General features: G+C 71.9%; 16 protein-coding genes and 1 pseudogene (1 of these 17 running past the window's edge). 8 read left to right on the top strand and 9 right to left on the bottom strand.

Features of this window, described 5'->3' with window-relative positions; translation table 11 throughout:
• A protein-coding gene (locus ACGFIO_RS42105; protein WP_392836336.1) for a type I polyketide synthase crosses the window boundary here: on the top strand, positions 1 to 2,692 show its final stretch. 2,909 nt of this gene lie to the left of the window's left edge; the window shows 2,692 of its 5,601 coding nt (coding positions 2,910–5,601); its start codon lies off the left edge, out of view; the stop codon is at positions 2,690 to 2,692.
• On the opposite strand, the gene ACGFIO_RS42100 is transcribed toward ACGFIO_RS42105, so the two are convergent.
• From ACGFIO_RS42100 to ACGFIO_RS42070, 7 genes are all read right to left on the bottom strand, one after another.
• Positions 2,680 to 4,026 (bottom strand): LuxR C-terminal-related transcriptional regulator, encoded by a 1,347-nt coding sequence (locus tag ACGFIO_RS42100; protein WP_392836334.1) that lies wholly within the window; start codon positions 4,024 to 4,026, stop codon positions 2,680 to 2,682. The genes ACGFIO_RS42105 and ACGFIO_RS42100 overlap by 13 nt on opposite strands.
• Before the next feature lie 203 nt (positions 4,027 to 4,229).
• Positions 4,230 to 17,366, bottom strand: a complete 13,137-nt coding sequence (locus ACGFIO_RS42095; RefSeq protein ID WP_392836331.1) for an SDR family NAD(P)-dependent oxidoreductase — start codon at positions 17,364 to 17,366, stop codon at positions 4,230 to 4,232.
• Complete coding sequence (locus ACGFIO_RS42090) at positions 17,356 to 22,947, bottom strand: type I polyketide synthase (protein WP_392836328.1); 5,592 nt, start codon at positions 22,945 to 22,947, stop codon at positions 17,356 to 17,358. The genes ACGFIO_RS42095 and ACGFIO_RS42090 overlap by 11 nt, the downstream gene beginning before the upstream one ends.
• 22 nt (positions 22,948 to 22,969) lie before the next feature.
• Complete coding sequence (locus ACGFIO_RS42085) at positions 22,970 to 35,659, bottom strand: SDR family NAD(P)-dependent oxidoreductase (RefSeq protein ID WP_392836325.1); 12,690 nt, start codon at positions 35,657 to 35,659, stop codon at positions 22,970 to 22,972.
• A gap of 100 nt (positions 35,660 to 35,759) precedes the next feature.
• Complete coding sequence (locus tag ACGFIO_RS42080; protein ID WP_392836322.1) at positions 35,760 to 36,539, bottom strand: thioesterase II family protein; 780 nt, start codon at positions 36,537 to 36,539, stop codon at positions 35,760 to 35,762.
• 107 nt (positions 36,540 to 36,646) lie between these two features.
• Positions 36,647 to 37,411, bottom strand: coding sequence for a recombinase zinc beta ribbon domain-containing protein (locus ACGFIO_RS42075; protein WP_392836319.1), 765 nt, complete (start codon positions 37,409 to 37,411; stop codon positions 36,647 to 36,649).
• A 388-nt stretch (positions 37,412 to 37,799) separates the two neighbouring features.
• Positions 37,800 to 38,561, bottom strand: coding sequence for an NADPH-dependent F420 reductase (locus ACGFIO_RS42070; protein ID WP_392836317.1), 762 nt, complete (start codon positions 38,559 to 38,561; stop codon positions 37,800 to 37,802).
• Between the two features lie 76 nt (positions 38,562 to 38,637).
• On the opposite strand from ACGFIO_RS42070, the pseudogene ACGFIO_RS42065 reads away from it, so the two are divergent.
• Positions 38,638 to 39,504, top strand: a pseudogene (locus ACGFIO_RS42065) (transposase family protein).
• A gap of 272 nt (positions 39,505 to 39,776) precedes the next feature.
• Here the strand turns inward: ACGFIO_RS42065 and ACGFIO_RS42060 are convergent.
• Positions 39,777 to 40,136, bottom strand: coding sequence for an EthD domain-containing protein (locus tag ACGFIO_RS42060; RefSeq protein ID WP_392836314.1), 360 nt, complete (start codon positions 40,134 to 40,136; stop codon positions 39,777 to 39,779).
• A 55-nt stretch (positions 40,137 to 40,191) separates the two neighbouring features.
• A complete protein-coding gene (locus ACGFIO_RS42055; protein WP_392836311.1) occupies positions 40,192 to 40,776 on the bottom strand; it encodes a TetR/AcrR family transcriptional regulator in 585 nt (194 codons plus the stop codon).
• A 192-nt stretch (positions 40,777 to 40,968) separates the two neighbouring features.
• On the opposite strand from ACGFIO_RS42055, the gene ACGFIO_RS42050 reads away from it, so the two are divergent.
• The 6 genes from ACGFIO_RS42050 to ACGFIO_RS42025 all read left to right on the top strand — a co-directional run bounded on the left by ACGFIO_RS42050 (position 40,969) and on the right by ACGFIO_RS42025 (position 57,498).
• The gene (locus ACGFIO_RS42050) at positions 40,969 to 41,697 is read left to right on the top strand and encodes a recombinase family protein (RefSeq protein ID WP_392836357.1); all 729 of its coding nucleotides are present in this window, start codon (positions 40,969 to 40,971) and stop codon (positions 41,695 to 41,697) included.
• Positions 41,698 to 42,431: 734 nt separating this feature from the next.
• Positions 42,432 to 45,422, top strand: a complete 2,991-nt coding sequence (locus tag ACGFIO_RS42045; RefSeq protein WP_392836354.1) for a DNRLRE domain-containing protein — start codon at positions 42,432 to 42,434, stop codon at positions 45,420 to 45,422.
• A 94-nt stretch (positions 45,423 to 45,516) separates the two neighbouring features.
• A complete protein-coding gene (locus ACGFIO_RS42040) occupies positions 45,517 to 49,038 on the top strand; it encodes a LamG-like jellyroll fold domain-containing protein (RefSeq protein ID WP_392836352.1) in 3,522 nt (1,173 codons plus the stop codon).
• A gap of 67 nt (positions 49,039 to 49,105) precedes the next feature.
• Positions 49,106 to 55,816, top strand: a complete 6,711-nt coding sequence (locus ACGFIO_RS42035) for an RHS repeat-associated core domain-containing protein (protein WP_392836309.1) — start codon at positions 49,106 to 49,108, stop codon at positions 55,814 to 55,816.
• Positions 55,817 to 55,823: 7 nt separating this feature from the next.
• The gene (locus tag ACGFIO_RS42030; protein WP_392836307.1) at positions 55,824 to 56,699 is read left to right on the top strand and encodes a hypothetical protein; all 876 of its coding nucleotides are present in this window, start codon (positions 55,824 to 55,826) and stop codon (positions 56,697 to 56,699) included.
• 439 nt (positions 56,700 to 57,138) lie between these two features.
• Positions 57,139 to 57,498, top strand: coding sequence for a hypothetical protein (locus ACGFIO_RS42025; RefSeq protein ID WP_392836305.1), 360 nt, complete (start codon positions 57,139 to 57,141; stop codon positions 57,496 to 57,498).
• Positions 57,499 to 57,671 lie beyond the last annotated feature (173 nt).

The following is a 57,671-nucleotide window of genomic DNA, read 5'->3' as shown; positions in this document are numbered from 1 at the left end:
CGACCACACCATCCACGACGTGGTCCTGGTTCCCGGTGCCGCACTGGTCGAGATGGCCGTCCGCGCCGGTGACGGCGTCGGCCTCCCCGTGGTCGAGGATCTCACCGTCCAGGCGCCCCTGGTGCTGCCCGAGGCCGGCGGAGTACGCGTCCAGGTCCGCGTCGGCCCGCCCGGCGGCGACGGCCGCCGATCGGTGGACGTGTTTTCCCAGCCGGACACCGCCGGAGACGCCGGTCCGGCGTCCGACGCGGGCGCGGCCGCCTGGACCCAGCACGCCACCGGCACCCTGACCGGCGAACCGTCCACCTCCGACGCGCAGCCGACCGACGACCTGCGGACCTGGCCGCCGGCCGAGGCCACCGCGATCGATCTGGCCGGCCTGTACGAACGGCTCGAGGCCCGCGGCTACGGCTACGGCCCGGTCTTCCGGTGCCTGAAGGCCGCGTGGCGTCGCGGTGCCGACTGGTACGCCGAGGTCGAGCTGGGCGAGGACGAACACGAACGGGCGGCCGCGTTCGCTGTCCACCCCGCCCTGCTGGACGCCACCCTGCACGTGCTGCTGACCGCCGAGCGCAGCGGCGACGAGTCCGGCACGGTCACCGTCCCGTTCAGCTGGGGCGGCGGGCGGGTGGTGGCCTCGCACGCCACCGCGCTGCGGGTGCACATCCAGCCGGTGAGCGAGCAGTCAGTGTCGATCCGCACCGCCGACGCGACCGGCGCGCCGGTCGCGGAGATCGGTGAGCTGCGGGTCCGGCCGATCGCCACGGACCAGCTGGCGATGCTGCGGGCGGGCGCGCCGCAGCCGCTGTACGAGATGCTCTGGGAGCCGTTCCCGCTGGCCGACGCGGTCCTGCCGACCGGTGGATGGGTCGTGGTCGGTGATGACGACGGGCGGCTGCCGGGCGCCGACGCGGTGTTCGCCGACGTCGCCGAGCTGCGGAGCGCGGTGGACATGGGAGCGGCGGCGCCGAACGCGGTCGTCCTGGCGATCGGTCCCGGCCGCCGGGCTGACGTCCCGGCCGCCGCCGGCGAGCTGGCCACCCGCATCCTCGGTGAGATCCAGGCGTGGGCCGCGGACGACCGGCTCGCGGCCAGCCGGCTCGTGGTGCTGACCGAGCACGGCGACCCGGCCGGTGAACCCGACCCGGACCGGATCGGCCTGCGGTGGGCCGCGACGCGGGGGCTGGTGCGGTCGGCGGCCGGCGAGCATCGTGGCCGCATCGCCCAGGTGGCGGTGGACGCGTGGCCCGACGGGCTGGAGGACTGCTGGCCCCTGCTGCCGGCGGTGCTGGCCTCGGGCGAGCCTGAGGTGACGGTCCGCGGGGGGCAGAGCTTCGCCCCCCGGGTGGCGCGCCTGCGGCCGGCGCACGGCCCCGCCGCGGACGGCGCGGGCGAGACCTGGGGCGACGTGCTCGACCCGTCGGGGACGGTGCTGATCACCGGCGGGCTCGGTGGTCTGGGGTCGGTGCTGGCCCGGCATCTGGTGCGGGAGCATGGCGTACGGCACCTCCTGCTGGCGGGCCGGCGGGGCCGGGTCAGCCGCGGGGCGGCCGAGCTCGAGGCCGAGCTGACCGAGGCCGGCGCCCACGTCACGATCGCCGCCTGCGACGTGTCCGATCGGGCCGACACGGCCCGGCTGCTGGCCGGCGTGCCCGAGGACCATCCGCTGACCGCGGTGGTGCACGCGGCCGGAGTCCTGGACGACGCACTGGTGACCTCGTTGACCCCCCGGCGGATGACGGGGGTGTTCGCCCCCAAGGCCGCGGCCGCCTGGCATCTGCACGAGCTCACCGCCGGCCTGCCGGTGCGGGCCTTCGTGCTGTTCTCGTCGGTCGCGGCCACCCTGGGGAACATCGGCCAGGCCAACTACGCCGCGGCCAACGCCTTCGTCGACGCCCTGGCCGCACACCGCCGGGCCGAGGGCCTTCCCGGCATCGCCCTGGCCTGGGGGCCCTGGGCGGAGGTGGCCGGCGACATGACCGGTCACCTGGACGAGCGGGCCCGGCGCCAGATCGCCGGCTCGGGTGTGGGCACGCTGACCAGTGCCGCCGGCCTGGCGCTGTTCGACCGGGTCGCCGCGGTGGACCGGAGCCTGGTGCTTCCGGTCGTGCTGGAACTGCGCCTGCTGCGCCGGGCGGCCCAGGCCGACCTGGTCGCACCCATGCTGCGGAGTCTGGCCGGTTCCCCGCGGCGCGAGGCGGTACGCCAGAGCGCCGACCCCGCGCTGCTGGAGCGTCTGCGCACGCTGGCCGGCCCGGAGCGCGAGGTGGCGTTGCGGGATCTCGTGCGTACGAGCGTCGCCCAGGTGCTCGGCCTCCGTTCGGCCGAGCAGCCACCCCTCGATCAGGAGTTCCGCGACCTCGGGTTCGACTCCCTGATGGCCATGGAACTCCGCAACCGCCTGAACGCGGCCACCGACCTCGGCCTCCCCGCGACCCTCGTCTTCGACTTCCCGACGGCCGCGGCGGTCGCGCGGCATCTGAACGAGCGGCTCGGCGTCGGTACCCCCGTCGCCGCGGAACCGGAGGCCGAGCCGGCCGGCGGCGACGAACAGAGGTTCCGCACCATGCTCGAGTCGCTGTCCTTCGCGGAACTGCGGGAGGCGGGGGTGGTGGACCTGGTGGCGCGGATCGCCGGATCGGACAATGACTCGCCGGCCCCGGAGCCGGCCGATCCCGTCTACGCCGCGTAGCCGCCGGCCTCGGACGGCGGGGCGTCCAGCTCGCTCCATACGGCGGCCAGCTGCACGCGGGAGGTGACGCCGAGCTTCCGGAAGATCTTCCGCAGGTGGAAGGCGACCGTGTGCCGGGACAGGAACAGCTGGCCGGCGGCCTGGACGTTGGTGTAGCCCTCGGCGACCAGTTTGGCGACGGCGTACTCCTGCTCGGTCAGGCCGGCCACGCCGTGCTGAGTGGTCCCGGTCAGCGTCGGCCCGGTGGCGACACCGAGCCGGCGTACCCGTCCCTTGACCCTCGAGTGGTCCCGGAGCGCTCCGATCGCCTGGTATTCGGCCGCCGCCTGCTCGAAGGCCAGCAGGCACTCCTCGACGAGGCCGTGCCGCCGGGCCAGGAGCGTACCGACGTCCTCCATCGCCGACGCCGCCGACCAGCGGTCCCGGTGCCGGCGGGCGGCCCCGCGGAGTCCGTCCACATCGTCGTCGAGCAGGCCCTTGGCGTGCAGCGCGGCCGCCCGTACCGAGGGGTAATCCGGATTCGAGGAGGCGACCCGCGCCGCGTGAGCGGAGTACAGCCGGGCCAGGGCGGGCTCGCCGGTGCGCAGCGCGAACCGGACCAGCCAGGGTGCCGCGCCGGGCTCGGAGATGAAGAGCTCCGACCGCACCGGCCCCGGCCCGGCCAGTTCCGCCACCAGCGGTGCGACCGCCTCGGCGCCCTGTTCGGCCTCGGTGATGAGGATGGTGGCCCACGCCGCGCGGGCCACCGACGACATCCCGCGCCGGAAGACGCTGTCCTGGGCGAGATGACCGCGGTACTGGACGGCGGTCCGCATGTCGCCGCGCTGGAACGACGCCATGGCGAGCACGATGTGGCCGACCGGCAGCCACGAGTGCGTGCCGCTCTGGCGGGCCAGGGCCAGGCCCGTGGTGGCCAGCTCGGCTGCGGCCGACAGGTCGCCGATAGTGGCCAGCACGTTGGCGCGGACCAGCGTCGCGGCCACTGATCTCTCCGACCCGGCCGGCGCCGACCCGGCACTGTCGATCGCGTCCAGGATGGACAAGGCCTGGTCGGTGTCGCGCACCCGGCACCACAGTTCCGCGAGCCGGATGGTGGCGAGCTCCGCACACCCGCCGCACGACCCGCAACACCCGGACCGGGCGGCGAGCCGGGCGAACTCCATGCCGGGCCTGATGTCGCCCGCCAGCCACCTGCGCTCCGAGAGGCTGCTCAGGCGATAGGCATCGCATGAGTCCCGGTCGTGCCCGGCGTCCCACCGCAGGAGCCCGGCGTGGTCGTCGCTCCATCGCGCGGCCGACGCGTGCTCGCTGTGGCCTTGACCCCGTGTTACCAAGTCGCCACCCTGCTCGCGGTGGTGCTCGGGCGTAACGTTCGTTCGATCGTCCGGGTGGCGAGCCTAGGCACGGCAAAGCTCCCTCATGCGGAGGTGGTTGATTCGGGCCAAGGGTCGAGGCCGCGTTGCGATTGAAGCAGCGTGGACGCCCGGAATCACGGCGGCCGCGAGGTCAGTGCCCGAGATGTCCTCGATCTTTGCCTTCAGGGGACTCGGTTAGGAGATATCCGGTTTGCGGCCGGCGGGCCGGTGACCGGCCGATCGGCTTCGGCGAGGCCGGCGAGCAGGTGCTCGGCCAGGTCGGCCACGGTCGGGTGGTCGAACACGAGGGTGACCGGCAGATGCAGTCCGGTGGCGGCGGCGAGCCGGTTGCGTACCTCCAGCGCGGTCAGCGAGTCGAAGCCCAGCTCGCTCAGCGATCGGCCGGTGTCCAGGTCCGTACCGCCGGAGTGCCCGAGGGCCGCGCCTACCTCCCTGCTCACCAGCGACAACATCAGCTCGCTCCGTGCCGCGACGTCCAGGCCGCGCAGCCGTCCCGGCAGGGCCGGAACGTCGCCGGTGGACGCCGCGCGCGAGCCATGGGACGCCAGATCGCGCAGGACGGTGGGCGGGTCCGCCATCGCGGCGAGATCGAGCCGGGCCGCCACAACACCCGGCCGCCCCGCCGCCATGGCCTGGTCGAAGAGGCGCAGCGCGGCGTCGGGGCCGAGGCCGGCGACGCCACCCCGGCGCAGCCGCTGCAGGTCGACTCGGCCCAGTCCGGCGGTCATTCCGGTGTCCGACCACACCCCCCAGGCGATCGACGTCGCCGGGAGGCCGGCCGCGTGCCGGTGCGCGGCTAGGCCGTCGAGGTACGCGTTGGCCGCGGCGTACGCACCCTGACCAGAGGTTCCGGTGGTGCCGCTGATCGAGGAGAAGAGCACGAAGGCGGACAGGTTCCCGGTCAGCCGATGCAGATGCCAGGCCGCGTCGGCCTTGGGCCGCAGCACGGCGTGGATCTGGTCGTCGGTCGTGGCGGCGGCGGTGGCGTCCAGAACGATCCCGGAGGTGTGGACGACCGCGGTGACCGGATGCTCGACCGGCACGCCGGCCAGCAGCCCGGCCACCGCGTCGGCGTCGGCCAGGTCACCGGCCACCAGGGTGACGGCGCACCCCAGCCGGTCCAGCTCGGCGACCAGCTCGGCCGCTCCATCGGCGTCCGGCCCGCGCCGGCTCACCAGCAGCAGGCGCGACACGTGGTGCCGGACGACCAGGTGCCGGCTCACCAGCCGGCCCAGCGCCCCGGTGGCCCCCGTGACCAGGACGGTGCCCGGTCCGGCGAGCCCGGCCGGTCGCGCTCGCCCGGCCGCCTCGACCAGCCGGGGCGCGGTCGCCGCCCGATCGCGCACCGCGACCTGTGGCTCATCCCCGGCCAGCACGCCGGGCAGCACCGCGTCCGGGTCGGCGCCGGGCGCGAGGTCGAGCAGCGTGATCCGCCCGGGGTTCTCGCTCTGCGCCGAGCGGACCAGGCCGGCCACGGCGGCGGCCGCGGGGTCGGCCGGCAGGTCGCGTGTGAGCACGACCAGCCGCACCGGGCGCGGGGCCGGTGCGGTCAGCCAGGTGCGCAGCAACGCCGCGATCCGGCTGACGGCCGCGTGGGCGGCGGCGGCGTCGACGCCCGTTCCGACGGCTTCCACGCAGATCGCGTCCGGTGCGGCGGCCACGGCAGGCGCCATCTCGGCGGCCTCACGCACCCGGATCACCCGTACCGGCTCGGCGGCGGGTAGCCGCACCGGTTTCCAGACCAGTTCCAGGAGCGGGTCGGCGCCCGCCGCGTGTGGGCTGATCGGCTCGGTCACCACCGCGTCGGCGGACAGGACCGGTGTGCCCCGGCCGTCGGCCAGCGTGACCGACACCCGCTCCGGATCGGCGGCGTCGATGCGCACCCGCAGCTCGGTGGCTCCGGCCGTGGGCAGGCGGACACCCGACCAGCGCATCGGCAGCCGCACTCCGCGGCTCGGGCCGTGGACCAGCGCCAGGACGTGCAACGCGGCGTCCCACAGGGCCGGGTGCAGACCGTAACCGGTGGCTCGGACCGGCTGGGGGAGGGCCGCCTCGGCGTACAGAACGTCACCGTGCCGCCAGGCCACGCGCAGGTTCTGGAAGGCCGGGCCGTAGGTGTATCCGAGTTCGGCGAGTTCGGCGTAGGCGTTCTCGACCGGCACCTCCGCCGCGCCCGGCGGCGGCCAAACGCTCAGCGCCTCCGGATCGGCCCCGCCCCGGGCGGCCAGCACCCCGTCGGCGTGTTCGGTCCACGGCCGGTCCGCTCCGGCCGGGCGGCTGCGCACCTTCACCGTGCGGCGGCCGTCGTCGTCCGGTCCCACCACGACCTGAACCTGGTGGGCGGTGCCCGGGCTGAGGTCCAGCGGCGTGGTCAGGGTGATCCGTTCGGCGGTGCCGCAGCCCACGTACGCGGCGGCCGCCGTGACCAGCTCGGTGTGGTAGCCGGGGGGCGCCAGCGTGCGTCCGTGCACCACGTGGCCGGCCAACCCGGGGTGGGTGTCGGCCGAGACCGTGGCGGTGAACAGCACGCCGCCGTCGGGCAGGTCCACCACCGCACCGAGCAGCGGGTGGGTGGCGGTATCGAGGCCGAGGCCGGTCGTCGTCCCGGCCGGCGCAAGCGCGGCCAGCCAGTACCGGCGGCGCTGGAAGGGATAGGTCGGCAGATCGACGTGCCGGCCGGCGGGCAGCAGCTGCCGCCAGCCCACCGGGGATCCGGCCTGGTCGGCCCGGGCCAGCGCGGTCACCAGGGCGACGGGCTCGGGCACGGTGCGGCGCAGGAGCGGGATCGCGGTCACCGGACCGGGCGTCGCCCGCTCGACCAGCGCGGTGAGCACGCCGGTGCCCAGTTCGACGAAGGTGTCCACGCCCGCGTCGGTGAGCCGGCGGATTCCGTCCAGGAACCGCACCGGCCGGCGCATCTGGGCCACCCAGTGATCGGGGTCCCGCGCCTGCTCCCCGGTCAGCGGGGCGCCCGTGCGGTTGGAGATCAGGGTCAGCCGGGGCGCGGCGAACCGCAGGCCGGTGATCACCGTGCGGAACTCGGCGGTGATCGGGTCCATGTGCGCGGAGTGGAAGGCGTGACTCACCCGCAGCCGGGTGCACCGGCGCCCGGCGGCACGCCAGGTCTCGGCGAACCGGTCCACCGCGTCGGCGTCGCCGGACACCACGGTCTCGTCCGGAGCGTTGACGGCCGCGATCCCGATCCGGCCGGGGTGCCGGGCGAGCGCGGCGGACACCTCCGTCTCGCTCGCGGCCACCGCCAGCATCGCGCCGCCGGACTCGGCCCGCTGCATCAACCGGCCGCGCGCGGCGACCAGCGTGCTCGCGTCGTCCAGGTCGAGCACGCCGGCCACGTACGCGGCGGTCAGCTCGCCGACCGAGTGGCCCATCACCTGATCGGCGTGCAGTCCCAGGTCGGTGACCACGCGGTGCAGAGCGACGCCGACCGCGAACAGGGCGGGCTGGGTGTATCGCGTCTGGTCCAGCAGCGCCGCCTCCGGCGTCCCCGGCTCGGCGAACATCACCTCCCGCAGCGGCCGGGGCAGGTGCGGATCGAGTCGGGCAACGACCTCCTCCAGCGCCTCCGCGAACCTCGGCATCCGCGCGGCCAGCTCCCGGCCCATTCCCGCGCGCTGGCCGCCCTGGCCGGTGAACAGGAACGCCGTACCCCCGGGACGAGCGGTCCCCCGGATCAGGTGCGGTGACGGTTCGCCCGCCGACAGCGCCCGCAGCGCCGCGATCCGGTCCGCCGGATCCTCGGCGACGACGGTGGCCCGCAGCGGCAGCCCCCGCCGGTTGAGCAGCGACCGGGCCACGTCGGCGGGGTCCGGTCCCGCGGCGGTATCGGCGATCCGGCCGGCCAGCTCACGCAGGGCGGTCTCGGTACGGGCGGACAGTGTCCAGGGTGGAGGCAGGTCGGCCGGGCGGCCGGCGGGTGGCGGGTCGTCGTCCGGGGCTTCCTCCAGGATCAGATGCGCGTTGGTGCCGCTGATGCCGAACGAGGAGACGCCGGCCCGTCGCGGACGGCCGGTCGCCGGCCAGGGCATCCGCTCGGTGAGCAGCCGGATCCGGCCGCTGTCCCAGTCGACCAGCGGCGAGGGCGCGTCGACGTGCAGGGTCCGGGGCAGCACCCCGTGCCGCATGGCCAGGATCATCTTGATCACGCCGGCCACCCCGGCCGCCGCCTGGGTGTGACCGAGGTTGGACTTGATCGAGCCCAGCCGCAGCGGGCGATCGGCCGGCCGGTCCTGGCCGTACGTGGCGAGCAGGGCGCCGGCCTCGATCGGGTCGCCCAGCCGGGTGCCCGTGCCGTGCGCCTCCACCACGTCCACCTCGGCCGGGCTCAACTTGGCCACGTCCAGCACCTGCCGGATCACCCGTTCCTGGGCGGCTCCGTTCGGTGCGGTCAGCCCGTTGCTGGCGCCGTCGGAATTGACCGCGCTGCCCCGGATCACACCGAGCACCGGGTGTCCGTTGCGCCGGGCGTCGGACAGGCGCTCCAGCAGCACCAGCCCGGCGCCCTCGGCGAAGCCGGTGCCGTCCGCGCCCGCGGCGAAGGATCGGCAGCGTCCGTCGGGCGACAGGCCGCGCTGCCGGCTGAACTCGATGAACGTGGCCGGGGAGGACATCACCGTCACACCGCCGGCCAGCGCCAGCGAGCACTCGCCGGAGCGTAGGGCCTGTGTGGCGAGGTGGATGCCGACCAGTGAGGAGGAGCACGCGGTGTCCACGGTGACGGCCGCGCCCTCCAACCCGAACGTGTAGGCGATCCGCCCGGAGGCCACGCTGCCGTAGCTGCCGTTGCGCAGGTAGCCCTCGACCTCGCTGGGCGCCTCGGTGTGCCGGCTGCCGTAGTCGCCGTACATCACGCCGGTGTACACCCCGGTGCGGCTCCCGCGCAGCGCTGCCGGCTCCAGCCCGGCCCGTTCGAACGCCTCCCAGGCCAGCTCGAGCAGGAGTCGCTGTTGCGGGTCGGTGGCCAGCGCCTCCCGCGGGTTGATGCCGAAGAAGTCCGCGTCGAACCAGGCGGCGTCGTCCAGGAACCCACCCCGGGCGGTGGTCGACCGGCCCGTCGCGTCCGGATCGGGGTCGTAGAGCCGTTCGACGTCCCAGCCGCGGTCGGCCGGGAACTCGCCGACCGCGTCGATCTCGTTCGCCACCAGCCGCCACAGATCCTCCGGTGACCGCACCCCGCCGGGGTAACGGCAGCTCATCGCGATTACGGCGATGGGGTCGTCCGGGGCGGTCGCGACGGTGGTCGGGGCGACCGGGGCGGCGACTCCGGTGACGCGCTCATTCAGGTACTCCGCGACGGCCGCCGGGGTGGGCCGGTCGAAGACCAGCGTGTTCGGCAGCCGCAGACCGCTCAGCGCGGACAGCGTGTTGCGCAGTTCGACGGCGGTGAGCGAATCGAAGCCGATCTCCTTGAACGGGCTCTGCGGGTCCAGGGCCGCGCCGTCCCCGTGCCCGAGCACCTCGGCGGCCCGGGCCAGCACCTGCCGCTCGATCTCCCGGGACCGCTCGGCCGCCGGGAGCGCCGCCATCCGTTCCGGCCACGAGGCAACGGCCGTGGCCCGCTCCGAGCGTGGTGTCCCGGCCACGGGGACGAGGTTCCGCGGGGCCTTGATGGCAAGGTCGGCCGCCACGACCAGCGGCCCGGTGGCGGCGTCGAGGAGGGCCAGACCCCGCTCGGCCGACAGCGGCGTGACGCCCATCCGAGCCAGCCGGGCCACGTCGGTCCGGCTCATCGCGCCGGTCATGCCGCCGGACGCCGCCCACAGACCCCAGGCGATCGAGGTGGCAGGCAGCCCGTGCGCCGCGCGGTGATGGGCCAGCGCGTCCAGGGCGGTGTTCGCCGCCGCGTAGTTGGCCTGGCCCGCCCCGCCCAGGACGCCGACCACGGAGGAGAACAGCACGAACGCGGTCAGGTCGTGGGTCAGCTCGTGCAGGTGCCAGGCGGCGTCCACCTTGCCGCGCAACACGGTGTCCAGTTGCTCCGGCCGCAACGTCGCCACGGTGGCGTCGTCGAGCACCCCGGCGGCGTGCACCACCGCCGCCAGCGGCCGGTCGGCCGGGACACCGGCCAGCAGCCTCGCCACCTGGTCCCGGTCGCCGACGTCAACGGACACGATGTCGGCCTGCGTGCCCGCGGCCTCCAGCCGCCGCGCCAGGTCGCCCGCGCCGGGGGCGTCGGCGCCGGTCCGGCTGACGAGCAGCAGATGCCGTACTCCGTGTACGACGGCGAGATGCTCGGCCACCAGCGAGCCGAGCGCCCCGGTCGCACCGGTGATCAGGACGGTGCCGGCCAGATCGGTGAACGGACTCGCGGCGGCCGCGGGTGCGGGCACCAGCCGCGGCCGCCGGGCCGCGCCACCACGGATGGCCAGTTGCGGTTCCGTCGTGGGCAGGGCCGCCGCCAGGGCCACCCGGGACGCAGGATCGTCGTCCACGTCGACGATCTGGATCCGGCCCGGGTGCTCGGACTGCGTGCTCCGGACCAGGCCCCACAACGCCGCCCCGGCAAGGTCCGGCACATCCTCGTCGCCGGCCGCGATCGCGCCCCGCGTCACTACGATCATGGTGCTGCCGGCGAGCGCCTCGTCCGCGAGCCAGTCGCGGATGGTGGCCAGCGTTCGGTGCGTCACCGCGCGGACGCCGGCCGGCACGGTGGCCTGGTGCTCGATCCAGCCGCCGAGCACGATCGTGGACGGCGCCGGCCGCCCGTCGCGCATCGCCGCCCGCAGCGAGCGGAGGTCGGCGTACCGGGGAAGGTCGCCGGGCAGGTCGAGCCCCGCCCCGAGCACCACGCCGTCGAGCGGGCCGGGCGTCCCGGCCGGGGCCACCGCGGACCAGTCCAGCCGGTGGAGTCCGCTGCCGCGGCCGGCCGTGGCCAGGGCACGGAGATCCGCGGGCCGCATCGCCAGCGCGTCGACCGCGAGCACCGGCGAGCCGGTGGGGTCGGACGCGGCGATGGCGACGCCGTCGGTGCCGGTCGGCGTGAGGCGGACCCGCAGCGTGGTCGCGCCTTTGCCTGCGAGGGTGACACCGGTCCAGGCGAACGGCAGATCGAGGCCGCTGTGGGCGGTCCGGCCGGGCAGCAGGCCGACGGCGTGCAGGACGGCGTCGAACAGGGCCGGATGGATCTGGAAGCGATCTGTGTCGGCGTGCAGATCCGACGCGAGGGTAACCTCGGCCAGGACCGAGTCGGCCAGCGTCCACGCGGCGACCAGGCCCTGGAAACCGGGTCCGTAGTCGTAGCCCCGTTCCGCGAGCGTCCGGTACCACCCGGTCAGGTCCACCGGCGCGGCGCCCGGTGGCGGCCAGGGCCCCGCCCGGCCGCCGTTCACCGGGGTGGTCGGCGCGAGCACTCCGGTCGCGTGCTCGGTCCAGGCCTCCCCGGCGGCTCGGCGCGAGTGGATGCGGACCGCACGGGTGCCGCTCGTGCTGGCCGGGTCGACGGTCACCTGCAACTCAGCGGCGCCCGGCTCGGGCAGCACGAGCGGGGCTCGAAGGGTCAGCTCCTCGACGGTCGCCGTGTCCACCCGTGCGCCGGCCCACGCGGCCAGCTCGACGAAGGCCGTGCCGGGCAGCAGCACGGTCCCGCGTACGGCGTGGTCGGCCAGCCAGCGGTGGATGTCCCGGGAGATCCGTCCGGTGACCAGGGTCGCACCGTCGACCGTGGTGACCACGGCGCCGGCCAGCGGATGCCGGGCCGGGGTGAGTCCGGCGGCGGCCAGGCCCGGCTCCGTCGCGGCGGTCAGCCAGTACCGCTGCCGCTGGAAGGGGTAGGTCGGAAGGTCCGGTGGCATGCCGGGCGATGTGCCGAGGGCGGCCGGCCAGTCCACCGGCAGGCCCCGCACGTGGGCCCGGCCCAGCGCGGTCAGGAACTGGTCGAGCGCGCCGTGGTCGCGGCGCAGCGAGCCGACCGCGAGCACGTCGTCGACCTCGGCCGCCTCGGCCGTGTCCTGCACCCCGACGGTCAGCACCGGATGCGGGCTCACCTCGATGAACGTGCGATGACCGGCGGCCAGCAGGGCGCGGGTGGCCTGCTCGAAGCGCACCGGCTCCCGCAGATTGCGGAACCAGTAGCCGGCGTCGAGCGGTTCGTCCGGGGCCAGCAGCTCACCCGACACCGTGGAGTACAGGGGCATCTCGGCCGGCGTGGGCCGGATGTCGGCCAGGGCCGCCGACAGCTGGTCGCGCAGTCCCTCCACTTGAGGGGAGTGCGAGGCGTAGTCGACCGGCACGATGCGGGCGTCGAGGCCGTCGCTCGTGCACCGCTCGCGCAGTGCGGCCAGGGCCTGTGGGTCGCCGGCTACGACGGTCGCGGCGGGGCTGTTGGTGGCGGCGATCGAGATGCGGTCCGGCCAGGGTGCGGCGAGGTCGCGGACCTGGGCCGCGGGCGCGCGTACGGACATCATCCCGCCTTGCCCGGCCAGGGCGGCCAGGGCCTGGCTGCGGACAGCGACCAGCCGGGCGGCGTCGGACAGCGAGAGCGCACCGGCCACGTACGCGGCGGCGATCTCGCCCTGGGAATGACCGATCACCGCGTCCGGACGCACTCCGGCGGCCTGCCACATCGCGGCCAGAGAGACCATGACGGCGAACAGGACGGGCTGGACGACGTCCACCCGGTCCATCGGTGGTGCGTCCGGGGCACCGCGCAGCACGTCCTCCAGCGACCAGTCGGTCCACGGTGACAGCGCCTCGCCGCAGGCCGTCAGCCGCTCCCGGAACACCGGACTGGACGCCATCAGCCCGGTCGCCATGCCGGTCCACTGCGAGCCCTGCCCGGGAAACACGAACACCACCGGGCCGCGGTCGGTGGCGGTGCCGCGTTCCGTGCCGGGCGCCGTGTCACCGTCGGCGAGCGACCGCAAGGCCGCCAGCAGGCCGGTCCGGTCCGTCGCCGTCACCAGCGCCCGCCGGGCGAACGCCACGCGGCCGGTCGCGAGCGCCCAGCCGATCGCGTCCCGGTCCGCCGCGGGGTCGGCGGTCAGCAGGTCGTGCAGGGCGAGCGCCGACGACCGCAACGCGGGCTCGTCGCGTGCCGACAGCAGCCACGGCAGCACCGGACCGGCGCGCCGGGGGACCGGCGCGACGGCCGGGTCACCCTCCTCGAGGATCACGTGGGCGTTCGTGCCGCTGACACCGAACGCGGACACCCCGGCAATGCGCGGCCGAGCGCCGCGCGGCCACGGCCGGGACTCGGTCAGCAGCGCGACCGCGCCCGCCGACCAGTCAACGTGCGGGGAGGGCCGGTCCACGTGCAGGGTGCGCGGCAACCGGTCGTGGCGCATGGCCTCGACCATCTTGATCACGCCGCCGATGCCGGCCGCGGCCTGGGTGTGTCCGGTGTTCGACTTCAACGAGCCCAGCCACAGCGGCCGGTCCGGGTCGCGGTCACGACCATAGGTGGCCAGCAGGGCCTGCGCCTCGATCGGGTCGCCGAGCCGGGTGCCGGTGCCGTGGGCCTCGACCACGTCGACCTGCGAGCCGGTCAGGCCGGCGGCGCCGAGCGCCTGCCGGATGACCCGTTCCTGGGCGGCGCCGTTCGGCGCGGTCAGCCCGTTGCTGGCGCCGTCGGAGTTGACCGCCGAGCCGCGGAGCACGGCGAGCACCGGCCGGCCCTCGCGGCGGGCCGTGGACAGCCGTTGCAGGACCACCAGGCCGGCGCCCTCGGCCCACGCCGTACCGTCGGCCGCGGCTGCGAACGGCTTGCATCGACCGTCCGGCGCCAAGCCGTCCTGCTTGCTGAACTCGACGAACATGCCTGGGCCGGCCAGCACCGTCACCCCGCCGGCCAGCGCCAGCGTGCACTCGCCGGCCCGGAGGGCCTGTGCCGCAAGGTGCAGCGCGACGAGCGAGGAGGAGCAGGCGGTGTCCACGGTCAGGGTGGGACCCTCGAGCCCCAGCGAGTACGCGATCCGGCCGGACGCCACGCTCGGCGTGCTGCCGGTCAGCAGGTAGCCCTCGGCCCCGGCGGGTTCGTGCAACCGAGGTCCGTAGTCCTGGGCCGTGGCGCCGACGAAGACGCCGGTGCGGCTGCCGCGCAGCCCGTCGGCGCGGATACCCGCGTGCTCCAGCGCCTCCCACGCCGTCTCCAGCAGCACCCGCTGCTGCGGATCTGTGGCGGTGGCCTCGCGTGGGCTGATGCCGAAGAAGGCGGCGTCGAACCGGTCGGCGCCGGTGAGGAACCCGCCCCGGGTGGCGTTGGTGTTCAGGCCGGCCCGGTCCCAGCCGCGGTCGTCGGGGAACGGTCCGGTGGCGTCGACCCCGTCGGCGACCAACTGCCACAGGTCGGCCGGCGTACCGACCCCGCCGGGGAAGCGGCAGGCCATGCCCACGATCGCGATCGGATCCCCGGCATACACCGACGTGGAGTCCTCGGTGGACATCCGCGGCTCGGCGCCCAGCTCGGTGACGTGCCGGGCCAGGGCTTCGGGGGTGGGATGACTGAATACGACCGTCGGGGCCAGGGCCAGGCCGGTGCGCTGGGCCAGCCGGTCGCGCAGCTCGACCGCGCCCAGCGAGTCCAGGCCCAGGTCCCGGAACAGTGCCGCCGGAGCCACCTCGGCGCCCCCGGAATGACCGAGGACGGCGGCGGTCAGCTCGCCGACCAGATCCAGCGCCGAGCGCCCGGAGCGGCTGGGCCGGGCCGCGGGCCGGTGTACCGGGGCGGTTGCGGCCGGCGTGGGCGCCGCTGTCGTGGCCTGGTCGCCGGGCCAGTACCGGTGGCGGTCGAAGGCGTAGGTGGGCAGGTCGACCACCGGTGCGGCGGGCAGGTGCGCGGTCCAGTCGACCGCGACGCCGGCGACCTCCAGTGCGGCCAGCGCGGTGTCGACCGTCTCGGTCTCGGGCCGGTTGGCCCGCATCAGAGGTACGGCCGGTACGCCCGGGAGAACCGCTCGTGCCGACGCGCACAGCGTCGCGTCGGGGCCCAGCTCCACCAGTACCGCATCGCCCGGTTCGTACGCCGCCGCCACCCCGTCGGCGAAGCGCACCGCCGCCCGGATGTGCCCGGCCCAGTAGTCCGGTGAGCACAGCTGCTCGGTGGTGGCCGGTCGGCCGGTGACGTCGGAGATCACCGGAATGGCCGGGGACCCGTAGTCGATCTCGGCCGCGAGGTCCCGGAACTCGACGGTCACCGAGTCCATGTGCGCGGAGTGGAACGCGTGACTGGTCCGCAGCCGCTTGGTGCGCCGTCCGCGATCGGCCCAGCGATCGGCCACGTCCTGGGCGGCCTGGGCGTCGCCCGAGACGACGACGGCCCGCGGGCCGTTGACCGCCGCGATGTCCACGCCGGGTACCAGGGTGCCGCGTACCTCGGCCTCGGTCGCCTCCACCGCGATCATCACGCCGCCGCCGGGTGCCGCCTGCATGAGCCGGCCCCGGGCGGCCACCAGCCGCACCGCGTCGGGCAGGTCGAACACGCCGGCCAGGTGCGCGGCGGTGAGCTCGCCGATCGAGTGACCGACCAGCGCGTCGGGTGTCAGGCCACGCGACCGCAGCAGGTGGTAGAGCGCGGTCTCCACGGCGAACAGCGCCGGTTGGGTGTAGCGCGTCTCGTCCAGGAGCGCCGTATGAGCGGGGTCGTGGACGACCTCCCGGAGCGGTCGCGGCAGGTACGGCTCGAACGCGGCGCACACCCGGTCGAAGGCGGCGGCGAACTCGGGGTGGGCGAGATACGCCTCACGTCCCATCCCGGTGCGCTGGCTGCCCTGTCCGGCCAACAGGTACACCAGTCGTGGCGTCCCGGCCGCTTCCCCGGTCACCAGCCCGGCGTGGTCGCGGCCCTCGGCCAGCGCGGTGAGGCCGTCCAGCAGCGCGGTCCGGTCGGCGCCGCGGACCACGGCACGGTGCGGGAACCGGGTCCGGGTGGTGGCCAGGGACACCGCGACCGAGGCCGGGTCGGCGTCGGCGTGCGCGGCCAGCCGGGCGGCCTGCCCGCGCAGAGCGGCGGGACCGGCGGCCGACAGCACCCACGACACCGGGCCGGGTGCGGCGCCGGCCTTCCGGTCCTCGCGTGGTCCCTCCTCGAGCACGATGTGGCAGTTGGTGCCGCCCATGCCGAACGCGGACACCCCGGCCAGCAGGCGGCGCTGCGGGTCGGGCCACGCGCCCAGCTCGGTCTGGACCCGTAGGCCTAGTTCGGTGAGCGGGACCGCCGGACCGGGACTGCGGAAGTTCAGATGCGCGGGCAGTTCCCGGTGCCGCAGGCTCAGTACGGTCTTGACCATCCCGGCGATGCCGGCGGCGCCCTCCAGATGCCCGATGACGGTCTTCACCGAGCCGATCACCAGTGGGTCGCCGTCCGGGCGGGCCGTGCCCAGGGCCCGGCCCAGCGCCGCCGCCTCGACCGGGTCGCCCACCCGGGTGCCGGTGCCGTGCGCCTCGACGTACTGCACCTGCGCCGGGTCCACCCCGGCGTCGGCGTACGCCCGGGTCAGCACGGCGGCCTGCGCCGCGACGTCGGGGACGGTGAGGCCGTCGGTGGCCCCGTCGTTGTTGACCGCGCTTCCGCGGATCACGGCCAGCACCGGATCGCCGTCGGCGAGCGCGCGGTCGAGCAGCTTGAGCAGGACGATGCCGCCGCCCTCGCCCCGCACGAACCCGTCGGCCCGGGCGTCGAAGGCGGCGCACCGGTCCTCGGGGGACAAGCCGCCGAACCGGGTGGTGCTGACCGCGCTGTCCTCGACCAGATTGAGCTGTACGCCACCGGCGAGGGCCAGCACCGACTCGCCGCGCCGCAGGCTCTCGCCCGCCAGGTGCACCGCCACCAGCGAGGAGGACTGTGCGGTGTCGACGGACATGCTCGGGCCCCTCAGACCGAGCGTGTACGACACCCGGTTGGCGATGACGCCCTTGTTCAGCCCCGTGGTGGTGTAGCGGGTGGCCGCCTCCGGTCCGCCGCGGGCGAGCAATGTGGCGTAGTCGTGCGAGGTGGACCCGATGAACACCCCGGTGTCGCTACCGCGCAGCGCACCCGGCCGCAGGCGGGCGCCTTCGACGGCCTCCCAGGCGAGTTCGAGGACCAGTCGCTGCTGGGGATCCATGGCCACGGCCTCGCGCGGCCCGACGCCGAAGAACCCGGCGTCGAACCCGGCGACGTCGTCGAGGAAGCCGCCCCGCCGGCCCGGGCCGCGCTCCGGTGCCGGCCACCGGTCGGCCGGGACCGGGCGCAGGGCGTCGCGGCCCGACCGCAGCAACCGCCAGAACGCGACCGCGTCGGCCGCGCCGGGAAACCGGCAGGCGAGGCCGATCACCGCGATCGGCACCGCCGCCCCGTCAGTCGGCACCCAGATGCCGATCGATCAGGTCGAAGAGCTCGTCGCCGGTGGCGTTGTCCATCAGGTCGGCCACCTCGGCCGCCGAGGTGGCGCCGTCCAGCGTGCCCAACCGGTATAGGACGTCGTGCAGGCGCGAGGTGATCTTCGCCCGTGCTTCCAGGCCCGGCGGGTCGGCCAGCAGGCCGGAGGCCCATTCGTCGAGCTGGCCGGCCCACTGCGACCCCGGTTCGGGTATGTCGGCACCCAGTTCCGAGAGCAGATACTCGGCCAGGACGGCGGCCGTCGGATAGTCGAACACCAGGGTGACGGGCAACCGCAGGCCGGTTGCCTTGTTCAGCCGGTTGCGGAGCTCGACCGCGGTGAGCGAGTCGAAGCCCAGATCCTTGAACGCCTGGTCCTCGGAGATGCCGGCGTTGCCGGTGTACCCCAGGGCGGTCGCGATCTGGGTACGGACCAGGTCCTGGAGCAGACGCAGTTGGTCCGGCCGGCTCAGCGCCGCCAGCTTCTGCGCCAGGGCCGGGTCCGGGCCGTCCTGGACGGCGGCCCGTCGCGGCGCCTTGACCAGGCCACGCAGCAACGGTGCCAGGGTGTCCTCGGCCGCCTGCGCGAGCAGCACCGGGAGGTCGAGCTGGATCGGCACCAGGGCCGGTTGGGCGGCCCGAGCGGCGCGGTCGAACAGGTCGATGCCGACCTCGGGCTGCAGCGGGACGACGCCGGAGCGCATGCGCAGCTGCTGAAGCTGGCGTTCGCCGATGGTTTCGCTGAGGTCACTGCGCTGGTCCCAGGGGCCCCAGGCCAGCGAGACGGCCGGGAGCCCGGCCTCCCGGCGGCGGGCCGCCAGCGCGTCCAGGAAGGCGTTGGCCGCGGCGTAATTGCTCTGGCCGGGCCAGCCGAAGGTGCCCGCGGCCGAGGAGAACAGCACGAACGAGCGGACCGGCTGGTCGGCGGTGAGCTCGTGCAGGTGCCAGGCCCCGTGGACCTTGGGGGCGAGCACGTGGCGCAGCCGTTCCGGGTTCTGTGACGTCAGTACGCCGTCGTCCAGCACACCGGCCGAGTGGATCACCGCGGTGAGCGGATGCTGTTCGGGGATCGCCGCGAGCAGCCGTTCGACGTCCGTACGGACGGCGACGTCGCAGGCCACGATCGTCACCTGGGCGCCGAGCCCGGTCAGCTCGGCGGTCAGCTCGGCGGCCCGGGAGCTGTCCGGGCCGTGCCGCCCGGTCAGCAGCAGGTGGCCGACACCGTGTTCGGCCACCAGGTGCCGGGCCAGCACCGAGCCCAGTCCGCCGAGACCGCCGGTGATCAGCACGGTGCCGTCGGGGTCGAGCGTCTCGGCCCACACCCGGGCGTCTGCCTCCACCCCGGCCGGTTCCGGCAGTTCGGCACGGACGAGCCGGGGGACGTACAGCCGGCCGGCCCGGACCGCCGATTCCGGCTCCGCCGCGGCGAGCAGGGCCGGCAGCAACCGTTCCAGCGCGTCCGGCTGGTCGTGGCCGGCGTCCAGGTCGACCTGCACGATCCGGCCGACGTGCTCGGCCGCGGCCGACCGGACGAGCCCGCGCAAGCCGGCCAGGACTAGCGCGCCGTCCGCCGGTGTGTTGTCGACACCGGCCGCGTTCCGGGTCACGACGACCAGCCGGGAGCCGGCGAGGCGCTCGTCGGCCAGCCACGCCTGGATCTCGCCGAGGGTGTGGATCACGACGTTGCCGGCGGCGTCCGGCAGATCGGTCGACGAGTCAGGGGCGGGCGCGAGAACCACGACGTCGGGCGCCGCGGCATCGGCGTCCAGCGAGGTCCGCAACGCCGCGATGTCGGCGAACACCCGGCGGTCGCCGGGTGGGAGACCGGGCAGCTCGCCCACGAGGACGCTGGTCGGCGCGGCCGGGGTGTCGGGCTCGGGCGGGTCGAAGGGCATCCAGCGGGTCTCGTACAGCGACCGGGCCGCCGGCGATCCGCCCGCGGCGGCCAGCTGCGCCGCCGTGATCGGCCGGACCGCCAGCGTCCTGACCTCGGCGACGAGCCGGCCCGCGGGGTCGGCCAGCCGGATACCCACCGAGTGCGGCCCGGACTGCCGTACGTGCACTCGCAGCGACCGCGCACCGGTCACCGGCACCCGCACGTCGCTCCAGGAGAACGGCACCAGCGCCTCGTCGGTCCGCTCGTCGGTGAGCATCACGTGCAGGGCGGCGTCGAGCAACGCGGGATGCAGCGCGAACGCCCCCGGTTCGGCCAGGTGCTCCTCGGGCACCCCGATCTCGGCGAACCAGTCGTCGCCGGTCCGCCAGGCCGCCCGCAGGCCCTGGAAGGCCGGCCCGTAGCCGTACCCCCGGGCGAGGAGACGGTCGTAGAGCCCGTCCGTGGCCACCGGGGTCGCGCCGGCGGGCGGCCACACCGCGAGATCCACGCCGTCCGCCGCCGGTGGTGATCCGTTCGCGAGCACCCCGCTCGCGTGCCGTACCCAGGCGAGGTCCTCGGCCGAGTCGGGCCGGGAGTAGATCTGAACGGTGCGCCGGCCGTCTTCGTCGGCCGCACCGACCCGGGCCTGGACGTTCACCCCGTCCGAGCCCGGCAGCAGGAAAGGTGCCTCGATGGTCAGTTCCTCGATCACCGGGCAGCCCGCGTCGTCGCCGGCGCGGACGGCCATCTCCACCAGCGCTGTGCCCGGAAGCATCACGGTCCCGTGGATGACGTGGTCGGACAGCCAGGGGTGGGAGGTCAGCGACAACCGTCCGGTGTGGACGGTAGCCTCGTCGGCCTGGGTCGGGTGCAGGGTGCCGATGAGCAGCGGGTGGTTCGTCGGGGCCAGGCCGGCCGCGCTGAGGTCGCCGAGGTCGCGGCGCGGGTGGAGCCAGTAGCGGAGGTGGCGGAACGCGTACGTCGGCAGGTCCACCGGACGGGCGCCGGTGCCGGCGTGGAACCGCGTCCAGTCCGGTGTGACACCGCTGGTGTGCAGCCGGCCCAGGGCGTACAGGACCGACTCGGTTTCCGGCCGGTCCCGGCGCAGGGAGGGAACGACGAGCAGGTCCTCGGCGTCCGGCAGACCGGACTCGACCAGCCCGGCCAGCACCGCCTCGGGTCCGATCTCCAGGTAGGTGGTGGCCTGTTCGGCCTGCACCGTGCGGAGCGTGTCGGCGAAGCGGACGGTCCGGCGTACGTGATTCACCCAGTACTCGGGTGTGGTCAGCTCGTGCGCCTCGGCGATCCGGCCGGTCGTCTCGGAGACCACCGGGATCCGCGGCGGCTGCAGGGAGAGGCCGGTCACGACGTCGCGGAACTCGGCCAGCATCGGGTCCATCGCGGGGGAGTGGAAGGCGTGGCTGACCCGGAGCCGCTGGGTCTTGCGGCCGCGCAGTTCGAAGGCGCGGGCGAGGTCGAGGACGGTCGTCTCGTCGCCGGAGAGCACGATGGAGGCGGGGGCGTTGATCGCCGCGAGGCCGGCCTTGTCCTCGTGACCGGCGAGCGCGGCGAGGGCTTCGTCCTCGGTCGCCTGCACGGCGACCATCGCGCCGCCGGCCGGAAGCGCCTGCATGAGTCGTCCGCGGGCGCTGACCAGGGTGACGGCGTCGGTCAAGGACATCACTTCGGCCAGGTACGCGGCCGTGATGCCGCCCAGCGAGTGGCCGGTGAGGATGTCCGGTCTTATTCCCCATGACTGCCAGAGCCGGGCCAGCGCGACCTCGACGGCGAAGATGCCGGCCTGCGCGAACCGGGTCTGGTCGAGCCGGTCGGGCTGGTCGCGGATCACGTCGGCCAGTCGGTGCCCGTCGAGGTCGCCGAACAGCTCGCACACCTCGTCGAAGGCTCGGGCGAAGACGGGGAACCGCTTGTGCAGGTCCTGGCCCATGCCGGGGTGCTGCGACCCCTGACCGGACAGCAGCCAGCTCATCTTCCCGGGCGGTCCGGCCAGGGCGTCGCCGCCTCCGACGATCAGGTTCGCGGACTCCTGGCCCCGGGCCAGCGCGTCCAGGCCGGTCAGCAGGTCCGGCCGGGTCGTGGCGATCACCGTCGCGCGGTGCGCCAGAGCGGCCCGTCCCGACGCGGCCGACCAGCCTACGTCCGCGGGCGTGAGGTCCTCGTCGGCCGCGACGCGTTCGTACAGCCGCCGGGCCTGACCGCGCAGCGCTTCGGCGTCGTGCCCGGACAGCGGCACCAGCGCCGGCCCGGCCGGCCGGACGTCGTCCGCCGGTTCCGGCTCGGGCTCGGGCGCCTGTTCGAGGATGAGGTGGGCGTTGGTGCCGGAGATCCCGAACGAGGACACTCCAGCCCGTCGCGGCCGGTTCGCGGCCCGCGGCCAGGGGCGGTTCTCGGTGGCCAGCTCGACCGCTCCGGCCGACCAGTCCACCGCGGTCGAGGGCTGGTCGACGTGCAGGGTCCGCGGCACCGTGCCGTGCCGCATGGCCATCACCATCTTGATCACGCCGGCCACGCCGGCCGCCGCCTGCGTGTGGCCCACGTTCGACTTGATCGAGCCGATCAGCAGCGGATCCGCGTCGCGTTGTTTCCCGTAGGTGGCGAGCAGCGCGTGGGCCTCGATCGGGTCACCGAGGCGGGTGCCGGTGCCGTGCGCCTCGACGACGTCCACCTCGGACGGCTCCACCCGCGCGTCGGCCAGCGCCGCCCGGATCACCCGTCGCTGGGACGGCCCGTTGGGTGCGGTCAGCCCGTTCGACGCGCCGTCCTGGTTCACGGCGCTGCCGCGTACCACTCCCCAGATCGGGTGCCGCGACCGGATCGCGTCGGACAGCCGCTCCAGCACGACGACGCCGACGCCCTCGCCCCACCCGGTGCCGTCCCCTTGCTCGGCGAAGGACTTGCACCGCCCGTCCGGGGCCAGGCCGCGCTGGCGGCTGAACTCGACGAACGAGGACGGCGTGGCCATCACCGTCGCGCCGCCGGCCAGCGCCAGCCCGCACTCGCCCCGCCGCAACGACTGCGCCGCGAGGTGGATGGCCAGCAGGGACGAGGAACAGGCGGTGTCCACGGACACCGCCGGACCTTCCAGCCCCAGCACGTACGAGACCCGGCCGGAGGCCACACTGGCCGCGCTGCCGGTGCCGATGTGTCCCTCGAAACCGTCGGGCACGGCCGAGAGCAGACGCCAGCCGTAGTCGTCGTACATCACGCCGGTGAAGACGCCGGTGTCGCTGCCGGCCAGCGACCGCGGGTCGATGCCGGCTCGTTCCAACGCCTCCCACGACGTTTCCAGCAGCAGCCGCTGCTGCGGGTCCATGGCCAGGGCCTCACGCGGCGAGATGCCGAAGAAACCGGCGTCGAAGTCTGCGGCCTGCTCGAGGAATCCACCCTCGCGGGCGTGCGAGCTGCCCGGCCGGTCCGGGTCCGGGTCGAACAGGGCCGCCAAGTCCCAGCCTCGGTCCTCGGGGAAGCCCGAGATGCCCTCCCGGCCCTGGACCACCAGCTCCCACAGGTCCTCCGGGCCGCGTACGCCGCCGGGGAAGCGGCAGCCGATGCCCACGATCGCGATCGGCTCGTGCTTGGCCGACTCGGCGTCCGCCAGCTGCCGCCGAGCCTGCAACAGGTCGTTGGTCAGCCGCTTGAGGTAGTCGCGGTATTTGGCCTCGCTCGTCGTCATACTCTCGTTCCCCAGCTTCACGTCACTCCGAACCCAGATGCCGATCGATCAGCTCGAACAACTCGTCGCCCGCCGCCGCGTCGACGAGCCCTGTTATGTCGGTGGCCGCCGGTCCGGGCCCGCCGTTCGCCTCGGGTGACCTCAACCGCAGGAGGATGTCGCCGAGGCGGTCCGTGATCACCGCCCGCGTCTCTTCGCTGAGATCGAGGGTGGTGAGCTCCGCTTCCCAGTCGCTGATCCCGGTCAGCACGGCCTCGCTGCGCTGCCTGGCCAGTTCCGAACTCAGATAGGTCGCCAGCCCGGCCGCGCCCGGGTGATCGAACAGCGTGGTGACCGGCAGCGGCACCGCCGTCGCGGCGACCAGGCGGTTACGCAGCTCCACCGCCATCAACGAGTCGAAGCCGAGGTCGAGCAGGCCCCGTTCGACACCGACCGACGTGGGTATCGGGTGGCCCATGACCTCGGCGATGTTCTCCCGGACCAGCTTCAGCAGCAGCCGTTGCCGTTCTGGCGGGGGTGCGCTGCGCAGCAACTCGGCGGAGGACCGGGACCGGTTCTCCGGCGCGGTCGCCGGATGCGGCCCGGGGGACACCAGAGTGTCCAGCAGGGGTGAGACCGGCGCCTCGCCGCGGGCCGCCCGGCGGCGCAGTTCCGGAAGATCGAGCCGGCTCAGCACCACGGCCGGAAGGCCGAGCCGGAGGCCGGCGTCGAACAGGCTCAGCGCCTCGGGAACGCGCATCGGGGTGACCCCGGCGCGGTCCATCCGGGCCCGGCCGGCGGCGTCGAGGTCGCCAGCCATACCCGTGTCGTCCCAGCGGCCCCAGGCCATGGCCACGGCCGGCAGCCCACGGGCCCGCCGGTAGCCGGCCAGGGCGTCGAGGAAGGCGTTGGCGGCCGAGTAGCCGGCCTGGCCACCGGCGCCGAGGGCGCCGCTGATCGACGAGACCAGGACGAACGCGGTCAGGGCGTGTTCGCGGGTGAGCTCGTGCAGCAGCCAGGCGCCGCGGGCCTTCGCCGCGAGAACCCGGGTCAGCCGGGCGCCGGTGAGCGACTGGAACATCCCGTCGTCGAGCACCCCGGCCGCGTGCACCGCCGCGGTCAGCGGATGCTCCGGCGGTATCCCGGCCAGCAGCGTCCGCAGGGCGTCGCGGTCACGGACGTCACAGGTGGCCGCCGTGACCGTTGCCCCCAGCGCGCCGAACTCGGCCGTCAGCCGGCTGCTCGCCGCCTCGTCCAGCGGGCGCCGGCCGACCAGCAGCAAGTGCCGCACGCCGTGGGCTTCGGCCAGATGCCGGGCCAGCGCTCGGCCGACGCCGCCGGTGCCACCGGTCACCAGCACCGTCCCGTCGGCCGGGAAGGCGACGTCCGCGATGCCGGTCGGCGGCGCCGCCGCGCGTTCCAGCCGCGGGACGCGCATCTCACCGCGCCGGAGCGCGAACTGCACCGCGCCGCTGCCGACGGCGGCGTCGAGCAGGCGAAGCGAAGCCGGATCGTCGTCGAGGTCGGCCAGCACGAACCGCCCGGGGTGTTCCTGCTGGGCCGCGCGGATCAGCCCCCACACGGCCGACTGGGCCACGCCGGACACCTCGTCGTCCGGGACGGCGGACACGGCCGACCGGGTGACCACGACCAGCCGGGAGCCGGCGCGGGCATCGTCCGCGAGCCAGGTCTGTGCCGTGCCGAGCACCGCGGCGGTCATCGTCTCGACCTGGTCTGCGTCCGGTCCGGTCTCGGGTAGCTCGACCGGCAGGTAGACGTCGCCCGCCACCGGGGCGCCGGACTCGAGCACCACGACGGACCGGCCGGCGTCCTCGATCCGGGCCGCCAGTCCGGTGTCCGGCCCGGTCACGACCAGGGCGCCGGCCTGCCCGGACCGGCCCGGTCGTGCGGTGGGCCAGGCGACGGTGAACATCGCGTCACCGGTCCGGGACCGCGGCACCACGAGGTGTTCCGGTGTGGCCTCGCGGGTGGTCACGGCGGCCACGGTCAGGATCGGTGTGCCGTCGGTGTCGGTCGCGCTCAGCGTCGCCGTGTCCGGGCCGGTGATCGAGACACGTACGCGGATCCGGGTCGCGCCGCGAGTGTGCAGCCGTACGCCCTGCCAGGAAAACGGCAGCCGTACCGGCCCGGACGCCGCCGCGGTCAACGGCTGGAACACCGCGTCGAGCAGGACGGGATGGATCTCGAAAGGCAAAGCCTCGGCTCGCGCCTGCTCCGGCAGTTCCGTCTCTACGAGCCAGTCGTCCCCGTCCCGCCACGCTCCCCGCAGACCCTGGAACGCCGGGCCGTAGCCGTAGCCGTGGGCCGCCAGGCGTTCGTACCAGCCGGTCAGGTCGACCGCCACAGCGCTCGCGGGCGGCCATAGCGGCGCCGTCCCCGCGCCGGAGTCAGGCTCGAAGGAAGCTCCGAGCGTTGCTTCCGCCACGAGCGTCCAGGGACCGTCGGCAGCGTCGGCGTCGTCGGGGCGGCAGTACAGGGTGGCCTTGCGGCGACCGGCCCGATCGGCCCCGGCCACCGCCAGCTGCAGCCGGAGGCCCCCGGTCTCCGGCAGGGCCACCGGCCGGTGCAGGGTCAGGTCCTCGATCGCGGACGACCGGGGATCCGCACCGGCCGTCAGGAACAGATCGACGACCGCCGCGCCGGGCAGCACCGGTACGCCGTGCACGGTGTGCTCGGCCAACCACGGATGGGTCTCCGTCGACACGAGTCCGGTGTGGACGACCGCGCCGTCGTCCTGGGCCAGCGGCAGGGCCGAGACCAGGAGGGGATGCCGGGTCGGATCGAGACCGGTCGCCGCCTCCGGGCGGCGCTCGGCCTGGGGGTGCAGCCAGTAGTCCCGGTGCTGGAACGCGTACGTGGGCAGGTCGACCGCGCGGACGTTCGTACCGTCGAAGAGCTCGCGCCAATCGGGCGCGACCCCGGTGGCGTAGAGCCGGGCCAGGGCGTGCAGCACCGTCTCCGTCTCCGGCTGTCCCGGATACAGCGACGGCACCACCGTTTCGTTCTCAGCGCCGGTGAGGTTGTGCCGGACCAGCCCGGTCAGCACTGCGTCTGGGCCGATCTCCAGGAACGCGGTGGTCCGCTCGGCGCGCAGGGTGGCGACGGCGTCGGCGAACCGGACGGTCGCGCGGGCGTGGCGTACCCAGTATTCCGATGAGGTCAGCTCGGACGGCTCCGCGATCTGGCCGGTGAGCTCGGAGACCACCGGTATCTTGGGGGCGCGGAAGGACAGCCCGGTCACGATCGACCGGAAGTCGTCGAGCATCGGGTCCATCGCCGGGGAGTGGAAGGCGTGACTGACCCGCAGCCGCCGGGTCGAGCGGCCCTGCCGCTCGAAGGCCCTGGCCAGGTCGAGGACCGTGGCTTCGTCGCCGGAGAGCACGACCGAGCCGGGCGCGTTGATCGCCGCCAGGGCGGCCTTGCCGTCGTGTCCGGTCAGCGCGGCCAGGGCTTCGTCCTCGGCCGCCGCTACTGCGATCATCGTTCCGCCGGCGGGCAGGGCCTGCATGAGCCGCGCACGTGCGGTGACGAGGGTGACGGCGTCGGGCAGGGAGAGGACACCGGCCAGGTGGGCGGCCGTGATGCCGCCGAGCGAGTGGCCGGTCACGATGTTGGGTCGTACGTCCCAGGACTCCCAGAGCCGGGCCAGCGCAACCTGGACGGCGAACAGGGCGGGTTGCGCGAACCGGGTCTCGTCGAGCAGCTCCGGCCGGGTGCGGATCACGTCGGACAGGTGGTGTCCGTCCAGGTCACCGACGAGGCCGGCGACCTCGTCGAAGCTGGTGGCGAAGACCGGGAACCGTTCGTGCAGCTCGGCGCCCATGCCGGCTCGCTGCGACCCCTGCCCGGAGAACAACCAGCCGACGCGTCCGTCGCCACCGGTCGCCGCGGTCGCCGGCTGCTCGCCGGCCAGGGCGGTCAGGCCGGTCAGCAACTCGTCCCGGGTGGTGGCGACCACCGCCGCGCGATGGGCCAGTGCCGCCCGCCGCGTCGCGGTGGACCAGCCCACCTCGGCCGGGGTCAGGCCCGGGTCGGCCGCGACGAACGCGCGCAGGCGGTCGGCCTGGGCCCGCAGCGCCTCAGGCGTGTACCCGGAGACCGGCACCGCGACCGGACGCTGCTCCGCGCCGGACGGCGGCGCCGTCCGCACGAGGGCCGGTTGTTCGAGGATGACGTGGGCGTTGGTGCCCGAGATCCCGAAGGACGAGACACCGGAGCGGCGTGGCCGGTCGCCGGTGCCCGGCCACGAACGGTTCTCGACGGCCAGCTCGACCGCTCCCGCGCTCCAGTCGACCTGGGTCGTCGGCCGGTCGACGTGCAACGTGCGCGGAACGGTTCCGTGGCGCATCGCCATGACCATCTTGATCACGCCGGCCATCCCGGCCGCCGCCTGCGCGTGCCCGAGGTTCGACTTCACCGAGCCCAGCAGCAGCGGGGCGCCGTCCGGGCCGCGCTGTTGTCCGTAGGTGGACAGCAGCGCCTGCGCCTCGATCGGATCCCCGAGCCGCGTTCCGGTCCCGTGTGCCTCCACGACGTCGACGTCGGCGGGCTCCAGCCGCGCGTCGGCCAGAGCGGCCCGGATCACCCGCTGCTGGGCCGGCCCGTTGGGCGCGGTCAGCCCGTTGGAGGCGCCGTCCTGGTTGACCGCGCTGCCGCGCAGGACGCCCCACACCTGATGGCCCAGCCGTACGGCGTCGGACAGCCGCTCCAGGACGACCACGCCGACGCCCTCGCCCCAGCCGGTGCCGTCACCCTGATCGGCGAAGGCCTTGCACCGGCCGTCGGCCGACAGGCCCTGCTGCCGGCTGAACTCGACGAAGGTGGACGGCGTGCCCATCACGGTGACGCCGCCGGCCAGCGCCAGCCCGCACTCCCCGCGCCGCAGCGACTGCGCGGCCAGGTGCATGGCGACCAGCGAGGACGAGCAGGCGGTGTCGATCGAGACCGCAGGACCACCCAGGCCCAGCACGTACGACACCCGCCCGGAGGCCACGCTGGGCGCGCTTCCGGTGCCGATGTGCCCCGCGAACCCGTCCGGTGCGGCCAGCATGAGCTGGGCGCCGTAGTCGTCGTACATCACGCCGGTGAAGACGCCGGTGTCGCTGCCGGCCAGCGACCGCGGGTCGATGCCGGCCCGCTCCAGCGCCTCCCACGACGTCTCCAGCAGCAGCCGCTGCTGCGGATCCATCGCCATCGCCTCACGCGGCGAGATGCCGAAGAAGTCCGCGTCGAACGCCGCCGCCCGCTCGAGGAATCCGCCCGCGCGGGCATGCGAGGTGCCGGGTCCGTCCGGGTCCGGCTCGAACAGCGACGCCAGATCCCAGCCACGGTCCACCGGGAAGTCGGAGATCGCGTCGCGGCCCGAGACGACCATGTCCCAGAGGTCCTCCGGGCTCTGGACCCCGCCCGGGAAGCGGCAACCGATACCGACGATCGCGATCGCCTCGTCCGGGCCGGCCCGATGGTTCGCGGGTACGCTCGCCGGAGTGTCCGCCGCACCGGGCGACAGCCGCGCCGCGAGCAGACCGGCCACCGCCGCGGGGCTCGGGTGGTCGAAGACGAGAGTCGCGGGCAGCCGCAGCCGCACGGCGTCGGCCAAGCGGTTGCGCAGCTCGACGGCCATCAGCGAGTCGAAGCCGAGATCCTTGAACGCCGCATCGGAATCCAGTCGCTGGTCCGGCGCCAGGCCGAGCACCGCGCGGACAGTGTCCAGAACCAGCTCCTGGAGCGTCTCCACGCGAACCGCGTCCTTGGTCACCGGCCGGGCCGTGGTGCCGGACCTTCGCCGCGGGGGCCGGTGGCGGACGAGGCCGCGCAGCACCGGCGGCAGGGCACCCGAACGGGCCTGCTCGTCGAGCACTGCCCGGTCGAAGTCGACCGGCACCAGGGCCGGGCTGTCGGCGCCGGCGTCACCGGCCGCGTCGAACAGTCCGAGCACCCGGTCCGTAGGCATCCACACGACACCGGCGCGGGTCCACCGGCTCCGGTCGCCGTTGTCCAGGTGCGACGTCATTCCGGTCGGCTGTTGCCACGGGCCCCACGCCAGCGACGTCGCCGGTTGATCGGCCTGGGCCCGGTGGCAGGCCAGGGCATCGAGGAAGGCGTTGGCAGCGGTGTAGGCACCCTGGCCGGGCGAGCCGAGGATCCCGGTCGCGGACGAGCACAGGAGGAAGGCCCGCAGCGGCTGGTCCGCGGTGAGCTCGTGCAGGTTCCAGGCGACGTCAACCTTGGAGCGCAGCACGGTGTCGAGCTGGGTGGCGGTCAGGGAGGTGAGTACGCCGTCGTCGAGCACCCCGGTCGACTGAACCACCGCAGTGAGGGGGTGCCGGGGTGCGATGCCCGCGAGCAGGGCCGCTACCGCTGGGCGGTCGGCCAGATCGCAGTCGGCCACCCGCACGTGTGCGCCCTGCGCCGAGAGCTCGGCGACCAGGGACGCGGTGGCCGCCGCGGTACGGGCGTGGCGGCTGGCCAGCAGCAGGTGACGGACGCCGTGCCGGGCGACGAGCCGCCGGGCCAGCAGCGCCCCGAGCCCGCCCACGCCGCCGGCGATCAGCACGGTGCCGTCGGGGTCCAGGCGTCCGGCCCACGAGTCCGCCGTCGCTTCCCCGGCGGACCCGGGCGTGACGGGCACGAGCCGGGGTACGTAGGCGATGGCGTCGCGGACGGCGAACTCGGGTTCGCCGATGTCGATCAGCACCGTGATCAGGCCGCCGGCGCTGCCGTCGGTGTCGGCGAGCAGGATCCGGCCGGGATGTTCGGATCGGGCCGTACGCACCAGCCCACGGACGGCCGCTGCCACCAGATCCTCCGGCTCGGTTCCGGTGACGGTGACCGACCCGCGGGTAATGAACAGTAGACGGCTATCGTCGAACCGGGTGTCGGACAGCAAGCTCCGCAGCGTCGACAGGGTGGCATCCGTGGCTTCGCGCACCCCACGGGGAACGTCGTCGTGGTCGGGCGAGGCCGGCTGACGTACGACCAGGACATCGGGCACCGCGGTCCCGCCGTCGATCGCGGCCAGCAACGCTGCGACATCGTGATAGCGGGCGGCCTCGGTGAACTCGTCGTCCGCCTCCCCGACGAGCGCCCAGCGGCTCAGCTCGCCGGCGGCTGCTGCGGGCGCCGCAACGGGCTGCCAGTCGAGCCGGAAGAGCCCGGCCGGCGTGGTGTCCGCGGGTACGGGCCCGGCGGCCGTCATCGGGCGGGTGGCCAGCTCGGTGATGACCGCCACGGGTTCGCCGGCCGGGTCGGCGGCGAGCACCTCGATGGTGTCCGGTCCGGTGCGGCGTATGCGTACCCGCATGGCGGTGGCACCCGTGGCCAGCACCTGCACGCCGGTCCAGCTGAACGGCATTGACGTCGGTTCCGCGTCACCGTCGAGCCGCGCGGCCGCCGGGAGGGCGTGCAGAGCCGCGTCGAGCAGGATCGGGTGCAGGAGGTAGCCCGTGGCCTGATCGCGCAGGCCGTCCGGCAGCTCGACCTCGGCGAAGAGGTCGCCGTCGCGCTCCCACAGGGCGCGCAGGCCCTGGAAGGCCGGTCCGTACTCGTGGCCGAGCTCCGTCAGTGCGGGGTAGACGTCGGTGGTGTCCAGCCGTCGGCTGCCGGCGGGGGGCCAGACCGTCAGGTCGTCCGAGTCGTCGGGAACGGGACCGTCGGCGGTGGACGCGAGCAAACCGGAGGCGTGTTCGGTCCACCCGTCGTCGACGGCGGAGTACACCCGGACCTCGTGCGTCCCGGACGGGCCGGTCGGCCGGACGGTCACCTGCAAGCGGATCGGGCGGTCGGCCGGCACCGCCAGCGGCGCGGTCAGCGTCAGTTCGCGGATCTGAGCCGCGCCGACCTCGTCGCCGGCGCGGGCCACCATCTCCAGCAGTGCTGAACCGGGCACCAGCGGCACGCCAGCCACGCGGTGGTCGGCCAGCCAGGGGTGCGAGGCCAGGGCCAACCGGCCGGTGAGCAGTACGCCTTCCCCGTCGGCCAGGTCGACCGAGGCGCTCAGCAGTGGGTGCCCGGCGACGTTCTGGCCCAGCGAGCCGGGCCCGGAGTGCCCGGGTCGGGGGAGAAGCCAGTAGTGGCGGTGCTGGAAGGCGTACGTGGGCAGGTCGGCCCGGACCGCCCCGGTGCCGGCGAACAACGCCTCCCAGCGCAACGGCAACCCGTGGACGAAGGCGGTGGCCAGGCTCGTGAGCAGGCGCCGCGGTCCACCGTCGTCACGTTTGAGCGAACCGAGCACCGCCGGTCGGGTGGCCCGGGCCGGCGCCTCCTGGTCGATGCTGTCCTGGATGGCCGGCAGCAGCACCGGGTGCGGGGACACCTCGACGAAGGTCCCGAAGCCGGCGTCCAGCAGGCTCCCGGTGGCCTCGGCGAAGCGTACCGGCTGACGCAGATTGTCGTACCAGTACCGTGCGTCCAGCGCCGTCGGGCCGATCCAGTCTCCGGTGAGCGTGGAGAACATCGGCACGTCCGGGACGCGCGGGCGGATCGGCTCGAGCGCGTCCAGCAGGGCGGCCCGGATCCGCTCGACGGCGTGGCCGTGCGAGGCGTAGTCCACCGCGATCCGGCGCGTGCGTACGCCATCCCGGTCGCACTGCTCGACCAGCTCGTCCAGTCCGCGCGGATCACCGGAGACGACCACCGAGGCGGGCCCGTTCGACGCCGCCAGCGTCAACCTCGCCGGCCACCCCGCCAAGCGCCGCTCGGCCTCGTCCGCCGTGGTCTCCACCGCCACCATGCCACCGGCGCCTGCCAGTTGCGCGGCGATCAGCCGGCTGCGCCGGGCGACCACCAGGGCCCCGTCCTCGAGGCTCAACGCGCCCGCGACGCAGGCCGCGGCGATCTCGCCCTGGGAATGCCCCACGACCGCGTCCGGCTCCACCCCGGCGGCGCGCCACAGCGCGGCGAGCGAGACCATGACCGCCCACAGGGCCGGCTGGACGACGTCCGGCCGGGTCAGCGCGTCAGCACCCGTGTACCGCAGCGCGTCCCGCAGTGACCAGTCGACGTGCGGGCGTAGCGCCCGCTCGCACTCGTCCATCCGTGCGGCGAAGAGCGGCGATCGTTCCCACAGCTCCACGGCCATGCCCGGCCACTGCGATCCCTGTCCGGAGAAGACCAGGACGGTCCGGCCGCGCTGCCCCTCGGTGCGGGCCACGCCGGTCACCACACCGGCCGCCGTCCCGGCCTGATCCGGGGCGCTCAGCCGGCCCAGCCCGGCCGGCACGTCGCCGGGCTCGCCGGCCAGCACGACGGCCCGGTGGCCGAGCGCCGCACGGGTGACCGCCGTCGACCAGCCGAGGTCGGCCGGTGTCAGGCCCGGATCGGCCGCGTAGGCCCGGAGTCGGGCAGCCTGGTCGCGTAGCGCTTCAGGGCTGGTCCCGGACACCGGGACCAGCACCGGGCCGCCGGTGACGAGCGGCGGCCCGGCCCACCTGGCTCCGCCCGGCTCCGCCGGCTGCGGTGCCGCCTGTTCGAGGATGACGTGCGCGTTGGTGCCGGAGATGCCGAACGCCGAGACGGCCGCCCGGCGGGGCCGGTTCCCCGTCGCCGGCCAGCGGCGGTTGCCGCTGGCGAGCTCCACCGCGCCCGCGGTCCAGTCGACCTTGGTGCTGGGCCGGTCGACGTGCAGGGTCCGGGGGACGGTGCCGTGCCGCATCGCCATGACCATCTTGATGACTCCGGCGACGCCGGCGGCCGCCTGGGTGTGACCCAGGTTCGACTTCACCGATCCCAGCAGCAACGGGTTGTCGCGGTCCTGGCCGTAGGTAGCCAGCAGGGCCTGCGCCTCGATCGGGTCGCCGAGCCGGGTTCCGGTTCCGTGCGCCTCCACGGCGTCGACGCCGGACGGTTCCAGCCGTGCGTCGGCCAGAGCGGCCCGGATGACCCGTTGCTGCGCGGGGCCGTTGGGGGCGGTCAGCCCGTTGGACGCGCCGTCCTGGTTCACCGCGGTGCCGCGTACGGTCGCCCAGATCTTGTGCCCGTGCTGGACGGCGTCGGACAGCCGTTCGAGGACGACGACGCCCACGCCCTCGCTCCAACCGGTGCCATCGGCCTGTTCGGCGAACGACTTGCACCGCCCGTCCGGCGCCAGTCCGCGCTGACGGCTGAACTCGACGAATGTCGAGGGGGTGGCCATCACGGTGACCCCGCCGGCCAAGGCCAGGCCGCACTCGCCACGGCGCAACGACTGCACCGCCAGGTGGATCGCCGTCAGCGACGAGGAACAGGCGGTGTCCATCGACACGGCCGGGCCTTCCAGACCCAGCACGTACGACACCCGGCCAGATGCCACGCTGGGCGCGCTCCCGGTGCCGATGTGTCCTTCGAAACCCTCCGGTACAGCGGGCTGGAGCCGGGAACCGTAGTCGTCGTACATGATCCCGGTGAACACCCCGGTGTCACTGCCGGCGAGCGATCGCGGATCCAGGCCGCCGCGTTCCAGCGCCTCCCACGACGTCTCGAGCAGCAGGCGCTGCTGCGGATCCATGGCAAGGGCCTCACGCGGCGAGATGCCGAAGAACTCGGCGTCGAAATCGGCCGCCTGCTTCAGAAAACCGGCTTCGCGGGCGTACGAGGTTCCGGGGTGATCCGGGTCCGGATCGAACAGGCCGGCCAGGTCCCAGCCGCGGTCCTGCGGGAAGTCCGAGATGCCGTCACGTCCGGCGAGGACCATGTCCCAGAGGTCTTCGGGGCTCGCGACCCCGCCCGGGAACCGGCATCCGATGCCGACGATCGCGATGGGCTCGTTTGCGTCGCCCGTCTCGTCCGGCTGGTCCGGCCCGGCGTCGGCCCCGGCGGGTTCGGGCGCCCGGCTGCTGTCGGGCAGCAGTTGCGCGGTCAGCAGGCCCGCGACCGCCGCGGGCGTGGGATGGTCGAAGACCAGGGTCGCGGGCACCCGCAGACCGGTCGCCGTCTGCAGCCGGGCCTTGAACTCGATCGCCATCAACGAGTCGAAGTCGACGTCCGTGAACGCGTCGTCGAGATCCAGGTCCGGCTGCTCGGACAGTTCGGCGACCAGATCGCGGACCAGGCGGCGGAGCACCTCGATGCCGTCGGCCCGGGGCATCGACGACAGCCGGTCGCGGAGCAGGATGGCAGGATCCGGCCCGGTGTCCCGATCGGCCGTGGGCTGGTCGGGCACCGTGGCGCCGCTGTCGCCCGGATAGTCGTCCCGCAACCGGTTCTTGTCGAGCTTTCCGGCTCCGTTGCGCGGCAGGACGTCGGCGAACACCAGCCGGGTGGGCAGCTTGTACGCGGCTAGGTGACCAGCGGCGTGGGTCCGCAATTCGTCCAGGGTCGGCGGCGGTCCGTCGCCGGCGCTGACCACGACGGCCGTCACCGCCTCGCCCCGGAGCGGATCGTCGGTGCCGATCACGGCCACCTCGAGGACGCCGGGATGGCGGGTCAGGACGTGTTCGACCTCGGCCGGCAGGACGTTCTCCCCGGCCACGATGATCATGTCCTTGAGCCGGTCGACGATGTAGTAGAAGCCGTCCTCGTCCCGGTGACCGATGTCGCCGCTGTGGAACCAGCCGTCCGCGTCGAAGGCGGCGGCTGTGGTCGCGGGGTCGCGCCAGTAGCCGGCGGTCACGTTCGGGCCGCGTACGCACAACTCGCCGCGGCGCCCCGCCTCGGTGATCTCCTCCCCGGTGCGCGGGTCGACCAGGCGTATCTCGGTGAACGGCATGGGCGAGCCGGCCGACCCGGTCTTGTCGCGGGTGCGAGCGGCGGGCAGGGTGGTGGCCAGGGGCGCCGTCTCGGTGAGGCCCCACGCCTGTTGCAACAGCACCCCGTGCGCGGCGTACAGCTCGATCAGGCTCGGAGGCACCGGTGCGCCGGCCACCACGGCACATCGCAGGGCGGAGAGGTCGGCGTCGGCGAAGCCGGGCGTGCGGGCCAGCGCCGCGTACATCGCGGGTACCGCGAAGAGCGCGTTGACGCGGTGCTCGACCAGGTCATGCAAGGCCTGGGCGGGGTCGAACGTCCGGCTCAGGACGGTGGCACCGCCGCGGGTCAGGGTGTGCAGGGCGAAACAGGCCAGGGCGCCGATGTGGAACAGCGGGGCGATCGCCAGGTTGGTGTCGCCGGGCCGGATGCCGAGGGCGGAATCGATGTTCAGCCCGTTCCACCAGAGGTTGCCGTGCGACAGGATCACGCCCTTGGGGCGCCCGGTCGTGCCCGAGGTGTACATGAGTACGGCGACGTCGCCGCTGTGGCGTTCGACCGGGATCCGAGCCGGCGGGGTGTCGGGGAGGGCGGCGCTCAGCCTCTCCCAGTGGGCGGCGGGATCGCCGGTGACCGGGACGGCCGGGTCGTCGTCGGCCAACAGCAGCCGGCGGGCCGGCAGCTGTGCCGGGGCCGCGTCGAGCTGACGCTGGTGTCCGGGTTCCGCCACCATCGTGTGCGCTTCGCAGGCGACCAGGACGTCGGCCACCTCCTCGGCGGTGAGCCGGTGGTTGAGTGGGACGAAGATCGCGCCGAGCCAGCAGCTGGCGAGGTAGGTGATCAGGAATGTCGGGCTGTTCAATCCCAGGTACGCGACCCGGTCGCCGTCGCGCACGCCGCCGGACGCGAGCGTTTCGGCCAGTCGGCCGGCGGCCTCGGTGAGTTCGCGGTAGGACAGCTCGCGACCCTGGTAGAGCAGCGCGGTCGCGGAGCCGTCGGTCCCGGCGAGTCGTCGTACCGCCGTTGCCGGGTTGATGTCGACCGGCGTCACCGCTGAACGGCCTCGCGTCGCGACCGGGCGACAGCGAAGTTGACGGTACGGATCTTCGAAGTCATGTCCACCTCAGACTTCCGGGATCGCGGTCGGCCGGTCAGGGCAGCACCGGGGTGCTGGCCGATCGCTCGATGTCACGCAAGCGGCCGTCGATGTGCTGCAGGATCTGCGCCTGGTGCCGCAGCAGGAAGAAGTGCCCACCGGAGAAGACCTGGAAATCGAACTCACTGGTGGTCTGTTCCTGCCAGGCCTTGGCGTCGTCGACTGACACCCACGGGTCGTCGTCGCCGGTCATCGCGGTGAGCGGGTAGCCGAGCGTGGGGCCGGGTCGGTATCGGTGGGTCTCCTCGGCGGTGAAGTCGTTGCGCGCGATCGGCAGGATCATCCGCAGCATCTCGTCGTCGTCGAGGAATCGCTCGTCGGTGGCCTGGAACTTGCGCAGCACCCGGACCAGGCGCTCGTCGTCCAGGCGGTGCACGCCCCGCGGTTGGCCCCGGCCCGGAGCGTGGTGGCCGGAGGCGATGAACCACGCCGGCTGCTGGATCGTCCGGTCGTCGGCGAGGCGTTTGGCGACCTCGAGACCGAGTACCGAGCCCATGCTGTGCCCGAAGATCGCCCACGGTAGGTCCGACGATCGGGCTAGCTCGTCGACGATCGGCTCGACCATCGCCTGCAGGTCGTCGACCAGGGGCTCGGCCCGGCGTTCCTGCCGGCCCGGGTACTGCACGGCGAGCACCTCGACCGTCGGGGAGAGCCGGTTCGCCCACGGCACGAAGAAGCTGGCTGAACCACCGGCGTGTGGGAAGCAGATCAGTCGAGTCCGGGCCGCCGGAGACGGCCGATACCGTCGCAGCCACGTCCCCGCGGACACGGTCATCGTCGCTCCTTCCGGACAGAAAACCTGTCGCACAGTCTCGTCCGCTCCGCGACGGCCCAATATCACCAAGGTGAGTAGTCTTACCCGGATAAAAGCGAGCTGAAGACTTAATTACTCCCGAACCGGTCATTTCGCGTTCCTGCCTTTATGGCGGCGTGTTCCCACTCGGCTTCCAGCTGCCGCACGACCAGCCGGTTCTCCGGCTCGGTCAGCCGGTAACGTCGTCGGGCCCGGTTGGCCTCGTAGTCAGCGCGTTCCAGCCGCTGCACCCAGATCCGCTCCAACGCGGTCCGGTCGACTTCGACCTGAGCGAACGCGGCCAGCGACACGTCCAGGCTGGCCGGCGCCATCGCGGCCAGCACCTGGACGGTGACGTACTCGTCCAGGCAGGCGCCAGCCAGCTGCTGGCAGCGGTCCCCGCCATAGTGCGCCAGTTCCCAGTCGCACCGGTAGACATACTGCGGCTGGCCGGCGCTCTCGCTGCGATAGCCGACCGTCATCCGCTTACCGCACCGGCCGCAATGCACCAGCCCGGACAGTAACGCCGACCCATTGCGGGCCGATCCGGGCGTGGCCGCGGAACTACGGTTGGCCTCCAACCTGGCTAGATTACGGCGCCACTGCTCGACGCTGATATACCCCGGAAGCCTGTCCGGCAGGAACACCAGCCAGTCGGCCGGATCGTTGAGGACCCGCTCCCGGTGTCGTCCGGCGCGGAACTCGCTGCGCTTACGCCCGTAGGCGTAGATCCCGGCATAGATCGGATTACGGATCATGTTCCGCAGGATCGTGCGGTTCGGCCGGTGCCAGCCCAGTTCCCCGCGCTCCGGGCCGCGCAGCTCACGGACGCCGATCTCGATCCCGTGGGCCACCACCGACCTCGTCCGAGCCTTCGAACACCTCAACGCGCTACCCGAACCCGTTCCCTGACAACGGAATCCGCCGCACCAACAACCGGACCATGGAGTAACCCCGCCAACGGCCGGGCGACACCGCCTGCCCGCAACCACATCACCAGGGCCAAAACCACCACGACCAGCAAACCCGACCAACCACCCGGCTTAATGAAAGACGGAGGTTAGCTCCAGGCCGGCCAAGATTCCATTCTCTACTACGAGCCGCGCCACCCGGCCAACGATCGTCTTGACACCGAGCGGCGCCAAAACTCCTGTCTTGTCGGCGGTCGGCACCCACCTTCTCGGCAGGCATCGGCCCACTCGGCTGGGATCTCAGAGAATGGGTGACGCGGAGAAGCGAGCGTCAGAGCGTGCCGCCGGCGGACCCCCGGATCGCCGCGGCGACGAGTTCGCGCGCGCGATCGATGGGGACCGGCACGGTCGGGGCGGTCAGGTACCACAGGTGTTGGGCCTGCCGGTCCATTCCGCCGGGGATCGGGGGTATGTAGGCGGTGACGTAGATGGGGGTGCCGGGTTCGATGCGCCAGCTGTCCCGCAGGTCTCCGGTGTCGAGGATGTCGAAGCCCAGCTTGTTGATCAGGGAGATCACCTGCTGTTTGGCTTCCCGGTCATTGCCGGCGATCGGCACGGTGAGACGCTCGGTGGAGCCGGGCGGCCGGGATCCGTTGGCCAGCGACGCGTACCCGAGGGTGTTGAACGCCTTCACCACTCGGGAATCAGCCAGGTGGTCCTGTACGAGGCTGCTCGAGGTGAACCGCAACTCGTCCAGGGCGGCAAGGCGACCGTCACGTTCGGGGTAGTAGTTCATCGTGTCGATGACGATTTTGCCGGCAAGATCTACTGTGGACAGTGAGCGGTAGGCGTGCAGCGGGATGGTTGCCACCACAAGGTCCGCCTCAGCGGCCACCTGGGCGGCCGAGACTGCCCGGGCTCGTGGGCCGAGCTCCGCGGTCATCTCCGTCAGGGACTCGGGCCCACGCGAGTTGCTGAGCAGCACGTTGATGCCGGCGTTCGTCGCCAGCTTGGCGAGCCGGGAGCCGATCATTCCGGTACCGATCAGTCCCAGGGTTTCTGTTGGCAAGGTTCCTCCTTGAAGCGTTGGCAAAGGCTCGGCGCGGTCAAGTAGGGATGTCTCGTAGCCCGGTGAGCGTCTGGTTCGGACGGTGGTTGATCATGTCTGGGTGCAGGTGTTCTCGGCTGCTCGTACGAGCTGATCCATCCGTTCACCGGGCTACGCCCGGCGCAGTTCCACCGCCTGGTACGGCTGGTCGCACGCCGGGACGGTGACACGATCGCCGACGGCCGTCCCGGCCGTCCGTGGGCGTTGACCCTGCCGGATCGAGCGTTGCTGGTGGCCGTGGACTGGCGTACGAACCTGACCATGCGCCAGATCGGCCCTGTTCGAGGTCTCGCACTCCGCCGCCCACCGGGTCATCGACACCCTCGGACCACCGCTCGCCCTCGCACCGGTGCGCCGCCGCCCGCAAGACCAGGTCGCGATCGTCGACGGCACTTTGATCCCGACCCGCGACCACCGCCTCGCCACGCTGAGCAAGAACTACCGCTACCCAGCGAACCCGCACGTCGCCATCGACGCCGAAACCCAGCTGGTCATTGCGCTGGGCGACCGGGCTCGCCCGCATCGTCACCGACGACCCCCACATCCCCGCCGTACCCATCATCGTCCTCGACCGGGCAACCGTAACGACACGATCGTCTACCGCAGCAGCGGCATCGATCAGAAACTCGCGGGGCGGGAGGTGACGGCCGACGGCGGGTACCGCGGCAACTCGTAGGTGATCATCCCGTACCGCAAAACCCGCGACGGCAGCGAGTTACCAGCGTGGAAACAGGACTACAACACCGGACACCGCAAGATCCGCGCCCGCGTCGAACACGCCCTGGCCAGGCTGAAGACCGACACGGTCCTGCGCGACTACCGCCGCGCCGGCCGCACTCCCGCGGTTACCGCAGCCGGGATCGTCCACCTTCACAACATCGCCCTGGCCGGCCGACCCCGGAAACCACCACGCGGAACCACGCCGTAATCGAGTTACAAGACATCCCCTAAATGATGCCTCCGTGAGACTCATTCACATTCGAGGATCTGGCGCCGCCGGGAATGTGGATCATCGTCGTTACATCGGCTGTGTGACTGACCGTGGCCGACATGAGCGCACGGGGTGCAATGCCGTAGGCGACTGACGACACTTGATGAGCCCGTCGTGGCGACCACCCAAAGGGCCGAGGGGGCAACGTGGACGTTTTGACTGGTAGTTCAACGGACCAGGGAATGGATGCCAGAAGCGACGCAGCCAGCCTATTCGACGATGCTTTGTTCGGTGGTTAACAGCAGTTCGGTCTTGGACCGATCGAGGAAGTTTTCCTCATCCGCCGCAACGGTCTGCTGGTACGCAACTGATTGGAACATGTCGATGACATCTACCGGGTTGTCAAGCCAGATCTCCGCAACGCCGTCACAACCTAGCAGCGGCAGGCCGGGCGGGAGGTCACCGAGGCGATACTGCTGAGTGTATCGACGAACGCGGGATGTGAAGTCGGGCAGCGATCGTAACAGGGGGGCGTGCGTGTCTCGCCAATAGGACACGAACTCGTCGGGAGAGAGGTCGGGACGACGAAACAGGTGGACAGAAGCCTTGATCATGTTCTTGCCTCCCACGCCCGGCACCCCGCCGGACAGCTACCTGCAACACTAGTGTTGCAGGTAGCTGTCGTCAAGATTGCTTGAGTCCCGACAGCAAGGTGTGCGCCAGCAGCTCTGCTGATTCCGCTGCGGTGGCGCCGGTTCTCTTCATGTGCGCCTCGGCCTCATGCAGCAGTCCGAGGTAGACGCCCAGCACCCAGTCGGTTCGCATGCTGCTGTCGATCAGCCCCGCGGACTGGGCTCCGCTGAACAGCGTTGTCAGGCGGGACAGGATGTGTTCGTCCGGAACCGCGATGCCCGCTCCTGAAGCCGCGACGTGCAGAGTGAATCTCCAATCCGCCTTGACCCGCAGCGTCCGTTCCGCGAGATCGACCAGACCCTCGCGGTCGAGACCCCGACTCTCCACCTGATCGAGGATGGTGGCGAAGCGCGCCTGGACGGTCGCGGCCAGCGCCTCGATCAGGTGGGCCCGGGAGTTAAAACGTCGATACACCGTCGTGCGGTTAACGCCTGCGACGTCAGCGATCTGCGCGAGCGAGGCTCGAGGATCCGCCGACCAGGTACGCTCGGCCGCGATCAGAATCTCCTCGGCCGACCTCACCGAGTCGGCGCGTTTGGCGTTGAATCCGTTCGCAACCTCGTGCCGCGTCTCCACCTGACACAAGATACAGATTGCGAGGACGAGTGGTCGCGCGCGCAGCTTTCGGCGCTCGGGGCCTCAAGAAGACGTCTGATTAAAGTATTTTGTGGGTTATGTGATTTGGGGGTTTCGCCAGGTTGGGGTGGTTTCGTCGGTGAGGCGTCGGGTGAGGTTGTCGATCATGGCGATGGTGATCATGCTGGCGGAATCCGTGCGCGGAACCCGCATCGCAACACCGAGGTCTGGGAGACGACTGCCGTTCGCGCGATCCTCCAGAACCCCCGCTACACCGGTCGGCAGGTCTGGAATCGCGTCCGCACAGACGAAGTCCTGCTCGATGTCGAGGACATCGCGCTCGGCCACGAGAACCGGCGCCGCTGGAACCACCCGAGCGAATGGATCTGGTCGAAGATTGAAGCGCACCCTCCGCTGATCTCGACTGACCTCTACGAGCGGGCCCAGCAAACCGTCAAGGCGCGCGGTACAGCTGGCGAGGCGGGGAAGGCGCCCCGCCGCAGTGGCAATCCCTACCTCTTCCGCGGCCTGCTCCGCTGCGGCGTCTGCGAACGACGTATGGCGGGAAGCGTCAATCACGGACGCATCTACTACCGCTGCAAGGCGCCGCGCGACTACGTCCGTCAGCACGGCATTGCCCACCCGCCCGTGCTCTACGTCCGCAAAGACGCGATCGCCAACCCGGTCGACCAGTTCCTCACCGAGGAACTCGGCGGCGGCCGACTCGCCGGGACTCTTCGCCAGATCGCCGAGGCAGCCACCGGGCAGCCCTCGCCGAGCATCAGAAGAACGACGAGGCGCCGAAGCTGCGGGAGGAGATCGCGGACTGCGACGCCAAGATCGTCAGATATCGGACCGCGCCCGACGCCCGGGGAGCCCCCGTCCTCGTCGCTGGCTGGATCACCGAGACGACGGCGCTGAAGAAGGCGGCTCAGGCGCGGCTCGGACTCACCGAAGTGCCGCCAGAGCGGATGTCAGAAGATCAGATTGCCGCGATCGTGGACGCCTTCGGCGGACTGCTCGGTCTGCTCAAGCGGGCAAACCCGCAGGACCGTGCAGAGATCTACACGAGAATCGGCTTGGAGATGGCCTACCGTCCCGGAGCCGGGACGGTGATCGCGGAGGTCCGGTCGAAGATCGACCGTGTACCTGCGTGGTGTCCGAGGCCCAACAGAAGTGTTACGCACACCGTTGTTGCGATTCGCGAGCTGGTGGCTCTCTCGTAGTTCCGTTCGTCGTAGCGGTTCGACTGTCCCCTGTGGGCGTTGGTCCTACTGGCGTGCCACCGGGTGGGAGAGGGCGGAGATGGCGCCGACCACGACTCCCCTGACGGATTACCTGGCCATTGCAGGCATCGCGGCACATTTGGATATCTCTGTGTGATTAGGACTGTCGGTTTCACGCCCTTCGACCCTTGTGTGACTACCAGTTGTATATAGGGGTGGCGCGGTGAGTTAAGCACTCCTTAAAGTCGCCGCTGCACAGCTTCATACACGGGGGAGGGCTCAGTGGCGCGTCGTCTGACGGCCGCGATACGACCATGCCTGGCGGCCGGTGCTGCCGTGGTCGCGGTGGTCGCATTGCTCCAGTTCCAGGGTGCCGATGAAGGTGCCGACAACCGGGCCGCGGGCCGGCCTGGAGCGTCCGACGAGACGATGTCGCTACGACAGGCGCGCGAGTCCGGCCAGGCTGTCCGCGTTGCCAGCCTGACCTCGGAGACCACTGAGGTGTACGCCCTCCCGAACGGCCAGTTCCGGGCTGACATCTCGACCGGTATGCAGCGGTTTCGTCGCGACGGCCGCTGGATCGATGCCGACCAGCGGCTGAAGGTCGCGCAGGACGGATCGGTCGTGGCCGGTGCCCACCCGGGCGACCTGCGGATCTCCGGTGCACAGCCGGACGGTGAGCACGAACTCGCGGCGGTCGGTCTCGGCGTCGACCGGGTCGCGATGACCTGGACGGGAAAGCTGCCCGCGCCACGGCTCGAGGGCACCCGGGCGACCTATGTGGATGCCCGGCCGGGAGTCGACCTGGTCGTCGAGGCGACCCGGCGGGGCTTCGAGCAGTTCCTGATCGTCAAGGACCGGACGGCCGTAAGCCAGGTCGCCTCGATCGGCTACGGATTCCGGGGTGCCGGGGCGGCGGCGTTGACCAAGACCCGGACCGGTGCGATCACGCTGAGCGGCGCCGGCGGCACGAAGTCCTTCGAGATGCCGGCGCCGTTGATGTGGGACGCGACAACCACGCCCGCGGGGAGCCCGGCCGGGCGGCGGCCGGTGCGGACCGAGGTGGCCGGCATGACGCTGACGCTGAAGCCCGACCTGGCCTGGCTGCGGGACGCGAACACCAGGTACCCGGTCACCATCGACCCGACGCTCAATCCGGCGGTGACCACCTTCGACACGTACGTGCGGGAGACCGTCACCACCGACCAGAACGCCGAACCCGACCTGCAGATCGGGCTGCTGGCCACCACCCCGGCCACGCTGGCCCGCTCGTTCCTGACCTGGGACACGACGGTGCTGGTGGGCAAGCAGATTACCGCGTCGACGGTGTCCTTCTGGAACTACTGGTCGCACACCTGCACCGCGACGGCGTGGAGCATCTACACCACCGGCACGTCGACCTACACCACCACCTTCGCCAACCAGCCGGCCTGGGACGCGAGCCCGGACGCGACGTCGACGTCGACCCACGGCTCGACCGACTGCGCGGACAACTGGGCGACCATCGACGGCAAGAACTTCTTCCAGAAGGCGGCCACCGCCGGCAAAACCCGGGCGGGCATGGGAGTACGCGCGGTCAACGAGACCGCCACGGCCGGGTTCAAGCAGTTCCGCTCCCGGGAGGGTGCGTCTGCCACCGAGGACCCGAAGGCGTCGATCACCTACAACTCGTGGCCCACGGTTACGGCCCGCGCCACGGTGCCGGCGACCAGTTGTGTCACCGGAACCTCCCGGCCGCTCGTCAACACCCTGACCCCGCAGCTCAAGGCCACGGTGACCGACGCCGACGGCACCGCGATGACGGTGACCTTCGAGTGGTGGACGCTGACCGGCACGGCGCCCGTCGGATCGGTCTCGGTCGCATCGGTGGCCACCGGCGGTACCGCGACCGCGACCGTGCCGGCCGGCGCGCTCGCCGAGGGCGGCTCGTACCGCTGGCGGGTGAAAGCCTCGGACGGCACCGCCGGCAGCGACGTACCCACCTCGTTCTGCGAGCTCACCGTGTACGACACCGCACCGCCGGTCGCGGGCTGTCACCCCGGCACCGACTCGGACTTCAACGGTGACGGCGTCGAGGACGTCGCCATCGCCGACCCGCGGGCGGTTGCCGACGGCAAGGCGGACGCCGGTCAGATCCACGTCGCGTACGGCGGTGGGGTCGCGGCCCGGACGCTGAACCTGGGCAACTCCCAGACCGGAGTCACTGCGGCGGCCGGCGACCAGTTCGGATACTCGATCTCGGCCTACGACGCCAACAACGACGGCTGCACCGACCTCGCTGTCGGTGTGCCGTACAAGGATCTGGGCTCCATCACCGACGCGGGCGCGGCCTACCTGCTGTTCGGCGCGCCGGGCGGACTGGCCACCGGACCGGCGTCGCTCACCTACCACCAGGACAGCGGGTCCACCCCGGAGACCGCCGAGGCGCAGGACGACTTCGGCTTCTCGGTCTCCGGGAACCGGACGCCGAAGGGGCAGTCGTACTTGGTGATCGGCGCACCCGGGGAGGACGTCGGCACCGCGATCGACGCCGGCGTGGTGCACTTCTATCGCGGCTCGCTCAACCTGCTGTTGCAGTCGGGGACGCCGATCCCGGGCAGCTCGGAGAACGACGACCAGAACGGCTACGCGGTGGCGGCCGGTCCCAACCACTTCGCGGTCGGTTCACCGGGCGAGGCGATCGGGACGCTGGAGTTCGCCGGCGCGGTCAACCTGTTCAGCAGCTGGGAGATCGCCGACGGCCTGCCGAAGCCGGCCGCGAACCTGTTCCAGGACGCCACCAACGTCTCCGAGACGTCGGAGGCCAACGACACCTTCGGCAAGGCGGTGGCGGTCGCGGCGTACCGGCCGGCCGGTGCCGCCGCGGGTCAGGCCGACTCGCTGGTCGTCGTGGGTGTGCCCGGTGAGGACACCACGGTGGCCGACGGTGGCCAGGTGCAGCGCTTCCACGTCACGGCGGCGGCGACGTTCGTCGAGCTGCCGGCGATCAGCGGTACCCCGGCGGACGGCAACTACCTCGGCGAGTCGGTCGCGGTGGTGAACACGGCGCCGGCCTCCGAGGGCAGCAACGCCACCATGTTCATCGCCGCCGGGGCGCCGGGCGAGGACCTCGGTGAGACCTCCGACGCCGGCCGGGTCCGGGTCTATCCGGCGCTGGTCGACCCGATCACCGCGCCGGTGCTGCTCGACCGGCGGGACGGCAGCCTGGCCGGGGAACCGCGGACGGCCGAGCTGGTCGGCACCTCGCTGACCGCCGGTGCGACGCGGCTGTGGGTCGGGACGCCGTACGGCGACCCGGCGGTGCACGGCTTCCCCTGGGCGGACCTGGCGGCGGGCACGGCGGCGCCGGCCACCGTCCACCGCCCCGGCGACGGCGGGATCCCTGCCGGTGCCACCGCGTTCGGCTCGGCGATCGGCTAAGGCGGCAGACATGACGAAGAAGAACGCAACGGGGGAGGACCGTACGGTGGTTCGTCGTACGCCGAGACGTGCCCGGCTGACCACGCTGGGTCTGATGCTGGGGCTCGCGGGCCTGTTGTCCGCGACCGCGCTGGTGCGGTCGCCGGAGCCCGCGCCCGCGCTGGAACCGGCGGCGGCCGTCGAGGCCGATCCGGTCCGGGACACCGAGGCCGAGGCGATCGTCGCTGCCCGGTCCCTCCAGCAACCGGTCGAGGTGCTCGCCCAGCGCAGCGAATACCGCGACGTGTTCGCCCAGCCGGACGGCACGCTGATCGCCAACGATCACGCCCAGCCGGTCCGGGTGATCCAGGGCGACCAGTGGGTGCCCACGGACGCCAATCTGGTCCCGCAATCCGACGGTGGCTGGGGGCCGGCCGCGGCGCTGCTGGGTATGCGGCTGTCCCCGGGTGGCCCGGGCCCGCTGATGACAGTGACGCGCGACCAGAAGAGCATGACGCTCAGCTGGCCGTACGGTGATCTCCGGCCGCCGGCGATCGAGGGTGACAAGGCCACCTACCCGAATGTCTTCCCGGACGTCGACCTGGTCACGCACGTGACCACCGAGGGCTTCTCGAACGTCCTGGTGGTCAAGACCCCGGAGGCGGCGGACCTGCCCGAGCTGGTCGATCTGCGTCTCGGCGTGGTCGGTGAGGGGCTGACGATCCAGGAGACGGAGAACGGTGGCGTCGTCGCGCTCGACCCCGCCACCGGTAACCCGGTGCTCGAGGCGGACGCGCCGACGATGTGGACCAGCGGAACCGGCGAGGGGTCGGAAGAGGAGACCGGCGGGGCCGCGCGGCGGATCGGGCCGGCGAGCACCGAACCGGCCGTACCGGCTGACTCCCGCGGGCCGGGTGACGCCTCCGCGGTGGCCGGGGTGGGCCTGGACTACGCGCGGGGCACGCTCACGCTGACTCCGGACCGGGCCATGCTCGACGCCCCGGCGTCGGCGTTCCCGCTTTACATCGACCCGGTGTGGCAGAGCAACACCAACAGCGGCTGGGCCATGGTCGACAGCGGATATCCCAACGAGGAGTACTGGAAGTTCGACGGGAAGCGGCACGAGCGGATCGGCAACTGCCCCGAGTCGTGCAACAACTCGAAGGTCAAGCGGCTCTTCTACCAGATGGCCACGCCGTACGCGGGCAAGACCATCCTGAGCGCCGAGTTCCGGGTCACGATGCAGCACGCGTACAACTCGACCGCACGGGCCGCCTCCCTCTACATGATGCCGCCCACCTCGAAGATCAACTCGGCGACCAACTGGAACAATCAGCCGGGCGGTACGAGCTGGAGCGACAACACGTTCCTGGAAACCAAGTCGCCGACCAGCACCCAGTCGAGCTGCACGTCGACCAACCAGAACGCCGCCTGGAACGCGAAGAAGGCGCTCGACCGGGCGGTCACCGAGAAACTGAGCTCGGTCATCCTGGGGCTCAAGTCCACCAACGAGAGCGACGTGACCCACAGCAAGCGGTTCTGTGACAACGGGCTGCTCTCGGTGCGCTACAACCGGGCACCGCTGATCGCCAACCAGTCCGAGCTCACCATGTCGCCGGGCGGCCAGTGTGTCTACGGGAGCGCCAACGCCCCGTACGTCGACGTCCCGCCCCGGCTCAACGCGGTGCTCCGCGACCCGGACCACTCCTCGGCGCACACCGAGCAGGTGAAAGCCGAGTTCAAGGTCACCTGGACGCCCACCGGCGGCTCGCTGGTGACCCGGTCCTACACGACCGGGCTGAAGGCCAGCGGTTCGCAGTTCTCCTACAACACACCGTCGGACATGCCGCAGAACATCCTGATCTCCTGGGAGGTCCGGGCCAGCGACGGCACCAGCTGGGGGCCGTGGAGTTCGGAGGGCTCCCGTAACGTCTGCCAGTTCAAGTTCGACAAGACCAGCCCGAGCGCCCCCGACGTGGACTCGGCCGTCTACCTGCCCTCGGACGCCGCCGACAACGGCACGTCCGGCGCGCCGATGTGTGTCGAGGACGACGAGTGGCGCGGCTCGATCGGCGTACCCGGCGACTTCACGTTCGACTCGGCGGCGACCGACGTCGTGGAGTACCGCTACGGGTTCAACACCAACCCGGTGGCCGGGGTCAACGTCCTGCGGCCGACCAGCGACGGCGGGCCGGTGACGCTGAAGAACTGGTACCCGGACAAGGAAGGCCCGCGGACGATCAATGTCCAGGCGGTCGACCGGGCCGGCCGCAGCAGCAGCATCGCCTCCTGCACGTTCCGGGTCGGGAAGCGGCCGCCGACCGCGCAGTGGTCGCTGGGTGAGGTCGCCGGTGAGCTCGGCGCCGAGGACGGCCTCGGTGACAACGACGCCCGCGCGGGCAGCGGCGTGGCGTTCGGCGCGGAGGGCCCCGGCGGCAGCTCCGACACGGCGGCGACCTTCGACGGTACGGCCCAGGGCTACCTGGCCACCGGCCGGCGGGTGCTGACCGACACGGCACAGAGCTTCACGGTCAGCGGCTGGTTCAAGGTCGCCGATCCGGCCCGTACGCAGACCGCGGTCAGCCAGGACGGCTCCGGCGAGCCCGGGTTTGCGCTGGGCGTCACCAACGGCGCCTGGTCCCTGGAGATGCCGATGACCGACGTCAACTCGCTCGGCGTCTTCCGGGTCACCGGCGCCGCTGCCACGACCAACTGGACCTACCTGGCGGCGTCCTTCAACGCCACCACCAGGCAGCTGTCCCTGCAGGTGGACGCGGCCACCCCGGTGGTCGCCGCGCGCCGATCGCTGACCCGCTCCCGGGGCCCGCTCCAGCTCGGCCGCAAGATCGTCAAGGGCGGCTACACCGGGTTCTTCAAGGGCGCCATGGCCGACGTGTCGGTGTTCGACCGGCTGATCATCGGCGAGGAGGTCACCGGGCTGAAGAAGGTCGCACCGAGCCGGCTGGCGTACTGGCAGCTGAACACCGAGACCAACAAGGTCAGCCCGGAGAACCGGGGCGCTACCGGCCTTACGCTCGGCCCGGACGCCACGATCTACCGCAGCGGCAACCCGGTCGCGCAGCCGCTGCTCGGTGGCGGGCACCTCGCGCTCAAGGGCACAGCCGGCTCGTACGCGACCGCCGCGGTCAACCCGGACATGGCCAACAGCTTCTCGATCAGCGCCCGGGTCCGGCTGACCAGCTCCTGCGAGGGCACGCCGATGACCGTGTTCGCGCAGAAGGGCACGCACAGCAGCTCAGTCCTGGTGCGCTGCAACCAGGCGGGCAAGTGGGAGCTGGCCATGACCGGGTCGGACACCGTGGACGGTTCCTTCGAGAGCCGCGGCGAAGAGGTCCAGCCGCGGACCATCGGTAAGGGTGACCACCTCGCACTGGCCTACAACGGCTACACCCGGGAGATGTCGCTGTACGTCAACGGCGGCTGGGTCGACTCGATCGACCTGGCGACACCGTTCGTCGCCACCGGTGGCATCCAGATCGGCCGGGCGTTCCTCGGCGACGCCTTCCGCGAGCCGCTGTCCGGTGCGGTCGACGACGTACGGATCTACAACGGCGCCGCCGACGCGGAGCTGATCCAGAAGACCAGCATCCAGACCAAGGAACAGCTGACCCTCTGACCCGCCGGATCTCGCCGGCCGCCGGGCACACCCGGCGGCCCGCACCGACCTGACCCCAGGAGGGTCCATGTTCTCGCGAAACTTCGTGGAGTCCGGCGCTTTCCGCCGGCGGATAGTCCGGCCGCTGGCCTGGGTGCTGACCGGCACGCTCGGCGCCGGCTTCCTGCAGTACACGGTCGTCGCGCCGGCCGAGGCCGCGACCAAGGCTCGTCCGGGCACTGCGGCCAGCAAGCCGGCGCTGCCGAAGCGCGATCCGCTGCCGGTCAAGCCGCGCAAGCCTGACGCCGCCACGGCCGCTGGGAAGGCCGGAGCGCCGGCCGTGACCTGGCCGTCGGCCGGGGACGTGGAGGTGGCCGTACCGGCGGCCCGCACCAGATCCGCGCGGTCGGCCAGGGCCGGCGGCCTACCGGTGTCGGTGGCCGCCGGCCCGGCCGCCGTGGAGACCCCCGGCAAGGTGCGGGTGCAGGTGCTCGACCGGGAGAGCAGCCGGCGGGCCAAGGTCGACGGTCCGGTCCTGCGGGTCGGCCGCGCCGACGGCCGAACCGCCCCCGGTGCCGTCCAGCTCGGTATCGACTACACCGGCTTCGCGAGCGCCTTCGGTGGCGACTACGGCGCCCGGCTGCGGCTGGTGAAGCTCCCGGAATGCGCCCTGACCACACCGGAGGCGCCCGCCTGCGCCGGCGTACCGGTACCTTCCCGCAACGACTCCGCCGCTCGAACCCTGTCCGCGTCCACGGAGACCGGCGGGCTCTTCGCTGTCGCGGCCGCGGACAGCTCGTCGCAGGGCACCTTCGGCGCGACCAGCCTGTCCCCGTCGTCGAAGTGGTCGGTGGCGCCGTCCACCGGCGGGTTCTCCTGGTCGTATCCGCTGCGTCTGCCGCCCGTGCCCGGCGGTGGTGCCCCGGCGGTCACGCTCGGGTACTCGTCGCAGTCGATCGACGGCCGTACCGCGACCACCAACAACCAGGGGTCCTGGGTCGGCGAGGGCTTCAGCTACGAGCCGGGGTACGTCGAGCGCCGTTACAAAGCCTGCGCCGACGATGGTCACGAGCAGTACGCCGACCAGTGCTGGGCGTATGACAACGCCACCCTGATGCTCAACGGCTCGTCCACCGAACTGGTCAAGAGCGGGTCGACGTGGAAGCTCGCCTCCGACAACGGGTCCAAGGTGGAACAGCTCACCACCGCGAACTACGCCACCGCCAACGGCGACGACGACGGTGAACACTGGAAGGTCACCACCTCTGACGGCACCGAGTACTACTTCGGCCTCAACCGTCTCCCCGGGTGGTCGGCCACCAAGGAGGAGACGAGGTCCACCTGGACCGTGCCGATCTTCGGTGACGACAAGGACGAGCCCTGCTACAACGCGACGTTCACCTCGGCGTCCTGCGACCAGGGCTGGCGGTGGAACCTCGACTACGTCAAGGACCGTTACGGCAACGTCACTTCGTACTTCTACCAGCAGGAGCTCAATTACTACGCCAAGGCGAAGCGGACCGACGTCAACGGGGCCAAGTACGTACGGGGCGGCTACCTCAAGCGCATCGACTACGGCCAGCGCCACAACGCCGTCTACAGCACCAACGCCCCGGCCCGGGTCCGGTTCGACGTCAAGGAGCGGTGCCTGCCCGAGGGATCCACCTGCAACCCGGAGGATCTGACCCCGGAGACCGCGTCCCGCTGGCCGGACGTGCCGTTCGACCGCAACTGTGCTGCCGACACCAAGTGCAAGAACGACCAGATTCTGCCGACCTTCTGGACCCGGGCGCGGCTCAAGACCATCACCACCGAGACCCGCGGCGCGAGCGGCTGGAACCCGGTCGACCAGTGGACGCTGGACCACCTGCTGACCGACAACGGTGACGGCTCACGCACCCTCTGGCTGAGCGAGATCGGTCACCGCGGCCTGGCCGGTGGCAGCATCGACCTGCCCAAGGTCAGACTGGGCGGCCTCCAGCTGCCGAACCGCATCGACCGGGACGGCGACTTCGTCGCGCCGCTGATCCGGTTCCGGCTGGCCACCGTCTACACCGACAGCGGCGGCCAGATCGACGTCAACTACGCGCCGGCCGACTGCACCCAGACCACGCTGCCCCGTGAGGGCCACAGCACCAAGCGGTGCTTCCCGGTCAAGTGGGCCCCGCTGGGCTCCGGCGACCCGATCACCGACTGGTTCCACAAGTACGTCGTCGAGGCGGTGATCGAGACCGACCGCACCGGCGGCGCTCCGGACATGGTCACCAAGTACGACTACCAGGACGGCGCGGCCTGGCGGCACGCCGAACCCGACGGTATCGGTGACCCCGAGGACGACACCTGGAGCGACTGGCGCGGGTACGGCAAGGTCGTGGTGACCGGCGGCGACGGCCAGACCCAGACGACCAAGACGGAGTACCGCTACCTGCGCGGCATGCACGGCGACAAGGACCCGGACGGCGGTACCCGCTCGGTCAGCGTCGAGGACACCACCGGCGGCACACAGGTCGACTACAACGAGTTCGCCGGGCACGAGCTCGCGAGCATCGTGTACGACGGCTCGAAGGTCGTCAGCAAATCGGTGAAGACTCCCTGGCGACACAAGACCGCCACGCAGACCTTCAGCTGGGGTACCAAGGAGGCCTGGCTCACCAGCACCGAGAAGTCGCGCAGCCTGGTCGCGCTGGCCGCCGGCGGGTGGCGCGAGACCGCGCAGAGCTCGACGTTCGACACCACACTGGGCCGGGTCACCCAGAGCGAGAACGAAGGCGACGTCGACGTCAGCGGGGACGAGGCGTGCACCCGCACCACGTACGCCGACAATCCCGGCCTGTATCTGTACGGCCTGGTGGCGCGGGTGGAGTCGGTGGCGGTCAAGTGTTCGGTGACACCGGACCGCCGCACCCAGGTAATCTCCGACACGCGGACCTCGTACGACGGAAAAGCCTTTGGAGTGGCCCCGACCACCGGCAACCCGACGAAGTCGGAACGCCTGGCCAGCCACAACGGCACGACCGGGACCTACATCCGGGCGTCGGAAGGCACGTTCGACGCGTACGGCCGCCCGCTGACCGCGACCGACGCGCTCGGCAACACGACCACCAACGTCTACACCGAGACCAACGGTCTGACCACGCAGGTGAAGGAGACGAACCCGCTCGGTTTCGTCACCACCACCGGCTACGCGCCGGCCTGGGGCAGCCCGATGCGCCAGACCGACCAGAACAACCTGCTCAGCGAGCTGAAGTACGACGCGCTGGGCCGGATCACCGACGTCTGGCTGCCGGACCGCTCGGGCTCCACCCTGGAACCGAGCATCAGGTACACGTACCAGGTGGTCGCCGACAAGCCGGTCGCGATCAAGACCGAGAAGCGGCAGAGCGACGGCACCTACAGCGTCGAGTACAAGCTGCACGACGGGCACCTGCGTCCGCGGCAGGTGCAGACCCAGGGACCGGACGGCAACCGTAACGTCGCCGACACGTTCTACACCGGCACCGGCCAGCTGGCGAAGACCTACGCGACGTACACCGTCAAGGGCGCGCCTTCGGCGGCGATCTACCCGGCGGTGAACGGGGACGTGAACGGCCAGACCATGTACGCCTACGACGGCGCCGACCGGGTGAAGGCGGAGATCTTCGCCGTCGCCGGCAACGAGAAGTGGCGCACCACCACCACGTACGGCGGCGACCGGGTCTCGGTCGACCCGCCCACCGGTGGCATCCCGGTCACCACCATCACCAACGCGCTCGGCCAGACCACCCAGCAGTTGCAATACAAGGGCGACGGCCCGTCCGGTGCCTTCGACAAGACCGAGTACACCTACACCCCGAACGGTCAGCTCTCCACCGTGAAGGACCCGGCCGGCAACGTCTGGAAGAACGAGTACGACCAGCTCGGCCGCAAGATCAAGTCGGTTGATCCGGACTCCGGCACGTCGACCACGGCCTACGACAACCTGGACCGGCCGGTCAGCTCGACCAACAGCCTCAACCAGACGATCAGCACGGTCTACGACGCGATCGGGCGCAAGACCGCCGTCCACGAGGGTGCGCCCGGCACCGGCAAGCTGCTCAGCAGCTGGGTCTACGACCAGGAGATGCTCGGGTACGTCTCCTCGGCCAGCCGCTGGGTCGACGGCGCCGAGTACGCCACCTACTACGGCATCTACGACGAGTTCTACCGGCCGCACGGTACCTACTACCAGGTGCCCGAGCAGGCCGGGAAGGAGCTCGCCGGCCTCTACACGTTCGGCACCGAGTACAACCGGGACGGCTCGATCCAGTCGGTCAGCATGTCCGAGGGCGGCGGGCTGCCGTTCGAGACCGTCGTCAGCAAGTACGACGACCTGCAACGCCTGACCGGCCTGAGCGGGGACGCGGCCTACCTGACCGACGTCGACTACTCCAGCACGGGTGAGGTCATGCAGACCGAGGCCCTGGTCGGCGGCAAGAAGATCTGGTCGACGTACGAATATGAACAGGGCTCCAAGCGGTTGACCCGGCAGCGTCTGGACCGGGAGGCGGCGCCGGTCGTGGACGTCGACGCCCGGTACTCCTACGACCCGGCCGGCAACATCCGCGAGATCGCCGACAATCCGTCCGGCAACCGTGACGTCCAGTGCTTCACGTACGACTACCTGCGCCGGATGGACAAGGCGTGGACCTCGGCGAGCACCGCGGACGACCCGTGCGCCGGCGGACCCGCGGCCACCGGTGTCGGCGGCGTCGCGCCCTACCACCACGAGTACACCTTCGACGCGACCGGCAACCGGCAGGCCGAGAAGCAGTACGCGCCCGACGGCACCCCGCTGGTCGAGCGCGCCTACCGCTACCCGGCCGCCGGCGCCGCCCAGCCGCACACGCTGACCTCCATGACGGAGAAGACGCCGTCGGGGGAGAAGCTCCACGAGTACGGCTACGACGCCGCCGGCAACACCACCCGCCGGGTCAAGGCCGGCGAAGGCGAGACGCTGGCCTGGAACGCCGAGGGCGACCTGGAGTCGGTCACCGATGCCGCGGGCAAGAAGACCACCTACCGGTACGACGCGGACGGCGCCCGCATGCTCCGGGTGGAGCCGGACCGGACGACGCTCTACCTGCCGGGCATGGAGATCCGGCTCGACCACAAGACCCGCGAGACGGCGGGTACGCGCTACTACGCCCTGCCCGGCGGCGCGCAGCTGGTGCGGACCAAGGCCGGGCTGAGCTACGTGGCCACCGACCACCACGGCACCGGCACCGCCACCGTCGACCAGGCCGGAACGGTCACCCACCGCCGGACCACGCCATACGGAGAGGCGCGCGGCACCCAGCCGGCGCCAGGGGTCTGGCCGACCGAGAAGGGCTTCATCGGCGGCAACCAGGACCCGACGACCGGCCTGGTCAACATCGGCGCCCGGGAGTACGACCCCACGGCCGGCCGGTTCATCTCCGTCGACCCGATCATCGACGTCAACGACCCGCAGCAGATGAACGGGTACGCGTACGCGAACAACAACCCGATCTCGTTCTCCGACCCCGACGGCCGGATATTCTGCTCCGACGACGCCTGCGGCCCGGGCGCGGACTACGTCGACAGCACCGGCAAATACCACGACGTGCCCGGTCACAACGACGGCTGCGGCGGCTGCTCGGGCGCCTACGACCCGACCGTGCCCGGCGTCAACGAGCACAACAACCCGAAGGCGTCCCCGCAGGACCGGCAGCGGGCGGCGGCCGCAGCAGCGGAGAAGGAGCGGCAGGCCCGCATCGCCCGGGCCAAGCAGAAGATCCTCGACGCGGCCATCGCCCTCGGCAAGATCCTCGCCGACGAGCTCGGCATCACCGACGCCCTGAACTGCTTCACCAAGGGCGACTTGGGCGGCTGCGTCAACACCGCGATCAACGTCCTGTCGTCGGTCGTCGGCGGGGCGATCGGCAAACTGGCCGCGCGCTACGGATCACCGTGGAAGTGGAAAAAGCTGGCCCACCTGGTGACCCGGACCAAGGGCCTCCTGGGCGACCTCATCGACGGCGTCAAGGGCTTCATGAAGGCGTTGAAGAAGTGCCACAGCTTCGCGCCCGGGACGCTGGTCCTGATGGCCAACGGCACCAAGAAGCCGATCGAGAAACTCAAACCCGGCGACAAGGTGCTCACCACCGACCCGACCAACGGCAAAACGGCCGGCAAGGCCGTCGTTGCCACCCACATCAACCTCGATACCGCGTTCACCGACCTGACCATCGGGCGGGCGGTGCTCAAGACCACGGCCAACCACCCGTTCTGGAGCGAGGACCGCAAGGCCTGGATCGAGGCTGCCGACCTGGAGCTCGAGGAGCACCTGCGCACGGCAGCGGGTCACCGCCTTCCAATCGTGACGGGGACCACCTATCGCGATGTCCGCATGATGTACGACCTGACGGTCGACACCGTGCACACGTACTATGTGCTCGCCGGCAACGCCCCGGTTCTGGTGCACAACTGCGACTGGACCAGCGACGGCAACTTGTTCGACCACTTCGACAAGCACGTGATGGGTAAAGGAAAGCATGGCGGCGTCGGAGATATGAAGGAAATTCTTGAACGGAACAATGGGGACATGGATGATGCGCTCGACGACTACGCCGCCTGTTCGCAGCGTTTCCTCTGTGGGGATCCGACGCACGGAACCAAGGAGCAGCTTCGAGATTCCGATGGTGCACTGGTACGGGTGAACACGACGACCGGAGAATTGGGTGTCCGAGGTAACAACGGCATTGTCACATATTTCCGGGCGGACAACCCCGAGTCCGAGTTCCTCAAAGAATTGGCGAAGTAGGCAATAGTTGTTCATCGCGCCCGAAACGCTGCTCGCCTCTTGGGAAGGGTTCTCCTCAACCACCACTGATCGGCTGGAGGCCCTCTCCCGGTTGGCCGCGCGAGACAGTATCGAGAACGTGTTGCGTCTCCGGCACCCGTCGGTAGAGCGGTTTGCCGCCTCTGTGCGGGTGGTGGACGAGCGGAAGCGGCGAAGCCTGCCGGCGGCGGCAGCCGGATCGCACGGTTGGTGGTGGCGGGCTGCGCCACCCGTACCCGTACGGGCTCCCGATCTTGGATCGGTCTCCGCGACCGCGGTCGCGGCCGAGATCTGGAGCCGGGCGGCCGCCGCGGGCCTGACACCGGTTGACCGCCTGACCTTCAGCGCCGCAGCCGGTGGCGAGCTTGTCGTCCGGCTGCGCTTCCAGGTGATCGACGGCGAGCACGTCGGCTTCCGGCCGTGGTTGGATTTCGTGCTGATCCCCGTGGAGCGCGACTACCTTCGAATCCTCGGCATGAACCCACCCGAAATCTACACCGCCACCGTATCGGTTGCGGTCGGCCGGCTCCGGCGTACCGGAATCCATCTACCTACACACGCGTCGTCGGAAAAGGTGGAGAAGGCGATTGACCTGCATTTGCAGGCGTTCTCGGACGTCATGGCGACGGTCTCGCCCGAATACCTCGTCGACGAGTTGTTGCGGCAGCCGCAATTCAGCGACGGGTGGCATTCCCGCTGGCGCCTGCCGATGGCCCTGGCGCATTACGGTCGCCTCCCCGAGGCGCGGCAGGTACTCACGACCCTGGCCGCGACCGAGGTTCGTGCGCCGCATAGCCGTGCGGCGCACGATTTGGAGTGGCTCGGCCAGAGGCTGAGACTCACGCTGCCCGGTTCCGCCCTTTGAGAACTCGAACGCGCTGGTGGACGCCCGTTGTGGCTCACCGACGATGCAACGACGGGCAGGGGATCGATCATCGTCACGCACCAGTTCTGGCCCGGAATTCGCGTCCAAGACGCGGGTCAGCGAGGCCAACTTCGTGCGGGCCCAGCGGTGAGCGCGCTCGCGGTGTCGGATGTGAAGCTGGACCGGTCACTCCCCACAGCTGGGGGATGCTGCGTCCGAAGTTGACTCCGGAGGAGCGCAACGTGGGCGTGCTGGGAAGTACCGAGTGCTCGCGCGGACGACTAACCCGGATTCGGCGAGACGCGTGCTCAGCGCGGCGTCGTTCTGGAGATGCGAAGGAGTGATTATGGGACAGTTTCGTCACCGAATCACTTCGGAGGCCTAGGTATCTGGTGTGGCCGGGTGCGCGGAGGTGAAAGGGTCAAGGAGTGGCAGCCGATTGATCAATGTGAGTCGGCTTCGGTCGCTTGCCGGAGTGGCCTTGGCCCGCGAAGGCTGCAGGAACGGCGACGCCTGGGGCGACATGTTCGACGATCTTGGGAATGCTTCCTTGCCGCTGCAGGTGATGCCGAGGGGCTATGCGATTGAGCTCTACCGCCGTCGACTCCAGGTGGCCTCCGTAGTTTCCTCCGATGGTCTGGACGGGCTGGCGCACGTGGTTGACCTTTTAGAGTGTGCGTCCGATGCTGACCTCGCACACGTCCTGATCTCTTGGCATGGTTCCGGCTACTTTCTATGGCTGGACCCAGACGCCAACAAGGTCATCGCATTTTGGGTCAGCCGAGACAAGCGAAGTTGAGTTCTTTTCCAGGACGCATGACTTGCATCGCGCCGCAAACGCTGCTCGATCATTGGATGGGCTCTCGTCGAGTACTACTGAGCCCTTTTCAACCTGATCTTCCAGGTCAGCGAGGGTAGGGGGGTCGGAGATCGATGGGGGCGAGGCTCCCGGTAAGACAGCAAATCGACCAA

Origin of the sequence: Actinoplanes sp. NPDC049265, from assembly GCF_043197135.1 — a bacterium.
Taxonomy (GTDB): Bacteria; Actinomycetota; Actinomycetes; order Mycobacteriales; family Micromonosporaceae; genus Actinoplanes.
The sequence above is the reverse complement of the archived record's forward strand: the minus strand, read 5'-3'. Positions and strand labels throughout refer to the sequence as shown.

Excerpts from the sequence above, each read along its gene's own strand:
- ACGFIO_RS42090 (WP_392836328.1), bottom strand. The coding sequence starts at position 22,947 with ATGACGACGAGCGAGGCCAAATACCGCGACTACCTCAAGCGGCTGACC.
- ACGFIO_RS42080 (WP_392836322.1), bottom strand. The coding sequence starts at position 36,539 with ATGACCGTGTCCGCGGGGACGTGGCTGCGACGGTATCGGCCGTCTCCG.
- ACGFIO_RS42045 (WP_392836354.1), top strand. The coding sequence starts at position 42,432 with ATGTCGCTACGACAGGCGCGCGAGTCCGGCCAGGCTGTCCGCGTTGCC.
- ACGFIO_RS42040 (WP_392836352.1), top strand. The coding sequence starts at position 45,517 with ATGCTGGGGCTCGCGGGCCTGTTGTCCGCGACCGCGCTGGTGCGGTCG.
- ACGFIO_RS42035 (WP_392836309.1), top strand. The coding sequence starts at position 49,106 with ATGTTCTCGCGAAACTTCGTGGAGTCCGGCGCTTTCCGCCGGCGGATA.